At 44.9% G+C, this 57,671-nt stretch carries 51 protein-coding genes and 1 rRNA gene (1 of these 52 running past the window's edge); 31 read left to right on the top strand and 21 right to left on the bottom strand.

Features of this window, described 5'->3' with window-relative positions:
- The 6 genes from accC to ST37_RS08290 form a co-directional block, all read right to left on the bottom strand.
- Positions 1-1,167: the 5' portion of an acetyl-CoA carboxylase biotin carboxylase subunit gene (accC, locus tag ST37_RS08315; protein WP_084885406.1), read on the bottom strand. The gene continues 177 nt to the left of window position 1, outside the view; only the first 1,167 of its 1,344 coding nucleotides appear in the window; its start codon is at positions 1,165-1,167; its stop codon lies beyond the left edge, outside the window.
- Between the two features lie 12 nt (positions 1,168-1,179).
- Complete coding sequence (accB, locus tag ST37_RS08310; protein ID WP_084885404.1) at positions 1,180-1,629, bottom strand: acetyl-CoA carboxylase biotin carboxyl carrier protein; 450 nt, start codon at positions 1,627-1,629, stop codon at positions 1,180-1,182.
- A gap of 56 nt (positions 1,630-1,685) precedes the next feature.
- Complete coding sequence (gene aroQ, locus ST37_RS08305; RefSeq protein WP_084885403.1) at positions 1,686-2,135, bottom strand: type II 3-dehydroquinate dehydratase; 450 nt, start codon at positions 2,133-2,135, stop codon at positions 1,686-1,688.
- A gap of 380 nt (positions 2,136-2,515) precedes the next feature.
- Positions 2,516-4,465 (bottom strand): acetate--CoA ligase, encoded by a 1,950-nt coding sequence (acs, locus tag ST37_RS08300; protein ID WP_084885401.1) that lies wholly within the window; start codon positions 4,463-4,465, stop codon positions 2,516-2,518.
- A 136-nt stretch (positions 4,466-4,601) separates the two neighbouring features.
- The gene (locus ST37_RS08295) at positions 4,602-5,240 is read right to left on the bottom strand and encodes a 3'-5' exonuclease (protein ID WP_084885399.1); all 639 of its coding nucleotides are present in this window, start codon (positions 5,238-5,240) and stop codon (positions 4,602-4,604) included.
- Between the two features lie 9 nt (positions 5,241-5,249).
- Positions 5,250-7,076, bottom strand: coding sequence for a putative nucleotidyltransferase substrate binding domain-containing protein (locus tag ST37_RS08290; RefSeq protein WP_084885397.1), 1,827 nt, complete (start codon positions 7,074-7,076; stop codon positions 5,250-5,252).
- Positions 7,077-7,250: 174 nt separating this feature from the next.
- Between ST37_RS08290 and ST37_RS08285 the strand changes: the two genes are divergently transcribed.
- The 3 genes from ST37_RS08285 (at position 7,251) to ST37_RS08275 (ending at position 13,185) form a co-directional block, all read left to right on the top strand.
- Positions 7,251-8,414, top strand: a complete 1,164-nt coding sequence (locus tag ST37_RS08285; RefSeq protein ID WP_084885396.1) for a 3-phenylpropionate MFS transporter — start codon at positions 7,251-7,253, stop codon at positions 8,412-8,414.
- Between the two features lie 67 nt (positions 8,415-8,481).
- Positions 8,482-11,913, top strand: coding sequence for a PAS-domain containing protein (locus ST37_RS08280; protein ID WP_084885394.1), 3,432 nt, complete (start codon positions 8,482-8,484; stop codon positions 11,911-11,913).
- A gap of 84 nt (positions 11,914-11,997) precedes the next feature.
- Complete coding sequence (locus ST37_RS08275; protein ID WP_084885392.1) at positions 11,998-13,185, top strand: iron-containing alcohol dehydrogenase; 1,188 nt, start codon at positions 11,998-12,000, stop codon at positions 13,183-13,185.
- Between the two features lie 15 nt (positions 13,186-13,200).
- On the opposite strand, the gene ST37_RS08270 is transcribed toward ST37_RS08275, so the two are convergent.
- Positions 13,201-14,028, bottom strand: a complete 828-nt coding sequence (locus ST37_RS08270; protein WP_084885390.1) for a nucleotidyltransferase domain-containing protein — start codon at positions 14,026-14,028, stop codon at positions 13,201-13,203.
- 220 nt (positions 14,029-14,248) lie between these two features.
- Here ST37_RS08270 and ST37_RS08265 point away from each other — a divergent pair, with 220 nt between their 5' ends.
- Positions 14,249-14,917 carry a sulfotransferase family 2 domain-containing protein gene (locus tag ST37_RS08265; RefSeq protein WP_084885388.1) on the top strand — a complete coding sequence of 223 codons (669 nt, stop codon included), beginning with the start codon at positions 14,249-14,251 and terminating at the stop codon, positions 14,915-14,917.
- A gap of 130 nt (positions 14,918-15,047) precedes the next feature.
- A complete protein-coding gene (locus ST37_RS08260) occupies positions 15,048-16,244 on the top strand; it encodes a threonine/serine exporter family protein (RefSeq protein WP_084885386.1) in 1,197 nt (398 codons plus the stop codon).
- A 46-nt stretch (positions 16,245-16,290) separates the two neighbouring features.
- Here ST37_RS08260 and ST37_RS08255 read toward each other — a convergent pair whose 3' ends face one another.
- Together ST37_RS08255 and ST37_RS08245 are read right to left on the bottom strand one after the other, a co-directional pair.
- Positions 16,291-17,130: a 2OG-Fe(II) oxygenase family protein gene (locus ST37_RS08255; RefSeq protein ID WP_084885519.1), complete on the bottom strand. Its 840-nt coding sequence runs from the start codon at positions 17,128-17,130 to the stop codon at positions 16,291-16,293.
- A gap of 216 nt (positions 17,131-17,346) precedes the next feature.
- Positions 17,347-20,127 (bottom strand): glycoside hydrolase family 3 protein, encoded by a 2,781-nt coding sequence (locus tag ST37_RS08245; RefSeq protein WP_084885382.1) that lies wholly within the window; start codon positions 20,125-20,127, stop codon positions 17,347-17,349.
- 755 nt (positions 20,128-20,882) lie between these two features.
- Between ST37_RS08245 and ST37_RS08235 the strand changes: the two genes are divergently transcribed.
- From ST37_RS08235 to ST37_RS08225, 3 genes are read left to right on the top strand one after another with little or no spacing between them, the layout of a single operon-like run.
- Positions 20,883-21,173 (top strand): helix-turn-helix transcriptional regulator, encoded by a 291-nt coding sequence (locus tag ST37_RS08235; protein ID WP_084885378.1) that lies wholly within the window; start codon positions 20,883-20,885, stop codon positions 21,171-21,173.
- Entirely contained in the window at positions 21,163-22,473 is a 1,311-nt protein-coding gene (locus tag ST37_RS08230; RefSeq protein ID WP_084885376.1) for a type II toxin-antitoxin system HipA family toxin, read from the top strand. The genes ST37_RS08235 and ST37_RS08230 overlap by 11 nt, the downstream gene beginning before the upstream one ends.
- 56 nt (positions 22,474-22,529) lie before the next feature.
- A complete protein-coding gene (locus tag ST37_RS08225) occupies positions 22,530-23,528 on the top strand; it encodes an SEC-C metal-binding domain-containing protein (protein WP_084885374.1) in 999 nt (332 codons plus the stop codon).
- 283 nt (positions 23,529-23,811) lie between these two features.
- On the opposite strand, the gene ST37_RS08220 is transcribed toward ST37_RS08225, so the two are convergent.
- Positions 23,812-24,732: a hypothetical protein gene (locus ST37_RS08220; protein ID WP_084885372.1), complete on the bottom strand. Its 921-nt coding sequence runs from the start codon at positions 24,730-24,732 to the stop codon at positions 23,812-23,814.
- Between the two features lie 640 nt (positions 24,733-25,372).
- Between ST37_RS08220 and ST37_RS08215 the strand changes: the two genes are divergently transcribed.
- Both ST37_RS08215 and ST37_RS08205 read left to right on the top strand, forming a co-directional pair.
- A complete protein-coding gene (locus ST37_RS08215) occupies positions 25,373-26,047 on the top strand; it encodes an inovirus Gp2 family protein (RefSeq protein WP_084885370.1) in 675 nt (224 codons plus the stop codon).
- 377 nt (positions 26,048-26,424) lie between these two features.
- Positions 26,425-26,877, top strand: a complete 453-nt coding sequence (locus ST37_RS08205; RefSeq protein ID WP_084885367.1) for a hypothetical protein — start codon at positions 26,425-26,427, stop codon at positions 26,875-26,877.
- Between the two features lie 31 nt (positions 26,878-26,908).
- Here the strand turns inward: ST37_RS08205 and ST37_RS08200 are convergent, their stop codons facing one another.
- The 5 genes from ST37_RS08200 to radC form a co-directional block, all read right to left on the bottom strand.
- Positions 26,909-27,091 carry an AlpA family transcriptional regulator gene (locus tag ST37_RS08200; protein ID WP_084885365.1) on the bottom strand — a complete coding sequence of 61 codons (183 nt, stop codon included), beginning with the start codon at positions 27,089-27,091 and terminating at the stop codon, positions 26,909-26,911.
- Positions 27,092-27,138: 47 nt separating this feature from the next.
- The gene (locus ST37_RS08195) at positions 27,139-27,699 is read right to left on the bottom strand and encodes a tyrosine-type recombinase/integrase (protein WP_084885363.1); all 561 of its coding nucleotides are present in this window, start codon (positions 27,697-27,699) and stop codon (positions 27,139-27,141) included.
- A 127-nt stretch (positions 27,700-27,826) separates the two neighbouring features.
- Entirely contained in the window at positions 27,827-28,270 is a 444-nt protein-coding gene (locus ST37_RS08190; protein ID WP_084885361.1) for a DUF2787 family protein, read from the bottom strand.
- A gap of 10 nt (positions 28,271-28,280) precedes the next feature.
- Positions 28,281-28,745 (bottom strand): DUF2787 domain-containing protein, encoded by a 465-nt coding sequence (locus ST37_RS08185; RefSeq protein WP_084885359.1) that lies wholly within the window; start codon positions 28,743-28,745, stop codon positions 28,281-28,283.
- Positions 28,742-29,209, bottom strand: a complete 468-nt coding sequence (gene radC / locus ST37_RS08180; protein ID WP_084885357.1) for a DNA repair protein RadC — start codon at positions 29,207-29,209, stop codon at positions 28,742-28,744. The genes ST37_RS08185 and radC overlap by 4 nt, the downstream gene beginning before the upstream one ends.
- Before the next feature lie 454 nt (positions 29,210-29,663).
- On the opposite strand from radC, the gene ST37_RS08175 reads away from it, so the two are divergent.
- The 6 genes from ST37_RS08175 to ST37_RS08155 all read left to right on the top strand — a co-directional run bounded on the left by ST37_RS08175 (position 29,664) and on the right by ST37_RS08155 (position 36,789).
- A complete protein-coding gene (locus ST37_RS08175) occupies positions 29,664-29,846 on the top strand; it encodes an AlpA family phage regulatory protein (RefSeq protein ID WP_084885355.1) in 183 nt (60 codons plus the stop codon).
- Positions 29,847-29,932: 86 nt separating this feature from the next.
- Positions 29,933-30,985: an XRE family transcriptional regulator gene (locus ST37_RS08170; protein WP_084885353.1), complete on the top strand. Its 1,053-nt coding sequence runs from the start codon at positions 29,933-29,935 to the stop codon at positions 30,983-30,985.
- A 116-nt stretch (positions 30,986-31,101) separates the two neighbouring features.
- Entirely contained in the window at positions 31,102-31,437 is a 336-nt protein-coding gene (locus ST37_RS19795) for a MarR family transcriptional regulator (protein WP_242426257.1), read from the top strand.
- Complete coding sequence (locus tag ST37_RS08165; protein WP_143698164.1) at positions 31,427-32,467, top strand: DNA cytosine methyltransferase; 1,041 nt, start codon at positions 31,427-31,429, stop codon at positions 32,465-32,467. The genes ST37_RS19795 and ST37_RS08165 overlap by 11 nt, the downstream gene beginning before the upstream one ends.
- The gene (locus ST37_RS20245; RefSeq protein WP_242426256.1) at positions 32,464-34,395 is read left to right on the top strand and encodes a hypothetical protein; all 1,932 of its coding nucleotides are present in this window, start codon (positions 32,464-32,466) and stop codon (positions 34,393-34,395) included. Before ST37_RS08165 ends, ST37_RS20245 begins: the two co-directional genes overlap by 4 nt.
- A 12-nt stretch (positions 34,396-34,407) precedes the next feature.
- Complete coding sequence (locus ST37_RS08155) at positions 34,408-36,789, top strand: restriction endonuclease-like protein (RefSeq protein ID WP_084885352.1); 2,382 nt, start codon at positions 34,408-34,410, stop codon at positions 36,787-36,789.
- Positions 36,790-36,853: 64 nt separating this feature from the next.
- On the opposite strand, the gene ST37_RS08150 is transcribed toward ST37_RS08155, so the two are convergent.
- The gene (locus tag ST37_RS08150; protein WP_084885350.1) at positions 36,854-38,071 is read right to left on the bottom strand and encodes a site-specific integrase; all 1,218 of its coding nucleotides are present in this window, start codon (positions 38,069-38,071) and stop codon (positions 36,854-36,856) included.
- A 200-nt stretch (positions 38,072-38,271) separates the two neighbouring features.
- Positions 38,272-39,138, bottom strand: coding sequence for a YicC/YloC family endoribonuclease (locus ST37_RS08145; RefSeq protein ID WP_084885349.1), 867 nt, complete (start codon positions 39,136-39,138; stop codon positions 38,272-38,274).
- Between the two features lie 154 nt (positions 39,139-39,292).
- On the opposite strand from ST37_RS08145, the gene rph reads away from it, so the two are divergent.
- Both rph and pyrE read left to right on the top strand, forming a co-directional pair.
- Positions 39,293-40,009 carry a ribonuclease PH gene (gene rph / locus ST37_RS08140; protein WP_084885347.1) on the top strand — a complete coding sequence of 239 codons (717 nt, stop codon included), beginning with the start codon at positions 39,293-39,295 and terminating at the stop codon, positions 40,007-40,009.
- Between the two features lie 91 nt (positions 40,010-40,100).
- A complete protein-coding gene (gene pyrE / locus ST37_RS08135; RefSeq protein ID WP_084885345.1) occupies positions 40,101-40,745 on the top strand; it encodes an orotate phosphoribosyltransferase in 645 nt (214 codons plus the stop codon).
- 125 nt (positions 40,746-40,870) lie between these two features.
- Here pyrE and ST37_RS08130 read toward each other — a convergent pair whose 3' ends face one another.
- Positions 40,871-41,797, bottom strand: a complete 927-nt coding sequence (locus tag ST37_RS08130) for a D-2-hydroxyacid dehydrogenase (protein WP_084885344.1) — start codon at positions 41,795-41,797, stop codon at positions 40,871-40,873.
- A gap of 82 nt (positions 41,798-41,879) precedes the next feature.
- On the opposite strand from ST37_RS08130, the gene ST37_RS08125 reads away from it, so the two are divergent.
- Positions 41,880-42,467 carry a DUF416 family protein gene (locus ST37_RS08125; RefSeq protein WP_084885342.1) on the top strand — a complete coding sequence of 196 codons (588 nt, stop codon included), beginning with the start codon at positions 41,880-41,882 and terminating at the stop codon, positions 42,465-42,467.
- A gap of 63 nt (positions 42,468-42,530) precedes the next feature.
- Here the strand turns inward: ST37_RS08125 and ST37_RS08120 are convergent, their stop codons facing one another.
- Positions 42,531-43,586: a hemolysin family protein gene (locus ST37_RS08120; RefSeq protein WP_084885340.1), complete on the bottom strand. Its 1,056-nt coding sequence runs from the start codon at positions 43,584-43,586 to the stop codon at positions 42,531-42,533.
- Positions 43,587-43,849: 263 nt separating this feature from the next.
- On the opposite strand from ST37_RS08120, the gene hupA reads away from it, so the two are divergent.
- The gene (gene hupA / locus ST37_RS08115) at positions 43,850-44,122 is read left to right on the top strand and encodes a nucleoid-associated protein HU-alpha (RefSeq protein ID WP_084885339.1); all 273 of its coding nucleotides are present in this window, start codon (positions 43,850-43,852) and stop codon (positions 44,120-44,122) included.
- 40 nt (positions 44,123-44,162) lie between these two features.
- The gene (locus ST37_RS08110) at positions 44,163-44,858 is read left to right on the top strand and encodes a DUF1481 domain-containing protein (protein ID WP_084885337.1); all 696 of its coding nucleotides are present in this window, start codon (positions 44,163-44,165) and stop codon (positions 44,856-44,858) included.
- A gap of 59 nt (positions 44,859-44,917) precedes the next feature.
- On the opposite strand, the gene purD is transcribed toward ST37_RS08110, so the two are convergent.
- Together purD and purH are read right to left on the bottom strand one after the other, a co-directional pair.
- Positions 44,918-46,207, bottom strand: coding sequence for a phosphoribosylamine--glycine ligase (purD, locus tag ST37_RS08105; protein ID WP_084885335.1), 1,290 nt, complete (start codon positions 46,205-46,207; stop codon positions 44,918-44,920).
- 101 nt (positions 46,208-46,308) lie between these two features.
- Entirely contained in the window at positions 46,309-47,901 is a 1,593-nt protein-coding gene (gene purH, locus ST37_RS08100; protein WP_084885333.1) for a bifunctional phosphoribosylaminoimidazolecarboxamide formyltransferase/IMP cyclohydrolase, read from the bottom strand.
- A gap of 307 nt (positions 47,902-48,208) precedes the next feature.
- On the opposite strand from purH, the gene zntR reads away from it, so the two are divergent.
- The 10 genes from zntR to ST37_RS08045 all read left to right on the top strand — a co-directional run.
- The gene (zntR, locus tag ST37_RS08095; RefSeq protein WP_242426255.1) at positions 48,209-48,634 is read left to right on the top strand and encodes a Zn(2+)-responsive transcriptional regulator; all 426 of its coding nucleotides are present in this window, start codon (positions 48,209-48,211) and stop codon (positions 48,632-48,634) included.
- The gene (locus ST37_RS08090) at positions 48,631-49,752 is read left to right on the top strand and encodes an SO_0444 family Cu/Zn efflux transporter (protein ID WP_084885329.1); all 1,122 of its coding nucleotides are present in this window, start codon (positions 48,631-48,633) and stop codon (positions 49,750-49,752) included. The genes zntR and ST37_RS08090 overlap by 4 nt, the downstream gene beginning before the upstream one ends.
- 133 nt (positions 49,753-49,885) lie before the next feature.
- Positions 49,886-50,908 carry a tRNA dihydrouridine(20/20a) synthase DusA gene (gene dusA / locus ST37_RS08085; RefSeq protein ID WP_143698168.1) on the top strand — a complete coding sequence of 341 codons (1,023 nt, stop codon included), beginning with the start codon at positions 49,886-49,888 and terminating at the stop codon, positions 50,906-50,908.
- A gap of 178 nt (positions 50,909-51,086) precedes the next feature.
- Complete coding sequence (pspG, locus tag ST37_RS08080; protein WP_084885325.1) at positions 51,087-51,296, top strand: envelope stress response protein PspG; 210 nt, start codon at positions 51,087-51,089, stop codon at positions 51,294-51,296.
- Positions 51,297-51,392: 96 nt separating this feature from the next.
- Complete coding sequence (locus ST37_RS08075) at positions 51,393-52,046, top strand: TIGR04219 family outer membrane beta-barrel protein (RefSeq protein WP_172400956.1); 654 nt, start codon at positions 51,393-51,395, stop codon at positions 52,044-52,046.
- 111 nt (positions 52,047-52,157) lie between these two features.
- Positions 52,158-52,388, top strand: a complete 231-nt coding sequence (locus ST37_RS08070) for a hypothetical protein (RefSeq protein ID WP_084885320.1) — start codon at positions 52,158-52,160, stop codon at positions 52,386-52,388.
- A gap of 110 nt (positions 52,389-52,498) precedes the next feature.
- Positions 52,499-54,352 carry an assimilatory sulfite reductase (NADPH) flavoprotein subunit gene (locus ST37_RS08065; protein ID WP_084885318.1) on the top strand — a complete coding sequence of 618 codons (1,854 nt, stop codon included), beginning with the start codon at positions 52,499-52,501 and terminating at the stop codon, positions 54,350-54,352.
- Positions 54,352-56,073 carry an assimilatory sulfite reductase (NADPH) hemoprotein subunit gene (gene cysI / locus ST37_RS08060; RefSeq protein ID WP_084885316.1) on the top strand — a complete coding sequence of 574 codons (1,722 nt, stop codon included), beginning with the start codon at positions 54,352-54,354 and terminating at the stop codon, positions 56,071-56,073. The genes ST37_RS08065 and cysI overlap by 1 nt, the downstream gene beginning before the upstream one ends.
- Positions 56,066-56,842: a phosphoadenylyl-sulfate reductase gene (locus ST37_RS08055; protein WP_084885314.1), complete on the top strand. Its 777-nt coding sequence runs from the start codon at positions 56,066-56,068 to the stop codon at positions 56,840-56,842. Before cysI ends, ST37_RS08055 begins: the two co-directional genes overlap by 8 nt.
- A 630-nt stretch (positions 56,843-57,472) precedes the next feature.
- A 16S ribosomal RNA gene (locus ST37_RS08045) occupies positions 57,473-57,671 on the top strand; the annotation flags it as partial.

Genomic DNA, 57,671 nt, shown 5'->3' with positions numbered 1-57,671 from the left:
AATCAGCTTACCAATCATTGAATCGTAATGCGGAGGAACCGTGTATCCAGAATAGATATGAGAATCCCAACGAACACCCATACCACCTGGCGCATGGAAACGCTCAATTTTTCCTGGGCAAGGTAGGAATTTCACTGGATCTTCTGCGTTAATACGGCACTCAATGGCGTGACCACGCAACTTGATGTCATCTTGTGTGAAAGACAGTGGCTGGCCCGCAGCAACACGCAGTTGCTCCTTGATTAAGTCGATGCCCGTAACCATCTCGGTCACTGGGTGCTCTACCTGAATACGGGTATTCATTTCTATGAAATAGAATTCGCCATTTTCGTACAAGAACTCAAACGTACCTGCACCGCGATAACCAATTTCAATACACGCACGTGTACAGCGCTCACCGATGTATTTACGCATTTCTTCAGTAATACCTGGTGCTGGCGCTTCTTCGACAACCTTCTGGTGACGACGTTGCATTGAGCAGTCACGTTCACCCAGATGGATAGCTCCACCTTGGCCATCGGCAATAACTTGTACTTCAACGTGACGAGGATTTTCTAGGAATTTCTCCATGTACACGATGTCGTTATTAAACGCAGCTTTAGCTTCTGCACGTGTCATAGCGATGGCTTCAATAAGATCAGGCTCGCTGCGAACAACGCGCATACCACGACCGCCGCCGCCGCCAGATGCCTTGATGATCACTGGGTATCCAATGCGCTTGGCGTGAGCTTTGTTAAGAGCTTGATCGTCGTTGAGTGGACCATCAGAACCAGGAACACAAGGTACGCCTGCTTTTTTCATCGAGTTGATGGCGGACACTTTGTCACCCATCAAACGGATGGTGTCTGCAGTAGGGCCAACAAAAATGAAGCCACTTTGCTCAACCTGCTCAGCAAAGTCAGCGTTTTCTGACAAGAAACCGTAGCCCGGGTGGATCGCAACAGCGCCTGCAACTTCAGCTGCAGAGATGATACGTGGGATGTTAAGGTAGCTATCGATACCGCGAGCAGGACCAATACAGATGGTCTCATCAGCTAGCAATACGTGTTTAAGGTCGCGGTCTGCCGTCGAATGAACTGCAACGGTTTTGATGCCTAGTTCTTTACAGGCACGCAAAATACGTAGCGCGATCTCACCACGGTTGGCGATGACAATTTTGTCTAACATAATTAAACCTTATTATTCGATAACCACAAGAGCTTGGTCAAACTCAACAGGTTGACCATCTTCAACCAAAATAGCGGTGATCACACCAGACTTATCCGATTCGATTTGGTTCATCATTTTCATCGCTTCTACGATGCACAAAGTGTCACCTTCAGCAACGGTTTGGCCAACTTCAATAAATGGCTTCGCTTCTGGCGTTGGAGCACGGTAGAACGTACCAACCATTGGTGAAAGTACTTGATGACCAGTAGGTGCAGCAGGGGCTGCTTCAACCGCAGCTGCAACCGGTGCAGCTGCCGCTACTGGAGCCGCGGCTACCGGCGCTGCCATTTGAACAGGAGCAGCGGCTGCTGGGCTGTGACGGCTGATACGTACCGACTCTTCACCTTCAGCAATTTCTAGCTCGGAAATGCCAGACTCTTCCACAAGTTCAATCAGTTTTTTTATTTTACGAATATCCATGATCTGTTCTCTAATGTTTGTTATTGGAGCTATGGAATCCATAGCAAGTCTAGTTGTTATTTGGCGTGCAGCTGTTTTATTGCTGAACGCAATGCCAATTCGTAGCCCTGAGGGCCGAGTCCACAAATCACACCTACTGCCACATCGGAGAGATAGGAATGATGACGGAATTCTTCTCTTGCGTGAACATTCGATAAATGCACTTCAATGAATGGGATTGAGACTCCCAACAGCGCATCTCGAAGGGCCACACTAGTGTGAGTAAATGCGGCGGGATTGATGATGATAAAATCCACGTCGTTTTGTGCGTTATGAATGGCCTCTATGAGCTCGTATTCGCGATTTGATTGTATATGAGACAATGAGACTTGCTCTGAAGTTGCAAAATGCTCAAGTTCTTCAATGATTTGTGCCAGTGTGTGCTGACCATAGACGCCGGGCTCTCTTGTGCCGAGCAGATTGAGATTTGGACCATTGATAACCAGAATGTTGAATTTTGCTGCCATTGTGCTCTTAAAATCCTTTAACGTGGGTACAAAACCTAAGTTAGTGGTTGTACTGACAAAGTCGCGTTGAAACTAGTGGCAATTTTGGTACATAACTGCATTTTTTGCAATATTATAGTGAATTCGCAGCAAATCTCAGCAAAATACTGGTCTTATCAGCTAAGTTATCAACCTGAGCCCAGTATTAATCAACCTTTGGCTCTGTTGGTTAAGTGCCAACCTTTGATGCGAAAGCAACCTAATATTGTTCAGTTGCCAATCTTTTGACCTATTTTCACGCACTAAAAATAGATGCAATTTTGATGCAAAAAAAAGGCTCAACCAGAAGTCGAGCCAAAAAGGATGCAAATTGTGTGAACTGGATTTACAAAGGGGGGGGGTTAAGCCAGTTCTGCTTTCTCTGCAATTAACTTCTCTACTACGCTTGGATCCGCGAGTGTTGAAGTATCGCCAAGGTTGCTCGTGTCACCGGTGGCAATTTTACGCAAGATCCGGCGCATAATTTTACCTGAGCGTGTTTTCGGCAGTGAGTCTGTCCAATGCAGTACATCAGGAGTTGCAATAGGACCAATCTCTTTACGCACCCAATCTTTTACTTCTTTGTGCAGCTCAACCGATGGGATTTCTCCGTCATTAAGAGTGATATATGCATAAATAGCTTGGCCTTTAATATCGTGAGGAATACCTACGATGGCGGCTTCAGCAATTTTATCAAAGGCAACTAAGGCCGATTCAATCTCAGCGGTTCCCATACGGTGACCAGACACATTAAGAACATCATCGACACGACCGGTGATCCAGTAGTATCCATCTTCGTCACGTCGAGCGCCGTCACCAGTAAAGTACATGCCTCTAAAGGTCGAGAAATAGGTTTGTTCGAAACGCTCATGATCGCCATAAACAGTGCGCATTTGACCCGGCCACGAATCGAGGATCACCAAATTACCCTCTGTCGCTCCGTCAATGACATTACCCATGTTGTCGACAAGCGCGGGTTGAACGCCAAAGAATGGGCGCGTTGCCGAACCAGGTTTAAGGTCGGTTGCACCTGGCAGTGGCGTGATCAAGATGCCACCCGTTTCGGTTTGCCACCACGTATCGACAATAGGTGAATCTTCGTTGCCAATTGTGCGGTAGTACCATTCCCATGCTTCAGGGTTAATAGGTTCACCGACGGAGCCCATAATGCGTAGGCTACTGCGAGTTGTACCTTCGATGGCTTCGTCACCTTTGGCCATCAAAGCTCGAATTGCGGTGGGTGCGGTATACAATATGTTGACTTGGTGCTTATCGACCACTTCACTCATGCGGCTCGTTGCAGGGTAGTTAGGTACGCCTTCAAAAAGTATAGTTTGTGCACCATTTGAGAGCGGGCCGTACACTAAGTAAGTGTGGCCGGTGATCCAACCTACGTCAGCGGTACACCAGAACACTTCACCTGGTTGGTAATCGAACACATATTTGAAGGTCATTGTTGCGTACACCAAGTAACCGCCAGTAGTGTGTAATACGCCTTTAGGTTTACCCGTTGAGCCAGAGGTATAAAGAATGAACAGTGGGTCTTCGGCGTTCATTGGCTCTGGTGGGCAGTCGTCGGATACATCAGCAATGGCTTCGTGCCACCACACATCACGGCCTTCATGCCAGTCAACGTCACCACCAGTGCGTTTGAATACGACAACAGAGCTGATGCTGTTAACGTCTGGGTTTTCTAATGCTTGGTCGACATTTTTCTTAAGAGGGACTGCGCGACCCCCACGAACCCCTTCGTCCGCGGTAATGACAACTTTGGCGTCAGAGTCATTGATACGTCCAGCAAGTGCTTCTGGAGAGAATCCACCAAATACAACGGTATGGACAGCGCCAATACGTGTACAGGCGAGCATGGCTACAGCAGCTTCAGGGACCATTGGCATGTAGAGACAAACAACATCACCTTTCTTAACCCCTTGAGCTTTTAGTGCGTTTGAAAAGCGACATACATCTTTGTGCAGTTCGTTGAAGGTGATTTTTTTATCATCGTTAGGATCATCACCTTCCCAGATAATGGCGACTTCGTTACCACGTTCAGCCAAATGACGGTCGATACAGTTAGCGGATACATTCAGTTTGCCATCTTCAAACCAGCGAATATCTACATGGCCAGTGTCGAATGAGGTCTGCTTCACTTTGGTAAAGGGTTCGATCCAATCAACAATTTTTCCGTGCTCGGCCCAAAATCCTTCAGGGTCGCTGACCGAACGCTGGTACATGTCTAGGTAAGTATCGTTGTCTGCATGGGTCTGGGCTTGAATCGACGCTTTAACAGGGTAAATGTGGGCTTCACTCATTATTCTCTCCTTGTGAATAGGTCGCAAGTTACTGCTATGTGACTTGCTAGTGGTATAACTTTCAATGACTGGGCGCGTTTCGACAATTAGACTTTAGGATGAATGAGCGTTAGCTCACTGCGATAAAGAACGTGAATTACTTCGATGGATAGGTCGAATGAGCAAAAGCTGGAAAGCTACCATGGGTTAATCTGACATAGATAAGCGCCGCCACAATAGCGTCGGCTAAGGCGTTATGTTTATTGGTAATAGGAATGTCGAGATGTCGACAAATGGCGTCCATACTTAAGTCAAAATAGCCATTTGGAAGCTGTTGCTCTAATTTGTCGTGATAGATATCGGCCACTTCGATAATGCGATTGGGGAGTGGAAATCCTTTATGCTTGATACAGGCTAAATCTAAGATCTTTTTGTCGTATCGGATGTGATAGCCCACAATGGGTCGGTTTCCAATAAAGCTTATCAGAGCATCGAGTGCCGCTTCTTCTGTGGCGCCTTGCACCAAATCTTGATGGCGTATTTGATGCACTTTTACAGAGTCTTCCGCCAGTGAATCGGGTGGGAGCAACTTGATTTCAAAAGGCTGACTGGTCAAGACGCGGTTACCTACAATTTTAGTCGCGGCTATAGAGACCAGTTCGGCATGCAGAGGGTCTAGGCTTGTGGTCTCGCAATCTAGCGCAACATACTCCTCGCCACGATGCGGCTCAAATAGGTGCGCATAAGGTGACTCTTTAAACTTGTGTTTCCACCAAATTCGCATCAACCAATTCATACTGGGTACCTAGTCTCTAATTTGATAGTGAAAACCAAGCAACTGCTTAAACTTCTTCACGACGTGTAAGGCATGTCTAAGTAAGTCTCGTTCTGTTCGTTCCAGATGCTCGGTGTGCACCAATGAGTCGGTCTGCTCGGCATCCATTTGTTGAGCAAGACGCAATTTAGTTAACAGTTTGAACGCTTCACTAAGGTTATCTGCGGTGTCTGGTTCTAGCATTTTACGCTGTTGCAATGCCTCAATGCGCTCAAAGGTATTTCTGGCGGTGATCCCATACTCTAATGCCAGTGTTCGAATCCCGTGCACGATGGGGAATATGCCACCTTTTTTCAAATCGAGTCCCTGCTTATTCTTTTTCACATTACCAAACAAGGTGAGCGGCACTGAGAATTGCAAGGCTGGACGAACAAACTCTTGCAGCATCAGCATGTTGCCTTTGAGTTTTTGTTGCGTAGGTAGTAACACATTCTCTAACATCGCTTTGTCGCCTGCGACGGCATGTGCATCGGCAAAGATGGATAAATTCATCGCATCAGCAGGCTGAGCTGACGCAATCCATTTTGCCAATGTATTCTTCCAAGCACTTTCGTTTCGTACCCAAAATTCGTTATTCACCATAACTCGGCCTGGGCACGGTGGGTAACCTAATTTTAGTAGTGTTTGACTAAGCTGCTCCATAATTTGGTCACACTGATGCCACTCTAATCCGTCTTTTATGATCAGTGCGTTGTCCTGATCGGTCTTCAAAATTTGCTCGCCACGTCCTTCCGAGCCGAGTACAACCAGACATATTTGATCGTGAAGCGCTGGGGGGACCACCAGTTCAAACGCTTTTTCTATAATCTGTTCATTGACGGCCGAGATGAGCTCCATAATGAATCGCGTGCGAATGCCGCGACTGAGTAAACTGTCGACCAATTGCTTCTGTTTATTGGAGGCGAGAGCAAGCTCATCAATCGTATTTGCACGAGCAATGGCGAGAGTAAGGACGTGGGAGTGAGTTGAGAATGTACTCAATATTTGAGTCATGTCGAGCATGCCCACAGCTTGATTTCCATCACACACCATGAGGCGCTTCATGCGCTGGCGAGTCATCATAACCATGGCATTAAACAAAAATTCTCCCACATCGACATGCATCACAGGGAATGTGGCAATTTTACCGATCTCTACGTCCAAGGGTAAGCGATCAATGGTGAGTGCGTGCAGCATATTAGTACGAGTGACGATGGCATAGGGGTGAGCGTGTGGGTGAGCTTTGACTCTTGGATCTTCTGGGTCCAGTTCGACCAGTGCACTGTCCACACCCTGTTTTTTTAGGGTTTCAGAAACTTGGTCAAGTGGGGTTGTTGCACTCAGCAACACTGGGGGTGAAAAAATCGAATCGTCGACTTGAGTTAGAATGAACTCGGCAATATTTTTCTGTTGCTGCGCTTCTTCTATCAGTGCTTGTCGTCTGGCTAAGTTGTTGTCAAAGTATGCGGCAAACTCCCCATTTTGCTGATAGAACTCGACAAAGACTTCTTTGGGAAGTAGGTAGACCAACGTATCTTCTAAGGCCACATAGTTATGCCTAGCACTTTCCTCGAACATCGATCTGAGATCGAAAAGATCATCGTTACCATAATGGGCAAAGACTTCGTCATTGCCAATATCGCGCTCTTCAACCGTTCCTTTTAACATGATGAACAGGGCGTTTTGAGGTTGATTGGCGCTGATCAGTTGATCACCGTTGCGGTAATAGGCAACATCTAGCGAGGCTTCCAGTTTAGACTGCTGCGATGCGTCCAATCGGTCAAATGGAGGGGATTGCATGTCGAAGTTATCAGGCATAAGCAAACGGGGCCTTGTGTAAAGTGCTTATCATCAGTCTCGCAAATTTCCCATTATCCTCCAGACGACTTTGGTCTAATGGGGAAAGCCTTTCAGCAATAAACCTTCCCTATTTATCCAATGGATTCGGCGTATAATAGTCAGGTCCTTCTGTCATTACTGGTTTCGCCTTCTATGCAACGCTCTAGTCCTTACGCTTGGTTATCCACCTATTTGGTCGGATTTTTCTTCACTTATGGCGTCTATTTGCCGTTTTGGGGACTGTGGTTTGAGTCGCAACATGTGGATGCGAGTGACATAGGCTTACTCATTGGCTTAGGTTTGGCCTCGCGTTGTATTGCTAACCTATTTATTACCCCTCGCTTTTCACGCATGGAAAGAATTTTACCGGCGCTACGCTGGATGACTATAGGGGCATTTATTACCTTAGGTGCGCACTTATTTACCGGCCAAAGCTTTTGGTTAATGGCGACCGCTACCATATTGTTCAATCTATTTCTTGGGCCCATAACGCCGTTGACTGACTCAATGGCGAACTATTACGCCAAACTGAAAGTACTAGACTATGGGAGAACCCGTTTATGGGGGTCTATTGCCTTTGTTGCTGGGTCAACCATTGTCGGTTATTTAGTGGCTAATTTTGGCTCGCAGATGATTTTATATACGGCGCTGTTTGGCACAGTTGTGGCTTATTTGTTAGTGCTAAGAACCCCAGCTGTTGTCCCCACATCAGAAACTCAAACACACCAGCCAAAGGTCAAGTTGTTGGCACTGCTTAGAAAGCCAAGTGTACTGCGATTTATCGTGTTGGTATCCCTGATTCAAGGTAGCCACGCTGCCTACTATGGTTTTTCGGCTATTCACTGGAAAGGGGCGGGGATCTCTGAGGACATTATTGGGTACCTTTGGAGTTTGGGCGTTATTTCAGAAATCTTGGTGTTTGCCATGAGCCGACGCTGGTTTTCTGGATTTGGATTACAAGCACTATTCACTATGGCCTCGATTGGTGTGATGCTGCGATGGGGGCTTACAGCCGCCACGACCGATATTGTTGCGTTGGTGGTTGTGCAGTCTTTGCACGGAGTCACTTTTGCGTTGGCGCACATCGCTGCGATCCGCTATATCCAAATGGTGCCAGAAGTCGAAATGGTACCGTTGCAAGCGCTCTATAACGCTTTACCTATGGGGGCCGTTTTGGCTCTAATGACTGCGGTAAGCGGTTGGGGCTATCAGCATTACGGGTCGCAGGTGTTTTGGGTGATGGCGGTAATGGGGCTGATCGCAACCGTGATTAAGGTTTCACCTAAAACTAAGCCTGTAGCACAGAATGCGAGCTAAACATTTGAGTTTACTTACATTCATCGCTTAAATTGTAGTTAGGAGTCAATCACACAGGGACGAGGTGATGGAAGGCTGGATAGTGATACCGGTATCACTCACCTACTTAGGTGTGCTTTTTTTGATCGCATGGTATGGCGATCGACGTCCCAATTGGTTGTCAAAATGGCGTCCATGGATCTACAGCCTTTCCATTGCGGTGTACTGCACATCGTGGACCTTTTTCGGTACGGTTGGCCAAGCCACTAGTAACCCTTGGTCGTTTTTACCCATCTATGTTGCACCCATCATTGTGTTTGTGTTTGGCTGGCGCCTGCTCGCTAGATTGATCTTAGTTGCAAAACGTGAACACATCACCTCTATCGCCGATTTTATCGCGGCGCGTTATGGAAAGTCTCAAGCATTAGCTGTCACCGTGACGCTGATTGCCGTGGCAGGCATTCTTCCCTACATTTCATTGCAGTTGCGTGGCATCACTATGGGGCTTAATGTCATTGCGCCCGATTTAAGTGAGCAATTAGGTTACCAGCAGGCGCACATCTCTTGGTTTGTTGTTGCCGGTCTTGCTCTATTTACAATGCTATTTGGCACAAGGCACATTGATAGCACAGAGCACCACCGCGGAATGATGATGGCGATTGCCTTTGAGTCGATCATTAAACTGGTGGCATTTTTGACGGTGGGGGGCTTTATTTGGGTGGTCGCCATCGAACGCCCGGATATTCGTCTGGCTGACATTGCGTCGCAAACCTATCAATCGCCGAAATTGGCGTCTATGGCGATTCATACCTTGCTGACAATGGCGGCGATAATCTGTTTACCCCGTCAGTTTCATACTATGGTGGTTGAAAATGAGCGGCCACAAGATCTCCATACTGCGCGATGGCTGTTCCCACTCTATTTGGTGTTGATGGGCATATTTGTATTGCCTATCGCATGGGCAGGTCAGGCGTTGTTGACGGGAGAGCCAGCTGATTCGTACGTCATCAGCTTACCGCTGTCCTTGGGGGCTCACGATATGGCCTTGCTGGCGTTTCTGGGAGGCACCTCTGCCGCCAGTGGTATGGTAATTGTTTCAACCATTGCTCTTGCCATCATGGTGTCAAATGATCTGGTATTGCCGCTACTGCTGCGCCGACTTAAGCTGAGCCAGCGAACCTACGCGCACTTTTCTGGATTGCTGCTCAATATCCGTCGTGGTTTGATATTACTCATGCTTATGGGGGCATGGGCGTTTTATATGGCGCTCGATAGCATCACCTCATTGTCGGCCATCGGTCTGCTTTCGTTTGCGGCCATCGCGCAATTTGCACCAGCACTGATTGGCGGGCTGTACTGGCGCTATGCCAATAAGAAAGGGGCATTTGTTGGGCTGTTAACGGGCTTTGTGGTGTGGTTAATCACACTGATGAATGAAATGTCGCTGCTGGCAGGAGACTCGGACAGCAACCCGTTACTATGGCTGATTACGCCACCGAGCTATATTGAGTCTTGGCAGATATCGTCATCTGACTGGGGGATGTTGATCAGCCTTGTCATCAACACAACCTGTTTTGTATTGGTTTCTCTTTTTACTCGTCCCAGTTTAAGTGAGCGGCTTCAATCTGCGTCCTTTGTTGGTATGCAGCTTGAAGAAGCGGAAAACGTTACTCTCTATCAAAGCCGTGTATCGGTTGCCGAACTGGAGATGCTTGCGTCTCGATTTGTCGGCCGTAGCCGCGCGAAAAGTGCATTTATAACCTTTTGGCGCCAACACGGCACTCAGCTCATGCCAAGCCAGCAAGCTCCCGCGACGTTGATTCGACATACTGAACGGTTATTGGCCGGTGTTTTTGGTGCGTCATCAGCAAAGTTAGTACTTACTTCGGCCTTGCAAGGTAAAAACATGCAATTGGAGGAAGTGGCCACGATCGTTGATGAAGCCTCTGAGCTGTACGATTTTAGCCGAGGGTTGTTGCAAGGGGCTATCGAACATATTGGGCAAGGTATTGCTGTGGTGGACAAGCAGCTGAGGCTGGTGGCATGGAATCAGCGTTATTTAGAACTGTTTGACTTTCCAGCTGGCCTGATTCGAGTTGGCCGTCCTATCGCTGATGTGATTCGACATAATGCGCAGCAGGGGCTGTGTGGTCCCGGCGATCCTGAGGTACATGTGCGTAAAAGGGTCTATCACTTAGAACAGGGCACACGGCATACCTCATCGCGGATCCGAGCTGATGGTCGAGTGATTGAGGTTCAAGGTAATCCAATGCCAGGTGGCGGGTTTGTAATGAGCTTTACCGACATTACCGTGTTTAGAGAAGCCGAGAAAGCCCTTAAACAATCTAATGAGTTATTGGAAACCCGTGTGCTAGAAAGGACTCGAGAGTTAGAGGAGTTGAATAAGCGGTTGGTCTCGGCCACTCAGCGAGCCGAGCTAGAATCGCACTCCAAATCCAGATTTTTGGCTGCGGTCAGTCATGACTTGATGCAACCGCTAAATGCCGCTCGACTGTTCGCGTCATCTCTTAGTGAAATTGCGCCGCAAAACGACATTAAGCAGATGTCCAATAAAGTGGAAAGTGCTCTAGAATCGGCAGAGGATTTAATCGGTGATCTGCTTGATATTTCTCGTATTGAATCAGGGAAAATGCAGGCACAAATCACTCAATTTAAGTTGGATGACGTGATGAGCACCCTCGCCAATGAGTTTGAGCAGTTGTCGATTGGTAACGACATAGAGTTCCATTGTGTTTCCACTCAAATGATTGTCGAATCGGACCCCAAATTATTGCGAAGAATCTTACAGAACTTCCTCACCAACGCATTTCGCTATGCGCCCAAAGGAAAGGTTGTATTGGGGGCAAGACGTGATGGAGAGTGTGTCCGCATAGAAGTGTGGGACAACGGTGTTGGGATACCCCATAACAAGCAGCAAGAGATTTTTGAAGAGTTCACCCGAGTGGAGCAGGTTAGAGCTGAGCAAGGATTGGGTTTAGGACTGGCCATTTCTAAAGGGCTAGCGCAGCTGCTTGGGCACACTATTTCGCTGCAATCTTGGCACAACTTGGGCAGCGTATTCTCTGTTCAAGTCGCAAGAAAAGAAGCGGTTGCCCCTATGGTGGTCGAGACGGCTTCGCCAGTGAAAGAGCAAGATCTCTCTCATCTCAATGTCCTGTGCGTAGACAATGAAGCAGATATATTGGATGGCATGCAAACGTTGTTGGCGCGCTGGGGTTGCCAGGTAGCGTTGGCCGCAGATGTGGTTCAAAGTATGAAACACATCGAGGAAGGTTTTATTCCTGACGTGGTATTTTCTGATTATCGTTTGGATCACGATCGAACAGGATTAGAAGTATTGCAACAATGCCGGTTGCGGTTGGGCGATAGTTTCGTCGGGGTAATCATTAGCGCAGATCGTACCGAAGAGATGATGAGTGGGATAAAAAGCAATGGATTCAGTTTTATGCCTAAGCCCGTAAAACCGTTGAGATTGCGCGCGGTACTTAATCGCGCCTAGAGACAAATGGACATTGGAAGTAGTCATTGAGAAACATAGATTCGATACGCCGATTATTAGTTTTTTTACCCGCAAGGAGACGTTATGTTGCATCAAGTTTTGGTCACTATTCGTAAGCCATTCATAAAAATGGTGCCAATTCCTACCCCGTCGAAAGTTGAGGGGGAAAATGCGCTCGATCAATTAGGGGATGTGTGTCAAACATTTGGGCTCTCTCACCCACTGATCGTAACCGATCCAATGCTGGTAAAGTTAGGGCTATTGGAGTTAGTGACTCAGCAACTCTTGGAGTGTGGTATTGGCTTTTCGGTATTCGATAAAGTGACACCCGATCCAGATTTTCAATTAGTCAGAGAAGGGGTTATTCAGTTTCATACCGAGCAGTGCGATGGCGTCATTGCTCTGGGCGGAGGCTCTCCCATGGATTGTGGTAAAGCCATATCAGCCAGTGCCAAGACCGGTAAAGATGTGGCTAAGCTAGTTGGTATCCTTAAGGTAAGGCGCCGGCCATACCCCGTTATCGCTATCCCTACAACTGCCGGCACCGGATCTGAAACAACAGTGGCCGCTGTGATCAGTGACCCAGTGTCACGCACTAAGCCCAACATTACCGATCCCTTTATCGTTCCGCGTGCTGCGTTGCTCGACCCAAGCTTAATGATTGGTTTGCCTGCAAGCATAACAGCGCAAACAGGAATTGATGCCCTTACTCACGCCATTGAGGCGTACATTAGTGGGTACAGCAATACTTATACTCGCTCACTGTGCGTGCAAGCGGTAAAACAGATTTTTGAATTCTTACCGGTAGCGTTTCACGACGGGCAAAACCTTAACGCTCGGGCAGCGCTTGCCCAAGCAAGTTTTGATGCAGGGCTGGCGTTTACACGAAGCTATGTCGGCTATGTTCATGCCGTGGCTCATCAACTGGGTGCGTTTTACCATGTGCCCCATGGCCTGGCCAATGCTATTTTGCTGCCTAAAGTTCTCCGGTTTACTTTACACCGAAATCCAACACCCATTGCTCAATTGGCCGATGAGGTTTTGGGGTGCCAAGACGGCACCGACACTGAACGTGCCATTCGATTTATCGAGTCTGTAGAACGTCTATTAGGCCAACTGAGCATTCCACTCACCGTCCCAGAGCTATTGGAGGAGGATATCCCTGCGCTAGCTAAACAAGCGATCGCTGAAGCGTTTGGTCAATATCCTGTCCCAGCCGTAATGACACAATCACAATGTGAGCAATTGCTTTTGTCTTTAGTCGAGAGATAGCAACGTGCTAATAGACTAGCGTCTATGAATATCAATTAACGACACTAAGTTATTCGTTGCATCGTCGAGCGCAGAAATGAGCGCACCGTCGGTATGGCACTGCTCTGTGATATTGATAGACACAAACAGCGACTCAAGCGTTTTCTTAAAGTTTATAGGAAGAAACTCGCAATGCTCTTCGGCAAAATCTATGAGCCGCTTTTCACCAGGGTGAGGGATCTTGTTGAGTGCGAATAGCACGTCAAAATAGCTAGCAAGGTATTCGTTTGTTCGATGAAGCACGCTGAATGAATCTTGTCTAAGCAGCGCTTTTTTAATTTGCTTTGGGTAATTAGGGAACGCATCGCATAGCAGTGGTAGGTTTTTCTCAATAATTGCGTTTGCAAGAGCGTCTGGGTAAGGCAACCCAAATGTCTGTTTCAGATGACTGAGCTTATTGTCTCGCTCAAATAGAACTTGGCAGTTGAGGAGGTTAGCCCAAAAGCAGGTTGAGTAGCCAAGGGAGACTTGGTGCTGGTTAATTAACGCGTCTAAATCTTGCTCCATATCGTCTAAATTGCGGTAAATAATTTCAACCTCGATACCGCTTTTGAGCACCCCGTCATCTTCGGTTTCCCAAAATGTCTGATTAAGCTCCATCGATTGACAGTGTTTATCCGTGATCTGTTTGCGACGTTGAATTGACAGTGGCTGGTTGAGGTACACATAGACGTCGAAATCGGACCATTTATCGTTCATCGAAAGGGTGTGCGATCCCCCCAAAGCGATACACTCTACTTCAGCCCGCTGGGTAAGCTCTTCAATCAGACCTTTTAAAAAGGGATCGGTCAGTGTGCTGGTCATTTATAGACTCCCAATAATGAATTTTTATAAGAATAGACAACTTAGGTTAGGCAATGCGAGCGACAGCTCTAGAAATGTTCATTTGTTGGACAGCGACACCGATTGTGTGAAAATTCGCATTGTTGAAAACCCGAAGCTGATAAAAACTCTTTACTCTTAGAGATATCGGCACCCGAAGTAGCGGATGTGTACCAAACGGACGTAAGGAACAGGGCAGGGCATGAACAAATATTTGTGGCTACATATTAGAAAAGCTGGTGGGACTTCACTGAAAGAAATTTTGGGCCCAAGTTACGCAGTGTCTGAGTGGAAATATGGCACGCCGTTTGTCGCACTAGACAAAAGCCAGTGGAATAACAATCTCAATAATCACTTAGTGTCACTGGGTGAGTACGAATATAAAAGAATGTTGTTTGCACAGAAATTTTTATATACCGAGCAAGAATTTGCAGAAATGTATAAGTTTGCCATAGTACGTAACCCCTATTTTCGTGCTGTTTCGTGTTGGAAGTACCTGACTAAACACTGGACGCTAACCAAACCAAGGCTAATGATGGCTAAGCGAAGCTTTCCTTATTTTCTAGATATGTTGCCAGAATTTTGGGAAACGCGCTTTGACCGACATGTGAGTACCCACACCGCGCCAATGTGGCAAGACATCACCGATGAACACGGCACAGTACTGCTTGATGATGTGTTTAAGCTGGAGAACATTCACAATGATATTGTGACGATTTGCGATAAGTTGGGTGTGGAGCAGCATGCTCTCAAAAAGAAAAATTCGAGTAATATCAATAATTATGATGAGTACCTAACCCCAAAGAATATAGCCAGAATTGAAGGTCTATACCACGAAGATATTGAGCACTTTGGTTATACGCCAAAATGATGTTCAGTGACCACTCTAGGTAACCTATTTCATCAAAGAATAGAGCGGTTAATACGCCGTTAAAAATAGTTCTATTTTGCTAAGAAAAAGTCGTTACAATACGCTCGCTATTACATCTAGGGAGTGCGCCGTGACCATTCAATCTAAAGACAAGCAAGCGATACAAACCACCCTCGACTTTATTGATTGCTTGCACAGTTCAGGTTGCCCTCCGCACTCCGTTGTCAAATACACCTACCGTTACGCGCATGCAAGAATGCAGAAAGTCGCTCTCGATATCACGCCCACTAAAGTGATGGCAGTGTTTGAAGAGCCAGAGCATGTGACGGTGCTGCAGAAAAAACCACTGCCGGTCATCAATTTAAGAATGCTGGTAGAGACTATTTCTGCTCTAAAGCAAAGCCGGCAAGCGATACGACAGCATCCTTACTCACTATGGTTACAATGCTTAGCCTTTATTTTAATTCCTCCTAGCTACCTATGTTTGGTCGGCAGTACACTGCCTGCTGTAGGTATATCGGCGATTTTGGGGTTATTAGTTTGGGTAGTTTGCCGTGTGTTTACCGATGAACGGGCAATTATCGTGGAGTTTGTCGCGGCATTTTTGGTGGCCTTTATTGTTGGGTTGTTGTCGTCGTTAGACCCCGGCTTACCTGTTTATGCGTTGTGTATTTCCGCCATAGTATTATTCGTACCAGGGCTCACTGTAACCAATGCGCTGGAGAGTTTGGCGCATAATGACTTTGGCTCAGGCATAGAGCTTCTGGCACAAAGTATGCTCATCATATTAAAGTTATTTATTGGTATTGTGCTGGGAATTAGTCTGGCGAATACCGTCCTACCACACCCTTCTGAAACACACTACATTAATGAAGTACCGCTACTTATGCATGTCTTTGGCTTAGTAGGCATTTCCGCAGCCCTAGGGGTGGTTTTTAATGCTCGTTGGGTCGATATTGTATTTGCGTTTCCAGCAGCCATTGTTGGAATGTGGGGGCCGCTTTACATAACCAACGATTGGGTCATTGGCACTTGGATCAGCACCATGATCATCACTTGCTATGGTTTGGTGATGGGCAAGGTTAGGCAAGTGCCTCCTTTGGTGTACATCATGCAGGGGATCATCATCTTAGTCCCAGGAAGCCGCATTTTAGTGGGGGCGAGTGAATCGTTTTTTTCTCAAGCGATTTTACCTATTCCCAATATTGGGCTGTCAGCGGTACTGATGTTCTGCGCCATTGTGGCAGGGCAGATCATCTCATACAGCCTATACATCACTCTGTTTAAGAAAAAATCGACCGACTCCTCCAGTTATTGGATTCAATAACCAATCGGATGAACATAAAAAAGGCCACCTCAGTGGCCTTTGGTATTTATATGACACCTAGCTCACGTAGGCGTTCCATCAGGTAGCTGTGAGCGGTATGTCGCTCGGAAAGGACAACCTCGGGGTTTGGATGCAAAAACAGCGGCAGAGAAATTCGCGATTTACTCTTGTCAGCCCCTTCTGGATTGATGACTCTATGTGTTGTCGATGGAAAGTAGCCTTGCGACGCTTCTTGCAACATATCACCAATGTTGATGATTAAGTTACCGTGATCGCAGGGCACATCTAACCAACTGCCGTCTTTGGCTTTTACTTGCAGACCAGGTTCATTTGCCGCCGGCAGAATGGTGAGTAAATTGATGTCTTCATGGGCTGCGGCGCGTATTGCACCAAGTTCTTCATCACCGCTTAATGGTGGGTAGTGCAATACACGTAACAATGATTGCTCACTGCCGTCAATCATGCTTGAGAGTGATTGGGAGTAATGCTCAACCACCTCTTTAGGAGAGTGGTCTTCCACCCAAGTCAGTAGGGTCGCGGCCAAATCTGTTGCGTTGGCATAGTAGCGACTTAGCTCGGCTTTAAGATCGGCAGGGCACTGTCCCCACGGGTAATAATGAAAATACTCTTTAATGTCTTTAACGCTGTGCCCCTTTGCCGTTTCTGAAATGTCAGCAGGGAAAAACCCGTCTTGAGTGTCCACATTGAAGCGATAGTCTCCTTTGCTACTATCGTTAAAAAAGGCATACCAGTTTTGATAAATGCTCTGCACATCGCGTTCGAGAATGGGATGATTTTTAAGTACCCCAAATCCAGTTTCGCGTAATGAGGCAACAAATCGCTCAGCGGCGTCACTGGCATGAAAGTCAATCGCTTCTAGTTTCATGGTATAGCCTTTGGTGTAGTGTGGTGTTACGCACATGTTAATGGAATCGACGTCAATTACACTTATAGAGTTCCATTTCGATAACGCCATCACGCCGAAAACGTTTGCGCAAGGGTATTGCCGCTCGCACACCGCTCAAATTAGTGCCTTAGACTGTTTTTCCCGACTCGAAAAAAAGCCCCAGCGAATGCTGGGGCTAGGAATGTCTGATTTTATCTAAGATTGAACCAGTGTTAGGCTGTCCAAATACAGTCCTGGTTTAACAAAGTTAAATTGAAGGTGATAGTCACCCACTTCCAGTCTAATCGGCACGCCTTCTACGGTTTGTGTTTTCCCTTCGGTTCCGTTGAGCGAAAAGGTCATCGCAAAATCATCATTGATCAGCAGTGAGCAAGTGGATTGGGCGAGCGAATCTTTCTCATAGCTTGCTTGAACGCTACAGCGATACACACCTGCTTGAGTTACGCGGATCGTTCTAGTTGTATTGTTCTTTGTCCCCAATGACGTACTAGATTCTAACAAAACCGCATGCTCATCAGCTTGTGATTTAGGCGAAAATGGCTTGATAGGCTCATAGGCTTTTAGAGGCCTTTGCATGACAGGCGCATCTATGATGAAGCGACAAATGTTCATCGCGCATCGCTGAAGTTCACCAATAGTGAGTGTACCGTTGTCTAGAGCGGCGAGAGTATCGTCGTTGTGCCCACCGTGCTCGGCTTTGTCGTTTTCGACCACCATATAGAGATCGTTTTGAGAGCGAACCATAAAGGACGTAAAGCTGATGGACTCTTCACCACCAGAGACGCAATGGTTCATTTTTGCCCACCAGTCACTCATTACTATGCCGGTATAGCCCCATTCCTGTCTCAAAATCGTGGTGTTTAGATCGTAGCTAGAGGCAGTCCAGTGACCGTTTACAGGGTTGTAAGTGGTCATTATGGTTGAGGCCTCGCCCTCTTTCACCACCATTTCAAACCCTTTTAGGTGGATCTCTCGAAGTGCACGCTCTGACATCACGCTATCAACGTGGTGTCGACCGGTTTCTTGGTCGTTGGCCGCGAAGTGCTTAACGGTACCCGACACTCCAGCATGCTTTAGACCCAGCGTCTGGGCGCAGGCTATTTTACCCGTTAAGAATGGGTCTTCTGAGAAGTACTCAAAATTGCGTCCATTGAGCGGGTGACGATGAATGTTCATGCCAGGACCTAACAAGGTGTCAATTTCGTTGGCTTGCATTTCTTCACCCACCAGAGTGTAGAGCTGGTGGTTTAATTCAGTATTCCATGTACAAGCGAGCAACGTACCAATAGGGACCTGTGACGCAGGGTGGCCACTGTCCATGCGAATGCCTGATGGGCCGTCCGATGCCGCTGCCACAGGAATGCCGAATTGGAACAGTTCATCACTCACACCACCAAATGCTGCCGCAGTGCCAGGGGTGACTTTAGGGCTACACATACCTTCACCACGTACAATGGTCGCGAGTTGATGTGCGTTGAGCTGCGCGATAAAGTCTCGCATCTCAGCGCGTCCCTGTTTCACATCTTCTAAACGAATCCCTTTGTCTCCAGTAATGGTGTAACTGGTAGGTAGGTTGTCGATAATGCGCTTTTCAAGATCAATAGAGCGTGTGTTAACGGCTTCCAATCCGAGGCTAAATGATCCCTCTGATAGTTCTGGTTTTATACGTTCAAACGCAATGACTGGTGCTAATGCTTCGCTGACTTGCTCAATAATTAACGTAGATTTTATTGACCAGCATGCATCTATGTTTACTGCCTCTCTAACGCTACCACCAAGACTAAATTGGTAATCGCCGGCCTCTAATAACCAACAACTCTTGTGTCCAGTCACGCCAGTGTCATCGTATGAACTCAATACATGAGCTGGAACGCGGATGGTCAAAACCTCAGACTCACCAGGAGCTAAAGTGCTTGTTTTGTTAAAACCGACCAGCGCTTTTATTGGCTGCCCAAGTTTCCCTTGAGGGGCGGTCACGTATAAAGAAGCCACTTCCTTACCCGAATATTGATTGCCAGTATTAGTGACCAATACGTCAAAGTGAAGTACAGCGTTAGCACCGCTGCCTTCAACGGTGTATGAGCTTAATTGTCTAGAGAATGAGGTGTAAGACAGGCCAGCTCCAAATGGGAAGCGGACTTTTTCTGGCGCGAAGGTTTCAAAGTAGCGATAGCCAACATAGATATCTTCAACGTAAAGGTTGCGCACATCACTACCAAAGTTTTCATCAGAGGGGTGATCGCTAAGCTGATAAGCGATGGAGTCGGTAAGACGTCCACTAGGAGAGACATCTCCGCTTAGGATATCGGCCAACGCGTCTCCGCCTTCCATACCCGCAGCCCACGAGTACACCACGCCTTTAATAGAGTCACGATGCTCACCTTCGTCCAACCAAGACATGTCGATAACGTTGGTAACGTTAAGCACCACAATAACTTGATCAAAGTGTGCACACACCGTGTCAATCATCTGTTGCTCGGTGTCAGTGAGCAAGAAGCTACCTTTAGTTAATGCGTTATCTTGATCTTCACCTGCGGTGCGCCCAACAAATACCACAGCTTTATTTGAGATACTCTTAGCACGTGCCACAAGGTCGTCATCAAGTGGCATTTCGTGCTGGAACCATGGTTCAGCCGCCCAACCACCACCACCATCGTCAAATGGGTTATTCGCTAACCAGTCTTGATAAATCGCCACAAGTTCCTGATTCAGATTGATGCTCTGGTTGTTCTGCATACCTTGCACAGCATTGACAGTGTAAGGCACGTTAACCGCACCACCAGACCCTGTACCACTACGGTAATAATCCACTTGGCAACGACCAAACAGAGATACTGTGTCGCTTGGTAGTAGCGGTAAAACGTGTTGATGGTTACGCAGTAATACAATCCCTTCTGCCGCGGCTTGTCGGCTAACAGGAGCTAATATTTGTTGCGCTTTGAGTGCGTCATTGGCGCGTTGTATAGGGTCAGACATGAGCATTTTCCGTTAATGTATCACCGCTGGGCAGTGCAAGGTTGTTAGCGCTCTTTTTGCGATGAAGTTTATGATCATCAATGAACCAAAACTCACAGTCAAAAAGGAACCGGTTTCTATTGTGCAATGTACTACGGTTTTTTTTGGTTTTGTGAATAAAGTATTGAGTATTTGAAAGCGCTCTCAAAACTTTCATGGACCGTGAAAGTTTCACAGAAAGGTGACCTTAATCACCCTATATCTAGTGGGGAATTATTTGGAAAAGAACGGATAAAAATCCACGTAGTGTATATTGTGCGCGATATTTCAGCAGTAGTCTTAAACGTTTTTATCAGTGGTACTAGGAATGATCAATCGTATGTATGTGCATACCTTCATAAGGCATTAAAAAAGCCTCTGAAACAGAGACTTATGTCATTTATGTTAGAGAGCTAGACTACTGAATCGGTTATTCAATATTCGTATCTGAATGTGGAGTTAAATATTAAATTAATTAAAAATCAAATAATTGAAGGTTAAATGGTCTTAAGTATTCTTTGTTGACCACCAATCTAACCACCAGTAATTCGCTTCCTAGGTACGAGCCTAGTAGGCTATGCGTTACCTTAACTCACCCCATGCCTGATGCAAAGTATCAGCTTTGAGTATCCTTCTTCAGTTACGTGATAGTTATCCATATTCATATGGACATTATAGTGTCCACAAACAATGAAATAACGCTATAATAGATACTATTGTGTCCTATAAGGTTGCGTATGAACTTTTCACTTTTAGATGATACCGATGTTAGCCAAGCTTTTGCTTCTCATCTGCGGGGCTTGCGTAAACAAGCGAAGCTATCGCGAGAGGCACTGGCACTGCGTAGTTGTGTACCAGCTTCGACCATAAAAAAGTTTGAACTCACCGGGCAAATTTCATTTCGTCAGCTGCTGCTTTTGTGGCAGTCGCTGGATTCACTAGACAGGCTTTATCAACTGACACAAACAACGGCTGACCGTACCGCTTTACCGACCAGTATAGAAGAGGTGCTTAAAGATGGGCTTTAAATCCATTCAAAAGTTGAATGTGGAGCGCACTCTCACAACGGGCGAAACTGTATCGGTGGGTGTATTAGCGCAAAACCGCCAAGGTGTTTTCTTTCAGTATGATGAAAGTTATCTAAGCAGGTTTGGCAATTTATCCCCTTTTACTCTTCAAGGCGATGTGCGATTACAGCAAGCACCGAAAGAGCCTCACCAAGGTATACACGGCGTTTTTGGAGACAGCCTTCCCGATGGTTGGGGTTTGTTGTTGCAAGATCGTGTGTTTCGCCAACAAGATATAATACCCGCACAAGTAACAGCAATGGATAGACTGGCTTTGGTTGGCCAGCAAGGAATGGGGGCATTGTCTTTTACACCTGTATCAGAGCTCTCATTAGTTCAGCGTTCAGAAATTGATTTGGAAACACTTGGGCTTGAAGCCCAAACCTTGTTCGACCAGTCCCTCTCTGACGATCTAGACGGTAGCACTCAGCAAGTGTTAGCAACCTTGGTAGCAGTTGGCAGCTCCGGCGGTGCTCGCCCTAAAGCGCAAATTTATATGCCCTCTGGTGACGCGACGCAATGCCGCACTTATGTACAGCCTGGCGATGAAGCATGGTTAGTTAAGTTTACTTCGAAGAACTTAGCATTGGGCCACGAAGAAGGTTTGTGTGAAGCGGTCTATTTAGAAATGGCTGAATTGGCAAAATGTCAGCCACCGATTTGGCAGCTAATTGAAGCACCTGTGAGTAGCGGCGCTAAAGCATGGCTTGCGTTAAAGCGTTTCGATTATTTACCCGCGCAGGAGAAGGTTGGGCGCTTACATATGCATAGTGCTTGTGGTTTGTTGGATGCTGACTTCCGAAGCCCGAGTTTAGATTACAGTGATCTGATTAAGGCCAGCCGTCAACTTTGTAAGTCACCCGCTGCTGGGCAACTTCAATTTCGTCGCGCAATGTTTAACTTGTTTGCAGCTAACCAAGACGATCACAGTAAAAACTGGGGCTTTTTACAAGCCGATGATGGCAGTTGGCAACTCGCCCCATTTTACGATGTAACCTTTAGCCCTCACCCTTTTAATGAACATGCTACCGCCTTTGCAGGGTATGGAAAAGCACCACCACTTAAAGTGATGCAAAAGCTAGCGGCCAGTGCAGGCTTTGCTAATTGGAAGAAAGCACAACAATGCATTCAAGAAGTTGTTGATGCCATTAGTCAGTTTAGGCCGCTTGCTGAGCAACGCGGGGTGAGTAAGACCACTGTGTTAGCGATAGAAAAAACACTCGCAGAGCGCAAGCAAGAAAATGCGGCACTGCTGGTTTGAGATGATGATTTTTATGATGACGTAGCATTAAGATAAATAAGGCGAGTAGGAAAAGCATGAAACTAGGTCGAAATGAACTTTGCCCTTGTGGCAGCGGTAAAAAGTATAAACGTTGCTGTATGAACAGTATCTCTCAACAACATGCGTCTATGTTGGATGATATTGAGCAAGTTGCTGTAATGAACCCTAACTTGTCTTTAGAAGAGCTTAATATCGTTGCAGAGCAAAAAATGAAGGCGGCTAATGAGCGGCCTCATCCTGACTTTTGCGGCCTTTCGCCAACACAAATGAGTAATTGGTCATGTGCGCCTTTCAAGGAATTGGAAGGGGTAACAATACACACGCCATATAATCTAAAAACCAGCCCAGTGATGCGTTATTTAGAATTAGTATTAGATGAAGCGATGCAAAACGATGGCTCATTTAAAGCTACCAGCAAAGGTAACTTGCCGACAAAAATTGTTAAGCAGGCTAGTGAATTATTGCCAGAGTTTGCCGTTTCTGAATTTGAACGACACATTAGCATCAGTGAATATGCAGGCAGTAACGAAGATAAGTTCAATGCATTGCATTACAGCCGAGTGCTGGCAGAGATAGCGGGTATCATCTATCGTCGAAGCGGGCGTTATCATGTTAAAAAAGCAGCTCAAAAGCAGTACCTAGCACACGGCATTCAAGCATTCTTTATCCCTATGCTCGAAGCAGCAACCTCTCAGTACAATTGGGGCTACCTAGATGGATGGGAGCACGATATTGATCTAAGAACCTTCTGGCTATTTATGCTTTGGCGCTTGCAAAGTCATGGCAATACGGAGCAGTTGATTGAAGAGGTTATTACCGCATTCCCAGACTTACTGCTGAGATGCCCTGAAGATGAGTACTCGTCCCCAAATCAGCTACTAGGCACAATGATTGAATCGCGCTTTATTAAACGCTTCCTGGAGTTTTGGGGCTTTGTGACGGTTGCGCCAATGAGGCATGTTAATGAGCTTAGGACGCCGGATAAAGTAGAAGTGCAACCATTGATGAAGAAAGTTTTTCAATTTGATGTTTAGCGTAAGATAAAAGAGCAGGGTTGGGCTTCTACTTTTCTAGCATTCAGCTAATCCATCACCGTACTTTTTTATAACGTGTTAAAGAATACGGTGATGGTAAGTGTCTTTGGGTAAGTTGTTGTATTTTAACTGTTTTAGTGCAATAAAATACAATCGTGACTATTATTCGATATTCTGGATCTGAATATCGACTAAAGATGGTAAATTTATATTATTCAATTGCTTGGTGGTTTGTTGTTTGTGATTTTATTGAACTAACCACCACTTTAGCCGCCTGAACCTGCTATACATTAGACTTCAAGTACTCTTGTCGAATTAAACTTTCTACATACTCATTTTTGTTCATGGTGTGCTTTGCCGCAAGTTCATCAAGCTGGCTTTTGACATCATTGTGAAGAACAAAGCTACACGCTTTCTTGCCTTTCATATTGTCTCTATGTTTCTTTTGGTGCCAAGCTTTGTTGATGTTAATCAGGAATAGTTTTTTACTTTCAGCACTGGCGTACCAAGCATCAAATGAAGCACATAAAGCTAAGTATCGTTCTTTTGCGTTCTGTGGAAAAACCCCAAGTATCGGAGGGCTAGATGTTGTATTGCTGTTCTGAAAGTACGACGTAAAGTAGCCCCATGCCCAAATGCATTGTTCTTCATCCTTTGGACTTAACCAGCGTAAAGGTTTGGGGGCTATAAAGATGGATTGCCATACCTGTTTCATTGTCGCTAGTTGTTGGCGCTGTATTTCATTCGCCCAGTTTCCCATATCAAAAAATCGAACAATTTCTGTGTAACGTTCTTTTGAATTAGTTGGCATAGGGTTTAATCCGTATGCGTTATAAAACTTTGCAAACTGCGGAGCTGGGTATAAACCTGGGACTTGTATGCTGAACGATTGATCAATTGCTATATATATCCACGCCCAATAGTTACAGCGTTCATCAACTTTCAACCAGTCAAATTCATCCAATGGGAGTAGGTATGTGGAGGCATTATCTACGAGCTCTTTTGCTTTTACTCTCTTCTGATCATCGAACTCATACATATCATCGATGGCTTGATTAACGATAAGAATTGCTTCTGATACCGTTGCAGGCTTGGGCCTTTGAAGATGGTTGTTTTTAAATAGTTCATAGATGAAGTATTCAGCTTGACGAAGGTTTATACCTGTACTTGATACCCATGATGGAACACTAGTTATTGCAGTCATAACAACACTTACTAAGTAGTATTTTTGGTTGTGATTAATATAAATTTAAAGTGGTAATATCGTCAATGTTAAGTAGTGTTTTATGTGTTTTACATATCACTATTTTGATTTATTATCATATGGTTAGGTTGATTTTTTGTTGGTTTGAACATGTTTTTATGGAATTAGAGCTTTTGTGTTGAAGCCTTGGTAAGAAGGTTTCGGGGTGGCTGTTGCACTAGACGGCATAGGCTGGTGAACTTTTAATGTGACAAATTGGAAGAGTTACTGCATGTAATAAAGGTTGCAGTCATGGAATGACATAACTTCAGAGCGACTTCCGTTCTAATCACCCTAGCTAGGTCCAATCTTTGGCTCACCATCGACATGACTCCAGTACTACAGCCTTGAAAGAAACAATGCTCTCTGTGGATTAGTAATATAGCTACTACAACAAACATTCTTTATAAGAGCATTACTAGCAGTACAACACTCAGTAGCCACACTACTGATGAATGCAGTACATGTTGATTAGTCAGTTAAGATCTCTAGCCATAGGCAATAGAGATTCACTCACTGCTAAGGCAGAACAGTTTTATGTAAGTTATTACGCATCATTCTCTTTCTATGTGAAATCAAATAACACATAGGAGAGATTTTCATGGACATGTTTCAATTTGCTCAAATCCCGGCTAAGTATGGTTCTTTAAACCAATACCACCTTAGCCGTATCAATGACACAGTTATGGGAGCCTTGGAGCTCTATTGTCGTATGCTCTTAGTTCGAATAGATCTACGTATCCCAATCAATGGAATGAACTCTGATAACCCACTAGAACGTGATGTACCAATTTGTTTTGTGAATATAGGTGTTGGTTTGATTAAGCGGTTTATTGCTTCACTAAATGCTCAGATCGCTACAGATCAGATGAATAAAGCGAAGGAAGGAAAGCGAGTCTATGATTGTCCGCTGAACTACATATGGGTAAGAGAGCGCAATACGAGCTACAACGAGCATTACCATCTAGTAATTATGGTTAATCAGAACTCTTACTACCCATTTGGTCGATTGCATCATGAAGGTACGCTTGCTTGTATGGTGCAAAAAGCATGGGCTAGTGCATTAGGGCTTACGACAGATGAGGTTGAGGGATTAGTTCATATCCCTGAGCGCCCTATGTATACGTTGAACCGTAATCACCCACCAGCACAATTACAGAAAGATTTAGGTGAAGTAGCACTTCGGTTGGCTTACTTGGCAAAGAATGAAACTAAGGTACTTGGTGATGGTCACCGTAACTTTGGATGCAGTAACCCGAGGAAGGGATTGATTTAGCTTCAATAATGATAACATTTATCGTACGGCTAAAGCATTTGCTGAGACTAGGAGTGGTTTAGCTTTGATCATTACAGAAGCATGGCTTCGTACATTGAACTTAGATTACTTTGGTCATAGTTGGTTCGTTCACTTCCCTGACAACCCCTTGTATGAACTAAGTGCTAATGATCCGAATCTTCACCTAGCGTATGTTGATTGTTTCTATCGGCTATCGGCTATCGGCTGAGCTATTTGGCAAAAGCCGACACCAAAACCTATCAGCACCACCAGCGTTCTTTTGGTGGCAACCTTAAGTAAAGCGTCGGTTACTGATTTAATTATCTTTATTGGGTAGGGTATATTTCTACCCTGTTTAGTTTTGTAAAGGAATGGACATGCAATTATTGGATGAAGAATGGAAAGGGTGGAGTGAATGGTATCGTCTTACAGAAGTCGATTTGAGGGCCATTCCAACTGACGTCGCTGGAACGTACATCATTGCTTGTAATGAAAGCCTAAGCCGAGCTCACGGTGCTGACGATCAAGGTGTGCTAGATATTGGTGAGAGCGGAAATCTTAGAGGTAGAATTAGAGCATTTAAGCGCTGTGCTACTGGCGAAAGCAAAAAGGGACATATGGCTGGTTGGCGCTATTTCTCACTTGGATATCATGAGATCCACCCCTTTGAGTCCCTGTGGGTTTGTTATCGGATTTGTGATGACAAAGACGCTGCATATCGTGAGGAAGGGCGATTACTTCGAGCATATGTTGAGCAGCATTATGAACTCCCCCCACTAAACTATAAGTTCAATTGGTCACAATCTGAATCAAAAAAAGAGGCTGTTTAACTGTTTTGCGTAAAGTGTGTAGGCCCAAGGCCTACACACTCAAGTTATCACGTTGCTGAATCTTTGATGCGATCCATTGCTGAACTTCCTCTTCAACCCAAGCAACGGATTTCGCACTAAGAGATATCGCAGTTGGAAATTCACCTTCGTTGATACGCTTGTAGATAAAAGAGCGGGACATCCCTGTAACTCGAATAACCTCTTTCATGCGCATGAGGCGACACGTTGTCGGTAACTGCTAAGTGGTTCTTGTTTGGTCGTTCATAGCACTAACTCCCTAAAGTCATTATCAATATCATCTTGAGTCACACCAATGTAGCGTAACGTCACGCCTTCTGAACTATGGCGAAGCATTCGCATTACTCGTGCAATATCTTTGGTGCTTTTGTACAAGTGATAACCTCTGGTCTTTCGCATCGAGTGAGTCCCTAACGGAAAACTAATCTCTTCACCAATCGATGAAAACGCTTGGCTAACAGCCCGACGACTCAATGGGTTGGCAGCTTTGTTTATCGCTTGCTGATTTCGGTAAGATTGAAATAGATAAATGTGGTGTGGATTCTCCTTTTTAATCCGCATGATGATTTCTAAGCTTCTTGGGTTTAATGCTATCTGGGCGACTTTGCCCGTTTTAGACTCTCGAATGGTTAAACGGTCCTCTTCGATGTCCCTGAACTTAATCGCCAGTAAATCAGAAATCCGTAAAGCGAGATTGATACCGACATTCCAGATGTCTGACATTTGCTTACTATGCCGTATTTCTAATAAGTGGCCGATGAGCTGGATAGTGTCACGGTTTTTCACCGCTTGAACTTCTGCCATAACGCAGCTTCCTTTTTTCGATGAAAATGATGATTAGAGGAACTTCAAAGCAGATCAGAAACGAAAAGCCTTGTTTCATAAGGGTTGGTAAGTTCCCAAATTGCTAAAATGGGAACTTGGATGCTTTTCAGCTCTTGGTGACTTTAATTTGGTCAAACACACCATCAGATAAATACTCCAAAAAGTTACCTTCCCAAATTCGATAGAAAGATTTCACTTCTCGATGTGCTAAAGCGCAAGGTGCTAAAAACATCTGCCTGAATATGTTGCTCTCAATATTGAAATCAAGCTCGATGGTTAATTCTGGATAGACAACTCCAGAATAGGCAAAGTCGGTGATGTAACAGAGTCGCCACTTATCACCTTCATTACGGATCATGATTTCTACTGGATGATACCCACCAGCTTCAGCTTTATAGCTCGTGTCACGAAAGTTAATGGTTAAGGTATCTGAATAGTAATCAAGACTCGCTTCCTGAACCTGCTTAGTAATAGCGTTATGAAAGCGAGTTGAGATAGGCAGCACACAAGGGTGAAACTGCATCGTTTGAATTTTGGTTGCGGCTGGCATGGTATGCCTCCTAGGTTAGTGGTGATGCGATAGATGATTCAGTGGGCGTATCGATATTGACGAGCGTTGCTTGAATACCGTCAAAGGAGCCTTGTTGAATATGCTTGAGGAAAGACCGTTCATAACTTTGATATAGACTGGTTACTTGTGGCTGGTGGAGCTCGCAACGTTCAATGTCTGGTTGATAGAACCATCCACGCAGAAAATTGAAGTAAAGCTCGACCTCCATCTTTTCGGTTTGTTCGTCTGGATAAGCAAAGCTAGCAACAAAGACGATGTTCCAATGAGTGCTGTCTGATTGATTTATCGATCTGTTGAGTTGGATCTCGACAGGATGAAAACCACTACGATCTTGGTAGTAGCTCGACACTCGAAAGTTAAGGGCGATCCGTGATGCAAAGGTAGGGACATCTAATTGCTCAGTAAGAGCATTGAGGTATTCCACCAGCAGTCGATGTGGTGTGGTTTGGCTCATAACAAACCTCGCTCAGCAAAGGACACGCATTGCTTACCGACCACAATGTGATCTAATACTCGAATATCAATTAGTGCCAATGCATCAGAAAGACGTTGAGTAATTCTACGGTCAGCTTGTGATGGCTCAGGCAAGCCAGATGGATGATTATGACCAAAGATAACCGCCGCCGCATTCAACATTAATCCTTCTTTAACGACTTCTCTTGGATAAACGCTAGCGGCATCAATGGTGCCAAAGAACATCTCCTTGTATTCAATCAGTTGGTTTTGATTATCAAGAAACATCACGGCAAACACTTCTCTGTCGTAATGCGCCAGTTTCATCTGTAGGTATTGCTTAGTGTTTTTTGGGCTGGTGAATGAGCCTGCCCGAGAATACTTGGCCGCTAGCAGAGTCGCTGCGGTCTCTAAGATTTGACGAAGCTCTGTAGGCTCGTTTGACGTGTAATGATTTGAATGCATGTACTTTCCTTCTGTGCGTTAAAGGTATGTGCACCCAAGTAATATGTGGCTAAAAATAATGGAATCCTTCCCTATAGAAGCAACCCAACTACGTTGAGCCGCTTTAGGTTATGGGCGCTGTTTATCTTGTTGTTTAGCCCAGTTGTAACCGCTCACAACGCCATAGATGAACAATTCGATTAGCGTCTTAGTAGGTTGGTGGGGATTCACCATTCGCCTCCTTGTTGATGTGGTACAAGCCTGCGCCAACGATAAAGCCAGCAATGAAAACAAACGGCATAAGTGCCTCCTGCTCTGTTTGATTTAAGAAAAGTGCATAAATGGAAGCCTGCGATTAACTGGCTTCAGAAAGGTAATGTGTGGTTAAAAAAAGTTGGAGTGTGGTGATTTACGTAGTGGAGTAATTAAATGCACATTCTCGTTATCTCATGAGTTGAACTAACCGGAATTCATCATGAGATTTTTAAAACTACAACAAGTCATGGACAAAACAACACTGTGCCGCAGTAGTATCTATATTCTTATTAAAGCAGGTGATTTCCCCAAAAATGTTACTGTCATGGGCAAGCGCAAAGCCTGGCTTGAAAGTGAGATTGACGACTGGATGATGAGCAAAATTGAGAGTGCGGAACTGTAAATTAAATAGCAAGTCACGGCAATTGGGTTTATATTATTCACAGATTTATTGTTTTTATAAACCAAGCCGTTGCTTGAGAGGATACCATGTTTGCAGAACGCCTAGAACGAGCCCGCAAGGCTGCCGGGCTATCAATGAGTGCATTAGCCAGCGAAGTTGGCCTATCCGCTAACGCCATTAAAAAGTACGAACATGGCACGACAATGCCCTCCTCTTCAAACTTGCTGAAGCTGGCAAAAGCACTAGATGTGCGCACTGAGTATTTCTTTCGTCCAACGAAGGTGAAGCTCGAAGGTGTCGAGTACCGCAAACGTGCTAGCACACCAAAGAAAATGCTGGACCGAATCAATGGTGACGTTCTAGATCAGGCAGAACGCTGGCAAGAGCTTCTAGAGCTGTATCCAGACTCGGTAAAACCGATCCCTGAGTTTGCTCTACCTGATGAACTGCCGCAGCAAATCACTAGCCTGGAACAAGCCGAAGACTTAGCTATTCAAATGCGTCATGCTTGGGATCTAGGCTTAAACCCGATTCACGATATGATCGATACCCTAGAAGCTAAAGGGGTGATGATCATTACCACTGATGTGGAAACAAATAAGAAGTTTGATGGTTTAGCGGGGAAAGTTGGCAGTACGCCAGTCGTCGTGATCTCTACCGCTCAAAGTGGAGATCGCCAGCGCTTTACCTTAGCTCACGAGCTAGGTCACTTAGTCGTGCATGGTCGCTTGGTTGAAGGCACTGATGAAGAGAAGGTTTGTAACGCCTTTGCTGGCGCATTTCTTTTGCCAGCCCAAACGCTTGTTGAACACCTGGGTGAAAAACGTCGCCATATTGAACCGCGGGAATTATTTATGCTTAAGCACGAATACGGCATTAGCATGTTGGCAGCACTGTTTCGAGCAGGGCAATGCGGCATCATTACACCTGCGAGTCAGAAGAATCTGTTTATGCTGTTCAGCAAAAATGGCTGGCGAACTCAAGAGCCAGGTAAAGCCTACCCGCAAGAAACCACTTACTTGCATAAGCAATTGGTTTATCGTGCTTTAGGTGAGGAGTACATAGGGGAATCAAAAGCCGCTGAGTTACTAGGCATGTCTGTCTCTAGCTTTCATAAAGAACGTAAATTAGAGCGATAGTGTGGGACATTACAGGTGTGGAGTCGCTAAAAATGGAAAAATCACTTGTCCAATTATCACCTGATGATAAGATGCTATTCAATATGTGTATTCATACAGTGTAGGTTTGAATAATTGTGGCAGAAGAGATAAGACAAAAACGTTGCGTGATAGGAATTCGTGGTCAACTACCAGATCCAGATTATTCGGTAGACATCTGGTTTGACTCACTTAAATCAGTTGCTAATGTGCTATCGAAAGAAAACCAACACTTATTAAAAGTAATCGCGGAACAACAACCTCAGTCAGTGACAGAACTAGCCATCTTAACTGGACGCGCTGTAAGTAATGTATCGAGAACACTGAAAACTTTAGGAAAATACAACCTAGTTGAAATGCAGAGTATGAATAAAATGCTTTGTCCCAAAACCGTCTATCAAGAATTTTTAGTAGTAGTGAATAATGAAGAATAACCATAAAGAATATAAACCACGTACAATTTCACTTTTCTCTGGCTGTGGAGGCTTAGATTTGGGCTTTCATCAAGCTGGTTATGATATTGTTTTTGCTAACGATATCGAGAAGAGAGTGGCAGATACTTATAAGTTTAATCTTGGTGATATATTAATTAGAGATATTACTCAAGTGGATATTGACGAGGAAATACCTGAAAATATTGACGTAGTTTTAGCTGGTATACCATGTCAACCTTTCTCAAATGCTGGCAACAGAAAAAGCATGGATGATCACCGAGGAGGTTTGTTTGAAAGTGTTATGTCTATTGTGGATAAGAAAAAACCAAAAGTTGTTCTTTTTGAGAATGTACGAGGGTTTATTTCATCAAAAGATGATCAAGGAATTCCAATGCCAAAGCGTATTGAAAATGAATTGATGGAGCATGGTTATAAAACCTTTTGGAAATTGCTGAAGGCATCTGACTATGAGGTTCCCCAGAACAGGTATAGGGTTGTAATCATTGGACTAAGAAATGATATTGATATTGATTACAAATTTCCGGAAGTGATAGCCGGGCAGGACTTAAGTGTCAAAACTGTAATTGATGGTAGTATTTTAGGTGATGAACAGCATGAGGTATGGGCTTTATCTCCACAATCCCAATTATTGTCCTCTTACATCCCTCCCGGTGGTTCTTGGAAAAATATACCGGATGAAGTTTTACCTGAGCGGTTAGTAAAGATTCGTAGTGATATGAAAAAATACAGATCCCCTAACTTTTATCGAAAATTTAACCTTGATGAAGTTATGGGAACCATTACAGCAGCCGCGACACCAGAGAACTCTGGAATTTTACACCCTCTAGAAAATAGACGCTATTCAGTACGTGAAATTGCAAGGTTTCAGTCATTTCCAGATGAATTTAAATTTATAGGAGATAGCATCCCGAGCAAATATAAAATGATTGGTAATGCAGTACCTCCAAGGCTTGCTTATCACATAGCAAGTAGCTTATTGGATCAAGTGTTTCATAAGGATATGCAATGAGTTTATATTTGTCTGAAGACTTACTAAGGTTGGCACTCAAGGGATTAAGGGAATTAAGTCCCGGTACTGAGGTTAGGCAAGGGGCTACTCAGGACGTTAGTGCCATAAGGCATTGCTTAGCCTTAGATAAGCTATTGAAAAAACACTCGTTACGTAGTGCTAAGTTACAACACAAGTCAGATCCATATCTTCAAGAATTTATTCTGAATGTTGGTGAAGTAGTATCCGTTGGGGAAAAAGGGAATTATACCCCCAACTTAATTAACGATATAAAGTCCAAGTCTGATTTTGGTGTTGGAAGTAACTTAATCAGTGCAGGTGTGGCGACACACTCAATTCAGTCACCACAGAACTATCCAAAGAAAGCTGGTAAGGGTTTGATTTCAATAGATAAGTATGATTTCTCATTATTGGATGGTTATGTCGATAGATTGAAGGATAAATATAGTTTTGAGAAATTAGGCTTTTCTTTTTTGATTTGGCTTAATAGATTCGAAGATTTTGAAGAGTCAGATAAAAATCCGTTAAACCTTTTTGAAAAACTAAAAAAAACGGTGAAAGATAAATATTCTGATAACCTTGCTGATTTAATCATTTACTCTACACAAGAACGCTTTGAACGTCATGTTAAACAATTATCTGAGCTGTTATCTGACAGGAAACCTGACTTGCTAAGTCTGTTTGAAACCTCTAATAATAACGATGAGGTTTTCGGCACGGGGGGAGATTCTGAAGTTACATTGCTATCAAAACCATTTCTTTTATTCGCAGGTATCTCAGGCACAGGTAAAACTCGTTTTGTCCGTGAGCAAGCTAAATTAACAGGCTCGATAGACGATACTTATTGCCTTACTTCTGTCCGCCCTGATTGGCATGAACCATCAGATTTACTAGGCTATACATCAAGACTTAGCGGTAATGCCGAGTACATAGTTACCGATGTACTGAAGTTTATCGTAAAGGCATGGATTGCGATAAAAGATGCTGGAATTACCCTTGAAAGCAAAAAAGCATTCGGTGAGAAAGATCAACAGCAGCAAGTAAAACCTTATTGGCTTTGCTTGGATGAAATGAATCTGGCACCGGTAGAGCAGTATTTCGCAGATTATCTCTCCGTGCTAGAAACCAGAGAATGGGCTTGGCAAGGTAATGATTTTACTTACCAATGCGATCCGCTATTAAAAGCGACAGTGTTTGAGGCGGTTGATAAAGATAAACTTAAGGGTGAGTTAGGATTAATTGATCACGATGAGTTGTGGGACCACTTTGTTGCTAATGGCATTAGCATCCCGTTTAATTTAATTGTAGCGGGTACGGTCAATATGGATGAAACCACACATGGTTTCTCTCGAAAAGTTATCGACCGAGCATTAACTTTTGATTTTGGTGAGTTCTTTCCTAATGATTTCGATGCTTTTTTTGATGCAACCTCAGAACCTAAAGCGCTTAGCTACCCAGTGCTTACTGATGGACGAAACAAGATTGAACTAAGCAGTACTTTTGATAAAGATGGCACTTTGTCTGTCGCTTTCCTAAAGCAAATTAATGATATTTTGGGAAACACCCCATTTAAGCTTGCTTACCGTGCTTTAAATGAATTGCTTCTAGCTGTAATTACACAAAACCCCAACAATGAAATCGAACTTCAATCTGTTTGGGATGATTTTTTAATGTGTAAAGTGCTACCTCGTATAGAAGGTGACATTGACAAGCTCACGAAAGGTGATAGCGATAACTCAATATTAGAGCAGCTTAGTGCGCTACTTAGCGAGCAGTTGAATAACATTTGGGCTACACAATCTCGCCAAGATCTGTTTCGTAAATCGCTTGAAGATGATCCTCCAATAACAATAGAGTGTCGAAGCAAGGTAAAACTTGAATGGATGAGCGACCAATTGAAGAATGGCTTTACAAGTTTTTGGCCATAGAAGGTGGTAGGCATGCAAACTTTGATTTGTATAGAAACACCTGAGTGGGAGTTAACAATAAGTAGCCAGCACCTTGAGGCAAGACAAAGTACTTATTTCAATATGCTTAGCCAAAGAGGAGTACTGGCACCTATTAGTAAATTGCAAATTCAGCCTGCGATCAGTCCAGAAAACATAACCATCTGTGACCAAAAGAGTGTGCTGATTGATGACTCTCCTTTGTCTGAGGTAACTCTTCCTGCCCCGTTATTTTTTGAAAATGCTCAATATCAATTTGAGTGGGTATTTTTGCAAGAAGGCATTGAGCAGGCTTTTATTGCTCATGCTCTACAGGGAGTCTCTGATGCTTTTCGTTTTACACCGAAACGTAAACATAGTGCCGCTAGCCTAATTGGTACAATTAATACAGGTAATGATATTGGTCAATTTGCGTTACCTCTTACCTATTACATTAAAGGTAAGGAAAAGCAATTTAAGCTGACCTTAGAAGTATTGCCAACGAAGATGCAGCTGCACAACGACTTACCTGCTATGTATCGCCGTCTCGATGAGACTTTTCCATTATGGCGCTTCAGCTTGGCGGAGAAGACCGAGCAAAGCGCAGATAAGAGCCAACATCGTGGTAACTTTCCACTATTGTGGTTAGCGCAGTTTAAGGCGTTGAGAACGTCACTTGAGGACGGGTTGAAAGTTATCGCAAACTCGCCACATAACCGATTACAGAAAAAAAACGTTAATATTAGAGCGGATCGACTCAAAGGGCGTTTATCAAATCGATTAGCGGAGCGTGTAAAAGAGGATATTGCCAATAAAATATATGACAAGCGATATCAACAACAAAAACAACACCTCAGTTTAGATACGCCAGAAAATAGATACATCAAGATGGTCGTTGTTCAATGTAAGCAGCAGCTAGAAAGTATGTCCCAGAAGCTCGAGGCTCATACCAACAAAGGCGAGACAACGTACGCCCGTCTATCGGAGCACTTCTTGAATGAATTGAAGGAGTGGCAACAGCCATTGATAAAAATGGAAAAGTATAGCTTTTTGAAAGAGGTGGGAGATTTTTCTGGACAACATCGTGAGTCTTTAGTTTTGCAGCAAAAAACAGGCTACAGTGCAGTTTACAAGGTGTGGCAGGAACTAAAATATTACTTGGATATTTTTGCGAAGCACTCAACAGTGTCAATGAAGTCTGTCGCGGAAACGTATGAAGTATGGTGCTTTTTAGAAATACGAACAATTTTATTAGAAGTGCTTGGCTTTCAAGAAAAAGAACACCAAAAAACAAAGCTAAAGCTTAATGACTATTTTGAATTACAACTTAAAGATGGTTTAACTGGCGCAGGGGCATTTGCATTCGAACGAGCCGATGGGCTTCGGGCAAAGTTAGCCCATGAACCGGTCTTTCGTCGAGCTGGTCAACATATTCGGTCGTTTGGTGTGACACAAAAACCCGATATCTTGTTAGAAGTTACTTTCCCAGATGGTAAGACGTGCATTTGGTTATTTGATGCCAAATACCGCATAAAGACCCAAAACAATCGATATGACGTAGATGATATTGATTGTAACGATTACGTGCCCGACGATGCGATTAATCAGATGCACCGGTATAGAGATGCCTTAATTCGAGTTGATGAACAAAAAGAGTCCAGAAGCAAAAGTCGTCCAGTTTTTGGTGCCTTTGCTTTATACCCAGGCTTTTATGACCAAGGCAGTGATGAAAACCCATACCAATCGATGATAGCTGAAGTCGGGATTGGTGCCTTTGCTTTGCTGCCTAGCGCAAATGGCAATAAGAACTCCTGGCTCCAAGCCTTTTTACTGCATCAGCTAGGAACGGGTATCAGCGCTTACACTACTGAATCGATACGTGATGATCTTTATGTTAATGAGCCAGCACGTATTCCATACTCAGGAATGCAGCAAGTGCTTCACCATGATCTTGTGTTGATATCGAAGCTTGGTGAAAGTCGTGAGCAAGACTATATCGATAACTTTAACAGTGGATTAGCAGAGTGGTTTCATATTCCAGTTTCTGTCTTTGATAAGAAATTCGGAAAACATATTGTTCAAGAATTGAGATACTTAGCCGTGATGGCCAATTGTGCAAGTTCGCTTGAAATCACAATGGTTTATAGAATTAAAAAGGTAGTGCTGTCACAGCGTGATGACATATCTGCTAAGCAAGCGGGTATTGATGTTTCTAAAGTCAGTAAAAACCAATACTGGTTATTTGAGCTTGGTGCAGCTATTTCACTGGACCAAGTGATCCAGTGTGATCCTACTGCTGGATTCAGACAGTCATTGAAGCTAGCTAAATTAGATAACATGCAAATAGCTAATAGTTTCAGTGAAATTGTGCCTATTTATGAACGCAGTTATCGCTAGTCTTTAGCACAAGCCTCATGTTGATGGAAATAGTTAGCCCAGCATGATTTTTTGTAGAGTGACGCTAAATTGACGACTGTAGTGCTGTAGCCAGCTTACTTAAAGCCACTCTCCGCTCTTCCAAATAATCATACTGATCATATATCCCCTCTACACCCTTTAACTTGTGATTCAAGCATCTCTCGGCCACATGGCCGGGGGTGCCTTGTTTTGCCAGTAGCGTACGGCAAGTACGGCGCAGGTCATGTACCGTAAAGTGCGGCATGTCGCCCATCAAGTTAGGCGGTTGTTTCTTCTTACCGGCTTCATGACCAAATAGCTTAGTAATCGCTCTGTTAAGCGTGTCTGGGCCCATGTGTGGGCTCTTACTGGTTCGCCTGCTAGGAAACACATACTCAGATCCAAAGCCCCTTATCTTCAACTCCTCAAGCCACTTCAAAACTTCTGGTGCTAGCGGGATAGTAAAGCCAACATTAGTTTTACTGCGATCCTCTGGTAAGTGCCATAACCCTTCCTCTAGAACAAATTCGTTCCATCTCGCTTCACACAATTCTGATTTACGTACACCTAAACAAACCAATAATGCACAGGCCAGATAGTTATCACGGCTAAAGCTGGTGCTGTTTTCTCTCGCAATACGGAAAAACTCAGTTAACTCTTCTTTTTCTAATGCTCGGTCTTTGCTTAGCTCTATGCCGCCAGCATCCCTCACAGTAAATGCTGAGGCTGGGTTACTACTAAGAAGGTCAAGCTTAATACCATGGTTAAAAAGTTGCTTACAGTGGCCTAGAGCGTCATTGGCGATGGTTGGGCGACCTGAATCATTAATCGCTGTGATTGCTGTGCGAATATCACGGGCGGTAATTCTTTCGAGTGGGATGTCGCCGATGTGTGGGGCGATATCTTTGGTGTAAACACGTTTGGGGATATTCGGGTGTTTAAGGCGTTTAACTAAGGTTGGGTACCAATCTTCAAATAGGTCGTTAACGGTTTTAATGCTTTCTTGTTCTGCGCGTTTACGTTGTAAGAGGGGATCAAAGCCTTCACGGACTTGCTTCATCTTAGTGGCAGCTTCGAGACGGGCGTCAGCTAAAGAGAGGTCTCTAACCTTTCCCAGTGTCATTTCACGGCGTTTTTTATTAGAGGTAAAGCGTAGCATCCAACTTGCTGTACCTGAAGCAGGCACCACTAGATATAAGCCCTCACCATCAGCATGGCGTTGTGTTTTTTCACTACCAGCCTTAATGAGCGCTTCTACTTTCTTAACCGTCAACTTAGCCATAATCACCTCTAATCGCGCATGATTTCGGTGGGTATTAAGTTAACCACCACTTACGTTTGTGGTAAGTCTATCATACCCACCATATTAACCACCAGTTGGTGGTGGTTAATTACGTATTAAAGAATACGGTGATGGAAAGTGATTTTGCCTAAGTTGTTGTATTTTAATTGGTTGAATCCAGTAAGATACAGTTGTGGCTACTATTCAATATTCTGGATCTGCTCACGCATCTGTTCAATCAATACCTTAAGCTCTACACCAGAAGCGGTAATGTCTGTACTGATTGACTTAGACGCTAGAGTATTCGACTCACGGTTAAACTCTTGCATCATAAAGTCTAAACGGCGACCACATGCGCCACCTTTTTTCAAAATGCTGTTCGCTTCTTTAACGTGTGAATCTAAGCGATCCAGTTCTTCCGCGACATCCGATTTTTGTGCCAGAACGATCAGCTCTTGTTCAACGCGTGATTCATCAAGTTCAATTTTGGCTTCTTCAAATTTACCCAGCAGGCGATCACGTTGCCATTGTAGGATTTCAGGCATGCGAGCACGAACCTTAACGACTTCATCAGTAATCGCGTTTAGGCGTTGAACAATCAGGGCCTTCATGTTTTCACCTTCACTGGCGCGCGCCTCGATGAAATCAGTCAGAGCATCATTAAAACCAGCAAGTAGGTCTTTGTTGATGGCATCCATATCTTGCTCAGGGGTTTCCATCACGCCTTGCCACTGCATGACTTGGAATGGGTTGATTCGACTTTCTTCGCCAGTAATGGTCATGATTTTTTTCGCAGCATCAACGACTTGCCCTGCAAGTGTTTCGTTGATGATCAAATCGCTTCCTGCCGCTGTTTTTGATTCAAAGCGCAAGTGACACTCTACTTTACCGCGAGCCAAGCGCTTACGAAAACGCTCACGCAGTGATGGCTCTAGGCCTCTAAACTGTTCAGGTAAACGGAAAAACGTTTCTAGATAACGTTGGTTAACAGAACGAATTTCCCACACTGCGGTGCCCCAATCGCCTTTAATTTCTTTGCGCGCGTAGGCGGTCATACTGTAGATCATAAATGTCCTTTGAAAATCGAATATTGAGCGACGAAATAAGTTAAAACTGCGGCGAAGTGTAGCATAAAAACGCAAGTAACCCTAAGGTCGCAAAACGTCACTAGTTTCGTTATAATCGGCGCCCAACCCCATACCCCTAAGATAGGATCTCCAAATGCGTCCTGATAATCGAGCGCTTGACCAAGTGCGCAGCGTAAAAATGACTCGTGACTACACCGCTTATGCTGAAGGCTCAGTATTGGTAGAGTTTGGCAACACCAAAGTACTGTGTAATGCCACTGTCGAAGAAAATGTACCGCGCTGGCTCAAAGGCCAAGGCAAAGGGTGGGTGACCGCTGAATACGGTATGTTGCCACGCTCAACGCACTCTCGCATGCGCCGTGAAGCAGCGTCTGGTAAGCAGGGCGGACGTACAATGGAAATCCAGCGCTTGATCGCTCGCAGTCTACGTGCTGTGGTTGATCTGGAAGCGATGAGTGAAATCATGGTTACCGTTGACTGTGATGTGATTCAAGCCGACGGCGGTACACGTACCGCATCTATTTCGGGTGCGAGTGTGGCGATGGCTGACGCATTTGAAAAGCTTGTTACTGCAGGTAAATTAAAAGCCAACCCAATGAAAGGGCACGTAGCGGCGGTTTCTGTGGGCATGGTTGAAGGTGAAGCGCGTTGCGATCTTGAATATGTTGAAGACTCTGCGGCTGATACCGACATGAACGTTGTTATGACCGAAGAAGGCAAGATGATCGAAGTCCAAGGCACTGCCGAAGGCGAACCGTTTAGTCACGAGGAGCTTCTTGAGCTTCTAGCGTTAGCAAATAAAGGGATCCGCGACATCGTCGAGATCCAGAAAGAGACGTTGTCTCAATAGTTAATAGCTCCTTCGGGGGCTATTTTTTTGGGTGCCGTTTACCCAACAAAAACAGCCAATAGATAAAAGATAAAATAGAGAGAGAAAACACATGAAAGCCTATCAGCGCGACTTTATTGAATTTGCTCTAGAAAAGCAGGTACTAAAATTTGGTGAGTTTACGTTAAAGTCTGGACGCACAAGTCCGTACTTCTTTAATGCTGGTCTGTTTAATACTGGAAGCGATTTGGCGCGCTTAGGTCGTTTTTATGCTGCGGCGCTTGCGGATTCGAATATCGAATTTGATGTGCTGTTTGGTCCTGCATACAAGGGTATCCCTATTGCTACTACTACGGCGGTAGCACTCGCAGATCATCACGACATTGATGCACCTTATTGCTTCAACCGAAAAGAAGCGAAAAACCATGGTGAAGGTGGCAACTTAGTGGGCAGTGATCTCGTTGGCCGTATTATGTTGGTGGATGACGTGATCACTGCAGGAACAGCGATTCGTGAATCGATGGAGCTTATCCAAGCGAAGGGCGCGGAATTAGCCGGTGTGCTGGTTGCGATCGACCGTCAAGAAAAAGGCAAGGGTGAGCTTTCAGCTATTCAAGAAGTTGAGCGCGATTTTGGCTGCGCGGTTATTTCTATTGTAAGCCTGACAGACTTGATTGCTTACCTAGAAGAAAAAGGCGACGCTACTGAGCACTTGGAAGCGGTACGAGCGTATCGTGAACAGTTTGGTATCGCTTAAACTAAGATAAGGTTACAAAGTTAGCGAGCATGTATAGCGTCGCTAACTTTGCCTTTGTTTCGATGCGGCTCTGTTATTTTCCAGCATCACAGCATCACAGCATCACAGCATTTCTACAATTTCCCCTAATACCCTTTCTGAAAGTCGATCACATTGGCCAGTGGTTCATCATTGATCCATTTAAGGTAATTCTTCTCAAACGTTTCCAGCACTTGCTTAGGAAAGCTGTACGCAGCGACATGTGGGGTCACTGTGACATCGGGGTGATGCCAATAAGGGCACTCTTGCGAAATGGGCTCATTTATAAACACATCTAAGTAAGCATGCGCCACCTTCCCGTCGCTCAGTGCGCTGAGTAGAGAGGATGTATCAATAACCTCTCCACGCCCCACATTGAACAATAGTATCTGTTCGCACGCTTCGAAAAAATTGGCGTTAAGCAGTTGATGGGTGGCGTTGGTGCTAGGAAGCGTCGACACAACAACGTCGGCGTTAGCAAGAATTCGCGCCAATTCGTCGACGTGATAGACACAATCAAACTCACTGTTCTTGGGAGGGATGCCCTTGGTGTTGACGCCGATGGTGGTAAACCCGAATACGCTAGCGGCTTTAGCCAGGTGATTGCCAATACTGCCAGTGCCCAATATCACCATCTTTTTGTCTAACAGCGTCTGATACTCCAAAGGTTTCCACACTTTTTGAATTTGTTGATCTTTGTATCCATCGAAATGTCGAAAACGAGCAATGCAATAGCCCAATACGTATTCTGCGATTTGTGGGCCAAAGATATCTTTAATGTTAGTAAGTTGGTAGTGCTTGGGCAGCGTATCGTCCATTAATTGGTTTACGCCCGCAGCCACCGACTGAACCCACTGCACATTTGGGTAAAGGTGCAACTCTTTAGAAAGCGTTGAAGGTGAGGCCAGCAATATCGTGGCTTCTGAAATGCTTTGGGTTATCTCTAGTCCGGGCAGGCGCATTTCGCTAAGGAGCTGTGTGAACTCAGCCTCATGCTTTGTGACGATTTTAACTTTATGTGTTACCTCTGCCATGCAGATAACTCCTTTATCCAGTTTATGAAAGCGACTAAATACAGTACACTCTCGGAGACTTTTGATAAACCATTAAGCGACTATGTTACAAAACCCTTTGCAGATCCGATTAGAAAAATTCGCACCTTGGCAACACGTGACGTTCATGACCTGCTTGTGTGAGCGCATGTACCCAAATTACGCAATGTTTTGTGAGCAAACTGAGTTTGCTGACCCACAAGCCTTTAGAGCAATCCTCGACCGGATTTGGGAATCGCTAACGGTAAAAAGTGCCAAAGTAAACTTTGAAAATGAGCTAGAAAAGCTTGAAGAGCTTTTCCCAAATACGTCGGAATATGAGTTCTATGGTGTCTATCCTGCGGTGGATGCATGTGTTGGTTTGTCGACGCTTTTGCACGCGCTTTTAGACAAAGACACGTTATTTGAAGCGACGATTGAGTTGAGTCAGCATTCAATATCGACGGTCGCTCAATTGGAAGTGGCGCAAGGCAGTGAAGAGATCACCAATGATAATCAAAAAGATAATCAAGCGGTGTGCGAAGAGTGGGACGTTCAGTGGGCGATTTACCGTCCTATCAAAGAATCTGAAGAGCGTGACGTTCAACTGATTAAGGATTTACGTACTGAGCTGCGTGATGACGGTGTCAGTAATATCGGCGTAAGCCTTTAAAAGCATGACAACATAAAGGGAGGCTAGCGCCTCCCTTTTTACGTTGATGAGATGAACAAATAACTAGTCTGTATCGTTGTTCTCTCGGACGTTTTTATTTTTCTTCCACTTTTCCCAGCGTTCGTAAGCAAGCTGTTGCATGTCCGTGTTACGATCTGCTTCATCAATGATTTGCTCTCCGAGCAAGTTTTCAAAGATATCTTCCAGCGTCACCAAGCCTTGTACAGTACCATACTCATCGACGACTAAGGCCAGTTGCAGCCGCTCGGCGATCATGGTACCGAAGGCTTTAGGCAAGTTTACGTTATTTAAAAATACGTGCACAGGGCGCATTACCGCGCCTAATTGACGGTTGCCTTGACCGGCTTGCTGCAATTTAAACAACTCTAAACGGTGCACAAAACCTAAAATGTTGTCTTTTTGGTCACTGTATACCAATGGTCTAGAAAACGGACTGTCGGTGTGCTGCTCAAGAAACTCATTAATGGTTAGCTCTGCATTCACTCGAAAAAGAACCGGACGTGGCGTCATGACTTTGGTAACAGGGACATCGGGCAATGAGAGTAAGTTGTTTAATATTCGGCTTTCTCCCTCTGCAAATTCATCAGACTCATTGGCCATTAACGCCATGGCAGAAATTTCATCACGAAGCTTAGGCTCAACGCTGGCGCTGGATAGGCGTTTTGTAATTTGCTCTGAGAACCAAACAAATGGACGCAGTGCCCATACCATCCATTCGAGCAATGTCGCGGTCATTGGAGCGAGACGTCGCCAATAGGTGGCACCAATGGTTTTTGGAATGATTTCCGAAAACAGCAAAATGGCTAACGTTAATACCGCCGAAAATACACCCAACCATTTACTGCCAAATACAACAGCAGCTTGTGCACCTGCACTCGCAGCACCAATGGTATGTGCAATGGTATTGAGTGTGAGTATGGATGCTAAAGGTCGGTCGACGTCTTTCTTTAGGCTTTCAAGTTTTGCAGCACTTGGGTGGTTTTGCTGTTTAAGCTGAGCGATATAACTTGGTGAAATACTAAGCAATACAGCTTCTAAAACAGAACAGATAAACGATATGCCAATAGCAACACTGACATAAATAATTAACAGTAACATAGCGCCTTTTTTAAGATACTCGCAGTGCGATGGAAGCCCTAGTATGGCAGGCAGTACGGGGTTTTCCTAGTTATCAGTGTCACGATGGTGTGATTAAAGCGTTAATTAAGTCGTCCAAATTGTGAAGCGGGACTCATTCTAGCGTTAAAACTGGTTTTTTTGCGCGCAACAACACTCCCAACCCTTTGCCAGACGGGGGGTTTATGCATTAGAGTGACTTTCGAGTTCACTAACAACTTTAAAAAATCAAGAAGGGAATACAGATGAACAAAACCCAACTCATCGATGCTATTGCAGAAAAAGCAGATCTATCTAAGGCTCAAGCAAAAGCTGCACTAGAAGCGACTTTGGACGGTGTAACTGACGCACTTAAAGATGGCGACCAAGTTCAACTTATCGGTTTCGGTACTTTCAAGGTAAACCATCGTGCAGCACGCACTGGTCGTAACCCAAAAACTGGTGCAGAGATTCAAATTGCCGCAGCTAACGTTCCAGCGTTTACTGCAGGTAAAGCGCTGAAAGACGCTGTAAATTAATGTAAGATACGCCGAGTGGATTTCTACTCGGCGTATTTTTATGAAAAGACTTCTGTTTGGTGTCGTAGCTTTATTTAGCTTAGCCGCCTGTACATCAACTTCTAATTCTCTTCAAAATCAATCTCAGATCACTGAATATTCAGGTGGTCAAATCCAAGGTGACGCGACCAGTTTATACTGGTACACCGATCGCCTAAGTACCCCCGTTTCAGCCTCTGACTATGTCACTTCCGGCGATTATGGTTGGTATCAATCAGAATACATTTGGAATGGCCAAAAACTTCACACCGTGCTGCGTGAAGGTGAAAAGCTCGATGCCAATAACCGATTAGCTAAATACACTGTTGAAGTTCGCTTTAGCGATGCTGGAGAAGCGGTCTATCAAAAATATCAGGTTGGCCGTAAAGTGATCCCGTTGACGCAGCCACAGATTGAGCAATATAAATCCGAAGCCCAGTCCTTGGTTGAGTTCACTACCAAGCAGGCTGGTAATCAGTATGAACTCATTCAAGGTTATTGGGATGGCAGAAAGTTTGTCACCTGCAACGGCAACACCTTTGAGCGTTTGTCATTCAATCAGACTTTGCCTTCTTTCGTGATCAGTAGACTCGCTGAGTTTGACAGCTACATGGCGTTTGTTGGAAAACTTAAACTAAAAACGGTCGAAGTCGACGATCTGTTGTTAATCCAAAACCAGAGTTACAAATGTATCGCTCGCCCTCAATTGGCTGATTAGCCAATCAACAAACATTAAAAAAGGGCCTTTGAAGGCCCTTTTGTCTTTTTAGCTTCGATTTATTCGCCTTGTTCTCTAGCAATAGCTCGGTAGCCAATGTCGTTGCGGTGGAACATGCCATCCCAACTGATCTTCTTAGTTAACTCGTAGGCGCGAGCTTGAGCTTCCGATACGGTGTTACCCAACGCAGTGGCACACAACACGCGCCCACCGTTGGTGGTTACGTTACCGTCTTTGTCGGCGGTTCCAGCGTGGAAGACTTTTTCACCTTCGACTTCTGACGTTGGCAAGCCAGAAATGACATCGCCTTTATTGTAGGACGCAGGGTAGCCACCGGCAGCCAACACAATACCGATAGATGCGCGAGGATCCCATTTTGATTCTGCGGTATCCAATTTTTTATCGATAGCAGCAAGGCACAGTTCAACTAAATCAGATTCCATACGCATCATAATTGGTTGCGTTTCTGGGTCGCCAAAGCGACAGTTGTACTCGATGACCTTTGGCGTACCGTCACTATCAATCATTAAGCCAGCGTACAAGAAGCCAGTATATGGATTACCTTCAGCAGCCATACCACGTACGGTTGGGTAGATCACCTCATCCATGATGCGGTTATGAATCTCTTGTGTCACAACCGGTGCAGGAGAGTATGCGCCCATACCACCTGTGTTTGGACCGGTGTCTTTGTCGCCGACACGTTTGTGGTCTTGGCTAGTCGCCATTGGCAGTACGTTTTCGCCATCGACCATCACGATAAAGCTGGCTTCTTCACCATCGAGAAACTCTTCGATAACCACGCGGCTGCCAGCTTCGCCAAACGCGTTGCCTGCAAGCATATCTTTGATTGCATCTTCGGCTTCTTGTAGCGTCATCGCCACAATCACGCCTTTACCTGCGGCTAGACCATCGGCTTTCACCACAATAGGAGCACCACATTCGCGTACATAAGCGAGCGCAGGCTCGATCTCAGTAAAGTTTGCGTACGCGCCAGTTGGAATAGCATGACGCGCCAAAAAGTCTTTGGTAAACGCCTTAGAGCCTTCTAACTGGGCTGCCGCTTCTGTTGGCCCAAAGATAGGTAGGCCAGCGCTGCGAAACGCATCGACAACACCAATCACCAACGGTGCTTCAGGACCTACAATGGTCAGCTCAATGGCTTTTTCTTTTGCAAATGCAACCAACGCGTCAATATCTTCAACGCCGATATCAACGTTTTCAAGTTTAGGTTCAAGTGCTGTACCTGCGTTACCTGGTGCGATGTACACGGTATCGACATTGGTGTTTTGTGCTGCTTTCCAGCCAAGTGCGTGTTCGCGACCACCTGCACCGATGATTAATACGTTCATGTTTAATCCTCAAGTTTTAAATTCTCAAAAGCCCCTCATAAATGAGAGGCTTGATATTCTATTTGTTGGTTTAACGTCTAGTTCGATTCATGCTGCATCGATTAGTGACGGAAGTGGCGCATACCCGTGAAGATCATTGCCATGCCATGTTCATCTGCAGCGGCGATAACTTCGTCATCGCGCATTGAGCCGCCCGGTTGGATCACACACTTGATCCCAGCTTCTGCTGCAGCGTCAATACCATCACGGAATGGGAAGAATGCGTCGGATGCCATTACACAACCTTCAACTTGCAAACCTTCGTCAGCGGCTTTAATGCCAGCAATTTTTGCAGAGTATACGCGGCTCATTTGTCCTGCGCCTACACCAATGGTCATGTCGCCCTTTGAGTATACGATAGCGTTAGACTTCACGTACTTCGCCACTTTCCAGCAAAACAGTGCGTCTTTTAATTCTTCGTCGGTTGGCTGGCGCTTAGATACCACTTTAAGGTCTGACGCATCGACCATGCCTTGGTCACGATCTTGTACCAGTAAGCCGCCATTGACTCGCTTAACATCAAAACCGGTTGTTTTGCTGCTCCACTGCCCACACTCAAGCAGACGTAGGTTCTTCTTCGCTGCAACAATGTCAACCGCTTCGGCTGAAACAGACGGTGCGATAATCACTTCCACAAATTGACGCTCTGTGATGGCAGTCGCCGTTGCTGCATCAAGCTCGCGGTTGAACGCGATGATGCCGCCAAACGCTGATGTTGGATCCGTTTGATATGCACGGTTGTATGCTTCGAGGATGTCTTCACCCAGAGCAACACCACAAGGGTTAGCGTGTTTTACAATCACACAAGCTGGCTCATCGAACTCTTTAACACATTCCAATGCAGCGTCTGTGTCAGCAATGTTGTTGTACGAAAGTGCTTTACCTTGAATTTGAGTCGCAGTAGACACTGACGCTTCTTCTGGATTCGCTTCCACATAGAATGCCGCTGCTTGGTGGCTGTTCTCACCGTAGCGCATATCTTGCTTCTTCTCGAACTGCTGGTTAAAGGTGCGAGGGAACTTAGACTCTGCATCACCTTCTTTGTTGTCACCGTAAGATGGAACCATAGTGCCAAAGTAGTTAGCAATCATTCCGTCGTACGCTGCGGTGTGTTCAAATGCCGCAATAGCTAGGTCAAAACGAGTATCGAGAGTCAGAGACTTGTCGTTTGCGTCCATTTCGGTGATTACGCGGCCGTAATCCTGTGCGTTAACCACAATAGTCACATCTTTGTGGTTTTTGGCGGCAGAGCGCACCATGGTAGGTCCACCGATATCGATGTTTTCTACTGCGTCAGCCAGCGTGCAGCCTTCTTTAGCCACCGTCTCAGCGAATGGGTAAAGGTTTACCACTACCATATCGATTGGGTTAATGCCGTGAGTTTCCATCACGTCATCGTCTTGGCCACGACGACCTAGCACACCACCGTGCACTTTTGGGTGCAGTGTTTTTACACGGCCATCCATCATTTCTGGGAAACCTGTGTAGTCAGACACTTCTGTGACTGAAAGTCCTTTTTCTGCCAATAGGCGAGCAGTGCCACCAGTGGATAGGATGTCTACACCACGCTCAGCCAAAGCTTGAGCGAATTCTACAATACCAGTTTTGTCTGACACGCTAATTAGTGCGCGACGGATAGGACGAGCGATAGTCATGCTGCCATGTTCCTCAAAGTCATCGAGTTAGAGATAAAGATAGTTGCCAAAAATCAAATTGAATCAAGTTATTAGCTAAACTTGAGTTTGCTTTAATCTTTGGCAAATAGCCTTACTGTTCAAAAATCGCACCCGTTTATGGCGCGTATTCTAACCAAAAGAAAATTAAAAAGCTCGCGCAATCGTTTGCTAGTTTGGATTTTATATTTAAAGCAATGATTTAACGGCCAAACAATCATTTTTCATCTAACTCTTGACCTTAGATGTAACTCTAAGGTTTATACTTTAGGCATAATCAACGAGGGATATGATGATGTTGAAAATAGGTGAACTTGCCAAGCGTCATGCTATCAAAGCAGATACATTACGGTTTTACGAAAAAAATGGGCTGTTGCACGCAAGTCAGCGCTCAGAAAGCGGTTATCGCAGTTACACCGAATCTGACAGTGAGAAACTGGCGTTTATCATTCGAGCCAAACGCGTGGGTTTTTCGCTGCAAGAAATAGCGGATTTGCTTGAAATTCAAATAGACAGACAAAACCATCACTGCTCTGAGACTAAGGCAATAGTGGACAGTAAAAAAAGGGATGTGGAAGAGCGCATTCAGGAACTGACGCGTTTTAAGCACTCGCTGGATCTGCTCGGCGATTCGTGTTGTGGCGGAGAAGAGCCTGCGACGCACTGTTCCATACTTGAAGCATTAAACGGCGTAGATAACGGAGTGACGCTATGAGCTTTTTAAATCACTTTTTCGATCTCTTTTTAGAAGCAGCGCCATGGATGCTACTGGGTTTGGTGATCGCTGGTCTGCTAAAAGAGTGGATCCCAACGGATCTATTGACCCGTCACTTAGGTGGGAAAGGTGCCGGAACCACCATAAAAGCCGCGTTCATTGGCGCACCGCTGCCGCTGTGTTCGTGCGGCGTGATCCCCGCGGCTATGGGATTAAGACGAAGTGGTGCTTCTAAGAGTGCAACCACGTCGTTTCTGGTAGCAACACCAGAGACCGGCATCGATTCAGTTTCGGTCTCGTACGCATTGATGGGGCCCTTTATGGCCATCATCAGACCAATAGCGGCAATATCGAGTGCCATTGTGGCAGGTCTACTGGTAGGCAAAGACGAGCAGCGCCAGCAAGTAAAACAAGAGCAGGCCTCTACGTGTTCAAGTTCAGCCAAAAGCAGTTGTTGCAGCAGCAAAAGCACAACAGATGCGTCAGTTCCTCAGCAAGCAAAAACAACCAGTTCATGCTGCAGCAGCCAATCAACACCCGCCAAGCTTACGGCGCTGCAAAAATTTTCGAGAGGGTTAAAATTTGCGGCGACTGATCTCGTCAAAGATATTGCTACTTGGCTGCTGATTGGGCTCTTTTTTGCCGCTCTAATTCAAACCTATGTTGAAACCGATTATTTAGCCCAATGGGGCAGCTCAATTTGGAGCATGCTGCTTATGGTATTGATCAGTATTCCTATGTATATCTGTGCGACGGCATCAACCCCCATAGCCGCTGGTTTATTGATGTCGGGCATTAGCCCAGGCGCTGTACTGGTGTTCATGTTAGCTGGCCCCGCCACCAATATTGCAACTATTGGTGTGGTGCGTAAAGAACTGGGCAAAAGAGCCCTATGGGCTTACCTAATCGGGGTGATCGGTACAGCGTTAGTCTTTGGGTTTTTAACAGACCATTTAGTCGCTCAGTTTGGATTCAGCGTGGTATCGATTTCACAGCTGCATGAAGAGTTATTGCCTGCATGGCTGACGATAGGATCTGCTGTGTTATTAGGTGGATTAATGATTCGAGTCTATATTCAAAAAATGAGTGCTAACTTACGCCCCGCAGCGCATTCTTAACCTAGCAGAAGTTTTGTATATCTCACGCTAGGGGTGTAGTATGCGCGCTCGGAAAATTCATCATCTGCAACTGTGGATGATGAACACCAAGTTAGCAAATTAAGGGTTCGGGTCTATGACACAGCAAACGATGATGCCTTCACAATCGGCAGACAACACTCATCTGAATTCAGATAAGTATCTTCACCACCGTTTTAGCGTCGCACCCATGCTCGATTGGACAGATAGACATTGTCGCTATTTCCATCGACTATTAAGCTCGCAAACCTTGCTGTACACCGAGATGGTCACTACCGGTGCAATTATCCATGGTAAAGGTGACTTTCTTAAGTTTAGTGAACCAGAGCACCCTATAACGCTACAGTTAGGTGGTTCGAACCCACAAGATTTGGCGACCTGTGCCAAGCTCGCACAAGAGCGTGGCTATGATGAAGTTAACCTTAATGTTGGTTGTCCGTCTGATCGCGTTCAAAATGGTAAGTTTGGTGCAATTTTGATGGGTGAACCGGAGCTGGTTGCAGATTGTGTATCGGCAATGAAAGCCGAAGTGGACATTCCTATTACCGTAAAAACTCGTATTGGTATCGATGACCACGATAGCTATGAGTTTCTCACTCACTTTATTCAGCTTGTTAGCGAAAGAAGTGGCTGCGATCAGTTTACTATTCACGCGCGCAAAGCCTGGTTAAGTGGATTGAGCCCAAAAGAAAATCGCGAAATCCCGCCGCTGGACTACTCAAGGGCTTATCAACTTAAGCAAGACTTCCCTGAGCTTACTATTGCTCTTAACGGTGGCATTAAGTCACTGGATGAGTCGCTAGAACATTTACAACACTTGGACGGAGTGATGGTAGGCCGTGAAGCGTATCAGAATCCATATATTTTGGCCGAAGTTGACCAGCGTATCTTTGGACTCCAGGCACCAATTAAAAAGCGCAAGCAAGTGGTTGAAGAAATGTACCCATACATTGAGCAGCAGCTGGCAAATGGTTCTTATTTAGGGCATATCACACGACATATGTTGGGGCTTTTTCAAAATATGCCAGGTGCAAGACAATGGCGACGCTACATTAGTGAAAACGCGCACAAGAAAGGGTCGGGTTTAGAAGTAGTGCAGGCTGCACTGGCTAAAATCCCCGCTGAACTGGATGTGTAATTTTCACCACTAGGTGGTAAATTTTGCTCTGCTATTTATGAGCCCAGAATGCTATTCCTTAGCCTTCTGGGCTTTTTTCTTTTTAATACATTGGGTTATGGGTTTTTAAAATCTTGGCAGGCTTCGTGCAATACATTAATTCAGAAACTAGAACAACAAACTCAATATGGAGGAAAGCATGTTTGAATTTCTTTTTCTTATGGTATTTGTTGGCGCGTTGATGTTCACCGGTTTAACAGCCATGACGGTGTTTGCGGCCTTTGGAATAAGCCTAGCGATATTTTTCTTATTCGGGATGGTGGGGTTAGTCTTTAAACTATTGCCTTGGTTAATTGTTATTGGTGTGGGTTACTGGTTTTTTAAAAACTATGTGTATTGTCCACGATAACAGTGAGATGTCTCACCTTCGCAGATGATGTGATAGGGAAATGTGTTACTATTTAAAGAACGCATGCAACCTATCACTCATTTCACGGAGTTTTTGATGAAGTACTGGTCTACCGGTAGCGCACTGTTAGTAACCCTAACATTATGCAGCTTCAATAGTTTTGCCGAACAACAGAAATCATGGAGCGTAGAACTTGCCGCTGATGCTATATGGGCAAGCACGAAAATTAACGACGTTAGAGATGAAGATGATACCTTGCCTTCTTTTTATGCCGATATTGAACACGATATTGCCTACGTACCAAACTTTCGCTTGCGCTACACGGGTATAGATACTGCAAAACTGCAACACGATAAGACGGATTTCACTTTCTACTGGCGTCCACTTCGCACCGAAAACTTGTTGTTTGATGCAGGTTTCACTCTGTCAAACTACGCGAACAGTTACTTTGAATATAATACTCATATTAATGGTGACTTCGACGATACTGTGTTCAGTTGGTTTGCAGCCATGGGAATACGTGTCCCAAGTACCAATTTGCATGTCATCTCAGAGTTTGATTTTGCCGATACCACTAGCATGAAAAGCACCGACTTAACCGTAGGGGCGCATTATGACATTCCTCTAGACAAAGTAAGTTTAGGATTGCGTGGTGGGTATCGAGTGCTGGATTATGTGTTAAAAGACTTTGGCGATAAGCCCTATGGCTTTGCACATGGTTGGTATGCAGGCGCGTCAATTAAGTTCTAACTATGCCTCAAGCATTGGAATTCTATGAGCCGTCCCATCTGGGGCGGTTTTTTTACGTGCAAATTCGAGATTTTCTACCATGCTTAATTTATAGCAGGGAAGAGCATCATTATGACTATAAACGAATTGCGAAATTTATATCGCCACAGTCAGTTGGTGGAAGCCATTATTGAGCCTTCAAGCACCGAGGGGCAATGGCTTGTCGAGTTTCGTCACGTGCATGGAGGCTTTGTTCACCTCACCGATAATCACGGAGAGGAATGCAGTTACGTCGATTTGGACAGTGCGTCAAAGCTCGCAATGGCTGTGGGTTTTCAACATGTTAGAGTTGAAAATGAGTAACAAAGATCGGTTTTAGAAACGAATAGTTATAAAACATTCACTTCTATTCTTTATTGTTATTAGCTGGGTTGGTTAATCTATCGTCATGCAATCTATAAGGATGTCGTGACATGTCTTCTAACGGAACAACCAATCAACTTGAAGCGCCAGCGCTAGCAAGTCCACTCAGTGATAACCAACTGGGCAACTTACAACAAACGGTTTCCGAGCTGTCATCTCAACAGCTGGCGTGGGTCAGCGGATACTTTTGGGGATTGAGCCAAGCTCAAGCAAACCCATTAGCTCGAGGTGTCGCCGAGCCTACCCCTGTAGCAGCCGCTGTGGCCGCTGCCGCCCCTGCACCTGCAGGCAAACTAACCATCATTTTTGCATCTCAAACTGGAAACGCTAAAGGCGTTGCCGAAGCGCTAGAGCAGCAAGCTAAAGCGCGCGGCATTAAAGTTGAGATGTTTGATGCCAGTGACTACAAGGGTAAGAACCTCGCAAAAGAGACGCACGTCATTATTGTTGCTTCTACTAATGGTGAGGGTGAAGCACCTGACAACGCCATTGAGCTGCACGAATTCCTACAGTCGAAGAAAGCCCCTAAACTACCTAACCTAAAATTTGGCGTTGTGGCGTTAGGCGACTCAAGCTATGAGTTTTTCTGCCAAACAGGTAAAGACTTCGATGAGTACTTGACCAAGTTGGGTGCAACGTCGTTTATCGATCGCATCGATTGTGATGTCGATTACGAAGATGCTGTTAAAGATTGGTCTAACCAAGCTTTGGTTAAAGTGAATGATGAGTTATCAAGTGATGTTCAAGCCGACATCGTACAGTTACCTGTAGGACAAGCCGCAACGACATCAATTTACTCGAAGCAAAATCCTTATACAGCTTCTCTATTAACCAACCAGAAAATTACAGGTCGTGATTCTGGTAAAGATGTTCGACATATCGAGATAGACCTAGAAGGATCAGGGTTAACCTATCAACCAGGCGACGCATTGGGCGTTTGGTTCGAAAACAGCAGTGATCTTGCTAAGTCGATACTCTCTCAAGTTGGTCTATCGGGTGCAGAAAGTGTGGAAGTGGATGGTGAAAGCTTATCGGTTCATAGTGCGCTGGTGAGTAAATTTGAAATTACCTCTTCAAACCCACAATTGGTCACCAAGTTCGCTGAGCTCTCTGGCAGTAAAAAACTTCAAAAGCTGGTGGCAGACAAGGACAAACTTCGAGATTACTCCTCAAATACTCAGATTGTTGATGTGTTGAGTGAGAAGAAAACCAAGCTATCAGCCACTGAGCTAATTGGCCTGTTACGTAAATTAACGCCTCGTCTGTATTCCATCGCATCAAGTCAGTTAGAAGTGGAAGATGAAGTGCACCTAACTGTAGGCGTCGTCGAATATCAACAAGGTGACGAGTCACGTGTTGGTGGAGCGTCTGGATTTTTAGCGCAGCGACTCGAAGAAGGCGATTCAGTTAAAGTATTCATTGAGCACAACAATAACTTTAAGCTACCAGCAGATGATTCAGCACCTGTGATTATGATCGGCCCAGGAACCGGTATTGCTCCTTTCCGCAGTTTTGTTCAAGAGCGCGAGAACCGCGATGCAGAAGGTAAAAACTGGCTGTTCTTTGGTGACCGTACCTTTACTCAAGATTTCTTGTATCAGGTGGAATGGCAAAAATTCCTCAAATCTGGTGTCGTGTCGAAGTTGGATGTAGCCTTTAGCCGAGATCAGGCAGAAAAAATCTATGTGCAAGATCGCCTACGTGAGAACGCTCAGCAAGTGTGGGAGTGGTTGCAGCAAGGTGCCTATGTATACGTTTGTGGAGACGCAACAAGAATGGCTAAAGATGTTCACCAAGCACTAATAGATATTGCCGCGTCTGAAGGTGGACTCAACGACGAACAGGCCGAACAGTTTATTAATGATCTTCGCAAACAAAAACGTTATCAAAGGGATGTGTACTAATGAGCCAGCAACAAGAAGTATTAGGTGAAGTATTGGGGCCATTGTCCGATAACGAGCGCCTTAAAGGTCAAAGTAATTTCTTACGTGGAACGATCGAAAATGATCTTCAAGATCGTATCACCGGTGGGTTTACTGCTGATAATTTCCAACTGATCCGTTTTCACGGTATGTATCAGCAAGATGACCGTGATATTCGAAATGAACGAACTAAGCAAAAATTGGAGCCTCTTCACAATGTGATGCTACGTGCTCGTATGCCTGGTGGAGTCATTACGCCTAAACAGTGGTTAGCGATTGATAAGTTTGCCACGGAAAGCAGCCTGTACGGCAGTATCCGTCTGACCACACGCCAGACTTTTCAGTTTCATGGTGTTTTAAAGCCGAACATTAAGTTGATGCACCAAACCTTGAACAGTATCGGTATTGATTCGATTGCAACGGCAGGTGATGTAAACCGAAACGTGTTGTGTACGACTAACCCAGTAGAGTCAGAACTTCATAAGGAAGCTTATGAGTGGGCAACAAAAATCAGTGAACACTTGCTGCCGAAGACACAAGCCTACGCAGAGATCTGGTTAGACGGTGAGAAAGTTGAAACGACCGAGTTTGAAGAACCTATTCTAGGGAACAACTATTTACCGCGTAAGTTTAAGACGACGGTTGTTATTCCTCCGCAGAATGATGTGGATGTGCATGCAAACGATCTAAACTTTGTCGCTATTGCCAAAGACGGGAAGTTGATTGGCTTTAACGTGTTAGTTGGTGGTGGTCTTGCCATGACCCATGGTGATACCTCTACATACCCAAGACGCGCGGACGACTTTGGTTTTATTCCACTAGAAAAAACGCTCGATATTGCTGCAGCAGTAGTCACAACCCAGCGAGATTGGGGTAATCGTTCAAATCGTAAAAACGCGAAAACTAAGTACACCTTAGATCGTGTGGGTATTGATGTCTTTAAAGCAGAAGTCGAAAAACGCGCAGGAATTGAGTTTGCTGCAAGTAAGCCTTACGAATTTACCGAGCGAGGCGATCGCATTGGTTGGGTGGAAGGCATCGATGGTAAGCATCATCTCGCTCTCTTTATAGAGAACGGCCGGATACTCGACTTCCCAGACAAGCCACTTAAAACGGGTGTCGCTGAAATCGCCAAAATCCATAAAGGGGATTTTCGCATGACAGCCAACCAAAACTTGATTGTCGCGGGCGTATCTAAGTCAAACAAAGCCAAAATCGAAAAAATTGCGATTGAACACGGCTTAATGGACCCAGCCGTCTCAGAGCAGCGCAAAAATTCGATGGCGTGTGTGGCGTTTCCAACTTGTCCACTTGCGATGGCAGAAGCAGAACGCTTCTTACCAAGTTTTGTCACCGATGTAGAAGGGCTTTTAGAGAAACATCAGTTGCCAAAAGATGACAGCATCATCTTGCGTATAACAGGTTGTCCAAATGGATGTGGCCGTGCGATGTTGGCTGAAGTCGGTCTAGTAGGTAAAGCACCTGGTCGTTACAACTTACACCTAGGTGGCAATAAAGCGGGTACTCGTGTTCCTAAGATGTATAAAGAGAACATTACGGACAAGCAAATTTTAGAAGAACTTGATCATATGATCGGCCTTTGGGCTGCTGGCCGACAAGATAACGAAGCTTTTGGTGATTTTGTTATTCGTACGGGCATCATTGAAGAAGTCTTCATCTCTAAGAGGGATTTTTATGCTTAACTCTGTCGCTTCAAAACCGAAGTTAGCAGAGCTGCTCTCGATGACCAAGACAATGCAAAGCATCAGTCTTGCTCAATTGAATGTTGAACTGGAGCAGCTATCTGCTAGTGAACGGATCCGATGGGCGTTTGAAAACCTAGAGGGTGTCAGTGCGGTATCCTCCAGTTTCGGGGTGCAGGGAGCGGTGATGCTTCATTTGCTCACACAAGCGAAACCGGATATCCCAGTTATTCTCACTGATACAGGGTACCTTTTTCCAGAGACGTATTTATTTATCGACCAGCTGCAAGAGCGTTTAGGGTTAAACCTGAAAGTGTATCGCTCGCAATACAGCACGGCCTGGCAAGAAGCGCGATATGGAAAGTTGTGGGAAGAGGGCACTGAAGGACTTGCCCTCTATAATAAACTCAATAAAGTCGAACCGATGCGTCGGGCTTTAGATGAGTTAAATGTAGCAACTTGGTTTTCGGGTTTAAGGCGTCAACAGTCTAGCTCTCGAAAAGAGCTTCCTATATTGTCTATTCAAAACGGTGTCTTTAAGTTTCTGCCAATCATAGATTGGACAAATGACGATGTAGATAACTACCTAGAGCAACATGATCTTCCATATCACCCGCTTAAGGAAGAAGGATATTTGTCTATTGGTGATACTCATACGACTCAGAAGTGGCAACCAGGCATGAAAGAAGAAGAAACACGATTCTTTGGACTAAAGCGTGAATGTGGTCTTCATGAGGATGACAATGAGCAATATGGATCCGGTATTTGATCCTTAAAACTGTCAATTGTGGATAACTTAGTGGAAAACTTGGTATTAAGCTGAGTGAAAATATGAATAAAAATGGCTTTCATGCAATATCTGCATTGAAAGCCATTTTTTTGCATTTTTCTTCAAAAAACACTTGCCAATGTGATTCGGATCTCTATAATGCCGCCTCACTGACACGGTAGAGCGCACAACGCTTCAGCCGCATCAGTAGGCCAAGTGGCTGAGTCATTTGAGTTTAAATTCGGTTTCGAAAATAAATTCAAAAAAGTGTTTGACACTGAGACTCAAATCGCTAGAATGGCCGTCCGCTTCAAGGGAGACCTTAAAGCAGCCTGAACAAGGCAACGCTCTTTAACAATATAAACCTATCAATCTGTGTGGGCACTCGTTGATGATAATCGCTACTTGTTTTTACTTTTTTTATAAAAAGTAAAACAAAAAACGATGTCAATGAACTGAGTGACCAATACAAATAACACTTCTTTCGGGAATGAGTTATTTGGCACAGTCAATTCATTATCGTTCTGTTGGAACGATAATAGCTTTAGAATTACATGTTCATGTTCCTTATTTATAAAGAGCGTGAATATTAGTTTTGAAGTCAGTATTCATTGAGTCACAAAAAACTTTAAATTGAAGAGTTTGATCATGGCTCAGATTGAACGCTGGCGGCAGGCCTAACACATGCAAGTCGAGCGGAAACGACAACATTGACTCTTCGGATGATTTGTTGGGCGTCGAGCGGCGGACGGGTGAGTAATGCTTAGGAATTTGCCCTTATGAGGGGGACAACAGTTGGAAACGACTGCTAATACCGCATACGCTCCTT

The organism is Vibrio sp. qd031 (genome assembly GCF_002100145.1).
Lineage (GTDB): Bacteria > Pseudomonadota > Gammaproteobacteria > Enterobacterales > Vibrionaceae > Vibrio.
This window is presented reverse-complemented; position numbering and strand designations above follow the sequence as displayed.

Coding starts and splice junctions, on each gene's coding strand:
- accB (WP_084885404.1), bottom strand. CDS start 1,629: ATGGATATTCGTAAAATAAAAAAACTGATTGAACTTGTGGAAGAGTCT.
- aroQ (WP_084885403.1), bottom strand. CDS start 2,135: ATGGCAGCAAAATTCAACATTCTGGTTATCAATGGTCCAAATCTCAAT.
- acs (WP_084885401.1), bottom strand. CDS start 4,465: ATGAGTGAAGCCCACATTTACCCTGTTAAAGCGTCGATTCAAGCCCAG.
- ST37_RS08295 (WP_084885399.1), bottom strand. CDS start 5,240: ATGAATTGGTTGATGCGAATTTGGTGGAAACACAAGTTTAAAGAGTCA.
- ST37_RS08290 (WP_084885397.1), bottom strand. CDS start 7,076: ATGCCTGATAACTTCGACATGCAATCCCCTCCATTTGACCGATTGGAC.
- ST37_RS08285 (WP_084885396.1), top strand. CDS start 7,251: ATGCAACGCTCTAGTCCTTACGCTTGGTTATCCACCTATTTGGTCGGA.
- ST37_RS08280 (WP_084885394.1), top strand. CDS start 8,482: ATGGAAGGCTGGATAGTGATACCGGTATCACTCACCTACTTAGGTGTG.
- ST37_RS08275 (WP_084885392.1), top strand. CDS start 11,998: ATGTTGCATCAAGTTTTGGTCACTATTCGTAAGCCATTCATAAAAATG.
- ST37_RS08270 (WP_084885390.1), bottom strand. CDS start 14,028: ATGACCAGCACACTGACCGATCCCTTTTTAAAAGGTCTGATTGAAGAG.
- ST37_RS08265 (WP_084885388.1), top strand. CDS start 14,249: ATGAACAAATATTTGTGGCTACATATTAGAAAAGCTGGTGGGACTTCA.
- ST37_RS08255 (WP_084885519.1), bottom strand. CDS start 17,130: ATGAAACTAGAAGCGATTGACTTTCATGCCAGTGACGCCGCTGAGCGA.
- ST37_RS08245 (WP_084885382.1), bottom strand. CDS start 20,127: ATGTCTGACCCTATACAACGCGCCAATGACGCACTCAAAGCGCAACAA.
- ST37_RS08235 (WP_084885378.1), top strand. CDS start 20,883: ATGAACTTTTCACTTTTAGATGATACCGATGTTAGCCAAGCTTTTGCT.
- ST37_RS08230 (WP_084885376.1), top strand. CDS start 21,163: ATGGGCTTTAAATCCATTCAAAAGTTGAATGTGGAGCGCACTCTCACA.
- ST37_RS08225 (WP_084885374.1), top strand. CDS start 22,530: ATGAAACTAGGTCGAAATGAACTTTGCCCTTGTGGCAGCGGTAAAAAG.
- ST37_RS08220 (WP_084885372.1), bottom strand. CDS start 24,732: ATGACTGCAATAACTAGTGTTCCATCATGGGTATCAAGTACAGGTATA.
- ST37_RS08215 (WP_084885370.1), top strand. CDS start 25,373: ATGGACATGTTTCAATTTGCTCAAATCCCGGCTAAGTATGGTTCTTTA.
- ST37_RS08205 (WP_084885367.1), top strand. CDS start 26,425: ATGCAATTATTGGATGAAGAATGGAAAGGGTGGAGTGAATGGTATCGT.
- ST37_RS08200 (WP_084885365.1), bottom strand. CDS start 27,091: ATGCGCATGAAAGAGGTTATTCGAGTTACAGGGATGTCCCGCTCTTTT.
- ST37_RS08195 (WP_084885363.1), bottom strand. CDS start 27,699: ATGGCAGAAGTTCAAGCGGTGAAAAACCGTGACACTATCCAGCTCATC.
- ST37_RS08190 (WP_084885361.1), bottom strand. CDS start 28,270: ATGCCAGCCGCAACCAAAATTCAAACGATGCAGTTTCACCCTTGTGTG.
- ST37_RS08185 (WP_084885359.1), bottom strand. CDS start 28,745: ATGAGCCAAACCACACCACATCGACTGCTGGTGGAATACCTCAATGCT.
- radC (WP_084885357.1), bottom strand. CDS start 29,209: ATGCATTCAAATCATTACACGTCAAACGAGCCTACAGAGCTTCGTCAA.
- ST37_RS08175 (WP_084885355.1), top strand. CDS start 29,664: ATGAGATTTTTAAAACTACAACAAGTCATGGACAAAACAACACTGTGC.
- ST37_RS08170 (WP_084885353.1), top strand. CDS start 29,933: ATGTTTGCAGAACGCCTAGAACGAGCCCGCAAGGCTGCCGGGCTATCA.
- ST37_RS08165 (WP_143698164.1), top strand. CDS start 31,427: ATGAAGAATAACCATAAAGAATATAAACCACGTACAATTTCACTTTTC.
- ST37_RS20245 (WP_242426256.1), top strand. CDS start 32,464: ATGAGTTTATATTTGTCTGAAGACTTACTAAGGTTGGCACTCAAGGGA.
- ST37_RS08155 (WP_084885352.1), top strand. CDS start 34,408: ATGCAAACTTTGATTTGTATAGAAACACCTGAGTGGGAGTTAACAATA.
- ST37_RS08150 (WP_084885350.1), bottom strand. CDS start 38,071: ATGGCTAAGTTGACGGTTAAGAAAGTAGAAGCGCTCATTAAGGCTGGT.
- ST37_RS08145 (WP_084885349.1), bottom strand. CDS start 39,138: ATGATCTACAGTATGACCGCCTACGCGCGCAAAGAAATTAAAGGCGAT.
- rph (WP_084885347.1), top strand. CDS start 39,293: ATGCGTCCTGATAATCGAGCGCTTGACCAAGTGCGCAGCGTAAAAATG.
- pyrE (WP_084885345.1), top strand. CDS start 40,101: ATGAAAGCCTATCAGCGCGACTTTATTGAATTTGCTCTAGAAAAGCAG.
- ST37_RS08130 (WP_084885344.1), bottom strand. CDS start 41,797: ATGGCAGAGGTAACACATAAAGTTAAAATCGTCACAAAGCATGAGGCT.
- ST37_RS08125 (WP_084885342.1), top strand. CDS start 41,880: ATGTTACAAAACCCTTTGCAGATCCGATTAGAAAAATTCGCACCTTGG.
- ST37_RS08120 (WP_084885340.1), bottom strand. CDS start 43,586: ATGTTACTGTTAATTATTTATGTCAGTGTTGCTATTGGCATATCGTTT.
- hupA (WP_084885339.1), top strand. CDS start 43,850: ATGAACAAAACCCAACTCATCGATGCTATTGCAGAAAAAGCAGATCTA.
- ST37_RS08110 (WP_084885337.1), top strand. CDS start 44,163: ATGAAAAGACTTCTGTTTGGTGTCGTAGCTTTATTTAGCTTAGCCGCC.
- purD (WP_084885335.1), bottom strand. CDS start 46,207: ATGAACGTATTAATCATCGGTGCAGGTGGTCGCGAACACGCACTTGGC.
- purH (WP_084885333.1), bottom strand. CDS start 47,901: ATGACTATCGCTCGTCCTATCCGTCGCGCACTAATTAGCGTGTCAGAC.
- zntR (WP_242426255.1), top strand. CDS start 48,209: ATGATGATGTTGAAAATAGGTGAACTTGCCAAGCGTCATGCTATCAAA.
- ST37_RS08090 (WP_084885329.1), top strand. CDS start 48,631: ATGAGCTTTTTAAATCACTTTTTCGATCTCTTTTTAGAAGCAGCGCCA.
- dusA (WP_143698168.1), top strand. CDS start 49,886: ATGCCTTCACAATCGGCAGACAACACTCATCTGAATTCAGATAAGTAT.
- pspG (WP_084885325.1), top strand. CDS start 51,087: ATGTTTGAATTTCTTTTTCTTATGGTATTTGTTGGCGCGTTGATGTTC.
- ST37_RS08075 (WP_172400956.1), top strand. CDS start 51,393: ATGAAGTACTGGTCTACCGGTAGCGCACTGTTAGTAACCCTAACATTA.
- ST37_RS08070 (WP_084885320.1), top strand. CDS start 52,158: ATGACTATAAACGAATTGCGAAATTTATATCGCCACAGTCAGTTGGTG.
- ST37_RS08065 (WP_084885318.1), top strand. CDS start 52,499: ATGTCTTCTAACGGAACAACCAATCAACTTGAAGCGCCAGCGCTAGCA.
- cysI (WP_084885316.1), top strand. CDS start 54,352: ATGAGCCAGCAACAAGAAGTATTAGGTGAAGTATTGGGGCCATTGTCC.
- ST37_RS08055 (WP_084885314.1), top strand. CDS start 56,066: ATGCTTAACTCTGTCGCTTCAAAACCGAAGTTAGCAGAGCTGCTCTCG.